The 56,382-nt window shown below is 69.0% G+C and carries 48 protein-coding genes, 1 tRNA gene and 5 pseudogenes (1 of these 54 only partly in view); 16 read left to right on the forward strand and 38 right to left on the reverse strand.

From position 1 onward, the window contains the following. The coding region (locus I8N67_RS25880; RefSeq protein WP_200306089.1) for a helix-turn-helix domain-containing protein at positions 1–728 on the reverse strand (728 nt) is incomplete at its 3' end. A 257-nt stretch (positions 729–985) separates the two neighbouring features. On the opposite strand from I8N67_RS25880, the gene I8N67_RS25885 reads away from it, so the two are divergent. Next, positions 986–1,411: an ATP-binding protein gene (locus tag I8N67_RS25885; RefSeq protein ID WP_200306091.1), complete on the forward strand. Its 426-nt coding sequence runs from the start codon at positions 986–988 to the stop codon at positions 1,409–1,411. 64 nt (positions 1,412–1,475) lie between these two features. Here the strand turns inward: I8N67_RS25885 and I8N67_RS25890 are convergent, their stop codons facing one another. The 4 genes from I8N67_RS25890 to I8N67_RS25905 form a co-directional block, all read right to left on the reverse strand. After that, positions 1,476–2,909: a GH1 family beta-glucosidase gene (locus tag I8N67_RS25890; RefSeq protein ID WP_200306093.1), complete on the reverse strand. Its 1,434-nt coding sequence runs from the start codon at positions 2,907–2,909 to the stop codon at positions 1,476–1,478. 133 nt (positions 2,910–3,042) lie between these two features. Then, the gene (locus tag I8N67_RS25895; RefSeq protein WP_200306095.1) at positions 3,043–3,960 is read right to left on the reverse strand and encodes a carbohydrate ABC transporter permease; all 918 of its coding nucleotides are present in this window, start codon (positions 3,958–3,960) and stop codon (positions 3,043–3,045) included. Positions 3,961–3,970: 10 nt separating this feature from the next. After that, entirely contained in the window at positions 3,971–4,975 is a 1,005-nt protein-coding gene (locus I8N67_RS25900) for a carbohydrate ABC transporter permease (protein ID WP_200306097.1), read from the reverse strand. Positions 4,976–4,980: 5 nt separating this feature from the next. Beyond that, positions 4,981–6,348, reverse strand: a complete 1,368-nt coding sequence (locus I8N67_RS25905; RefSeq protein ID WP_200306099.1) for an ABC transporter substrate-binding protein — start codon at positions 6,346–6,348, stop codon at positions 4,981–4,983. A gap of 433 nt (positions 6,349–6,781) precedes the next feature. On the opposite strand from I8N67_RS25905, the gene I8N67_RS25910 reads away from it, so the two are divergent. Continuing rightward, positions 6,782–7,837: a LacI family DNA-binding transcriptional regulator gene (locus I8N67_RS25910; protein WP_200306188.1), complete on the forward strand. Its 1,056-nt coding sequence runs from the start codon at positions 6,782–6,784 to the stop codon at positions 7,835–7,837. A gap of 114 nt (positions 7,838–7,951) precedes the next feature. Here I8N67_RS25910 and I8N67_RS25915 read toward each other — a convergent pair whose 3' ends face one another. Then, positions 7,952–8,824, reverse strand: coding sequence for an integrase (locus I8N67_RS25915; protein WP_200306101.1), 873 nt, complete (start codon positions 8,822–8,824; stop codon positions 7,952–7,954). A 140-nt stretch (positions 8,825–8,964) separates the two neighbouring features. Here I8N67_RS25915 and I8N67_RS25920 point away from each other — a divergent pair, with 140 nt between their 5' ends. Continuing rightward, on the forward strand, positions 8,965–10,299 hold the full coding sequence (locus tag I8N67_RS25920) for a serine hydrolase domain-containing protein (RefSeq protein ID WP_200306103.1): 1,335 nt from the start codon (positions 8,965–8,967) through the stop codon (positions 10,297–10,299). 220 nt (positions 10,300–10,519) lie between these two features. Here I8N67_RS25920 and I8N67_RS25925 read toward each other — a convergent pair whose 3' ends face one another. From I8N67_RS25925 to I8N67_RS25945, 5 genes and pseudogenes are all read right to left on the reverse strand, one after another. After that, positions 10,520–10,981, reverse strand: a complete 462-nt coding sequence (locus I8N67_RS25925; RefSeq protein ID WP_200306105.1) for a hypothetical protein — start codon at positions 10,979–10,981, stop codon at positions 10,520–10,522. A gap of 86 nt (positions 10,982–11,067) precedes the next feature. Next, positions 11,068–11,916 carry a helix-turn-helix domain-containing protein gene (locus I8N67_RS25930; RefSeq protein WP_200306107.1) on the reverse strand — a complete coding sequence of 283 codons (849 nt, stop codon included), beginning with the start codon at positions 11,914–11,916 and terminating at the stop codon, positions 11,068–11,070. Continuing rightward, positions 11,913–12,682: pseudogene (locus I8N67_RS25935) on the reverse strand (DUF6879 family protein). Before I8N67_RS25935 ends, I8N67_RS25930 begins: the two are co-directional and overlap by 4 nt. Positions 12,683–12,823: 141 nt before the next feature. Further along, positions 12,824–13,096: a GntR family transcriptional regulator gene (locus I8N67_RS25940; RefSeq protein WP_200306109.1), complete on the reverse strand. Its 273-nt coding sequence runs from the start codon at positions 13,094–13,096 to the stop codon at positions 12,824–12,826. A 200-nt stretch (positions 13,097–13,296) separates the two neighbouring features. After that, the gene (locus I8N67_RS25945; RefSeq protein WP_200306111.1) at positions 13,297–15,117 is read right to left on the reverse strand and encodes a tetratricopeptide repeat-containing protein; all 1,821 of its coding nucleotides are present in this window, start codon (positions 15,115–15,117) and stop codon (positions 13,297–13,299) included. A 149-nt stretch (positions 15,118–15,266) separates the two neighbouring features. Here I8N67_RS25945 and I8N67_RS25950 point away from each other — a divergent pair, with 149 nt between their 5' ends. After that, on the forward strand, positions 15,267–15,491 hold the full coding sequence (locus I8N67_RS25950) for a hypothetical protein (protein ID WP_200306113.1): 225 nt from the start codon (positions 15,267–15,269) through the stop codon (positions 15,489–15,491). Positions 15,492–15,597: 106 nt separating this feature from the next. Here I8N67_RS25950 and I8N67_RS25955 read toward each other — a convergent pair. From I8N67_RS25955 to I8N67_RS25970, 4 genes are all read right to left on the reverse strand, one after another. After that, positions 15,598–15,670, reverse strand: a tRNA-His gene (locus I8N67_RS25955). A 127-nt stretch (positions 15,671–15,797) separates the two neighbouring features. Continuing rightward, the gene (gene orn, locus I8N67_RS25960) at positions 15,798–16,400 is read right to left on the reverse strand and encodes an oligoribonuclease (RefSeq protein ID WP_200306115.1); all 603 of its coding nucleotides are present in this window, start codon (positions 16,398–16,400) and stop codon (positions 15,798–15,800) included. Positions 16,401–16,492: 92 nt separating this feature from the next. After that, positions 16,493–17,716, reverse strand: coding sequence for a helix-turn-helix domain-containing protein (locus I8N67_RS25965; RefSeq protein WP_200306117.1), 1,224 nt, complete (start codon positions 17,714–17,716; stop codon positions 16,493–16,495). A 378-nt stretch (positions 17,717–18,094) separates the two neighbouring features. After that, positions 18,095–18,481 carry a hypothetical protein gene (locus I8N67_RS25970; RefSeq protein ID WP_372443800.1) on the reverse strand — a complete coding sequence of 129 codons (387 nt, stop codon included), beginning with the start codon at positions 18,479–18,481 and terminating at the stop codon, positions 18,095–18,097. 358 nt (positions 18,482–18,839) lie between these two features. Between I8N67_RS25970 and I8N67_RS25975 the strand changes: the two genes are divergently transcribed. After that, on the forward strand, positions 18,840–19,370 hold the full coding sequence (locus I8N67_RS25975) for a universal stress protein (RefSeq protein WP_200306119.1): 531 nt from the start codon (positions 18,840–18,842) through the stop codon (positions 19,368–19,370). A gap of 336 nt (positions 19,371–19,706) precedes the next feature. On the opposite strand, the gene glmS is transcribed toward I8N67_RS25975, so the two are convergent. Together glmS and I8N67_RS25985 are read right to left on the reverse strand one after the other, a co-directional pair. Then, complete coding sequence (gene glmS, locus I8N67_RS25980) at positions 19,707–21,524, reverse strand: glutamine--fructose-6-phosphate transaminase (isomerizing) (protein ID WP_200306121.1); 1,818 nt, start codon at positions 21,522–21,524, stop codon at positions 19,707–19,709. 55 nt (positions 21,525–21,579) lie between these two features. Further along, on the reverse strand, positions 21,580–21,837 hold the full coding sequence (locus tag I8N67_RS25985) for a hypothetical protein (RefSeq protein WP_200306123.1): 258 nt from the start codon (positions 21,835–21,837) through the stop codon (positions 21,580–21,582). A 191-nt stretch (positions 21,838–22,028) separates the two neighbouring features. Between I8N67_RS25985 and I8N67_RS25990 the strand changes: the two are divergent. Both I8N67_RS25990 and I8N67_RS25995 read left to right on the forward strand, forming a co-directional pair. Then, positions 22,029–22,194: pseudogene (locus I8N67_RS25990) on the forward strand (phosphoesterase); the annotation flags it as partial. A gap of 80 nt (positions 22,195–22,274) precedes the next feature. Continuing rightward, positions 22,275–23,891 carry a beta-N-acetylhexosaminidase gene (locus I8N67_RS25995; protein WP_200306125.1) on the forward strand — a complete coding sequence of 539 codons (1,617 nt, stop codon included), beginning with the start codon at positions 22,275–22,277 and terminating at the stop codon, positions 23,889–23,891. A 309-nt stretch (positions 23,892–24,200) separates the two neighbouring features. Here I8N67_RS25995 and I8N67_RS26000 read toward each other — a convergent pair whose 3' ends face one another. The 8 genes from I8N67_RS26000 to I8N67_RS26035 all read right to left on the reverse strand — a co-directional run bounded on the left by I8N67_RS26000 (position 24,201) and on the right by I8N67_RS26035 (position 33,528). Then, complete coding sequence (locus I8N67_RS26000; RefSeq protein WP_200306127.1) at positions 24,201–25,973, reverse strand: IucA/IucC family protein; 1,773 nt, start codon at positions 25,971–25,973, stop codon at positions 24,201–24,203. Then, a complete protein-coding gene (locus I8N67_RS26005) occupies positions 25,970–26,524 on the reverse strand; it encodes a GNAT family N-acetyltransferase (RefSeq protein ID WP_200306129.1) in 555 nt (184 codons plus the stop codon). The genes I8N67_RS26000 and I8N67_RS26005 overlap by 4 nt, the downstream gene beginning before the upstream one ends. Beyond that, positions 26,521–27,828, reverse strand: coding sequence for a lysine N(6)-hydroxylase/L-ornithine N(5)-oxygenase family protein (locus I8N67_RS26010; protein ID WP_372443801.1), 1,308 nt, complete (start codon positions 27,826–27,828; stop codon positions 26,521–26,523). Before I8N67_RS26010 ends, I8N67_RS26005 begins: the two co-directional genes overlap by 4 nt. Beyond that, a complete protein-coding gene (gene desA / locus I8N67_RS26015; protein ID WP_200306133.1) occupies positions 27,782–29,227 on the reverse strand; it encodes a lysine decarboxylase DesA in 1,446 nt (481 codons plus the stop codon). Before desA ends, I8N67_RS26010 begins: the two co-directional genes overlap by 47 nt. Before the next feature lie 225 nt (positions 29,228–29,452). After that, positions 29,453–30,310 (reverse strand): siderophore-interacting protein, encoded by an 858-nt coding sequence (locus I8N67_RS26020; RefSeq protein ID WP_200306135.1) that lies wholly within the window; start codon positions 30,308–30,310, stop codon positions 29,453–29,455. Between the two features lie 111 nt (positions 30,311–30,421). Beyond that, entirely contained in the window at positions 30,422–31,471 is a 1,050-nt protein-coding gene (locus tag I8N67_RS26025; RefSeq protein WP_200306137.1) for an ABC transporter substrate-binding protein, read from the reverse strand. A 375-nt stretch (positions 31,472–31,846) separates the two neighbouring features. Further along, a complete protein-coding gene (locus I8N67_RS26030) occupies positions 31,847–32,365 on the reverse strand; it encodes an NUDIX domain-containing protein (RefSeq protein WP_200306139.1) in 519 nt (172 codons plus the stop codon). Continuing rightward, positions 32,362–33,528: an NsdA family TPR-like regulatory protein gene (locus I8N67_RS26035; protein ID WP_234046298.1), complete on the reverse strand. Its 1,167-nt coding sequence runs from the start codon at positions 33,526–33,528 to the stop codon at positions 32,362–32,364. The genes I8N67_RS26030 and I8N67_RS26035 overlap by 4 nt, the downstream gene beginning before the upstream one ends. Before the next feature lie 363 nt (positions 33,529–33,891). Here I8N67_RS26035 and I8N67_RS26040 point away from each other — a divergent pair, with 363 nt between their 5' ends. The 3 genes from I8N67_RS26040 (at position 33,892) to I8N67_RS26050 (ending at position 35,672) form a co-directional block, all read left to right on the forward strand. Next, the gene (locus I8N67_RS26040) at positions 33,892–34,371 is read left to right on the forward strand and encodes an ATP-binding protein (RefSeq protein ID WP_234046299.1); all 480 of its coding nucleotides are present in this window, start codon (positions 33,892–33,894) and stop codon (positions 34,369–34,371) included. Then, on the forward strand, positions 34,359–34,649 hold the full coding sequence (locus I8N67_RS26045; RefSeq protein ID WP_200306145.1) for a hypothetical protein: 291 nt from the start codon (positions 34,359–34,361) through the stop codon (positions 34,647–34,649). The genes I8N67_RS26040 and I8N67_RS26045 overlap by 13 nt, the downstream gene beginning before the upstream one ends. Positions 34,650–34,937: 288 nt before the next feature. After that, positions 34,938–35,672 carry a dienelactone hydrolase family protein gene (locus I8N67_RS26050; RefSeq protein ID WP_200306146.1) on the forward strand — a complete coding sequence of 245 codons (735 nt, stop codon included), beginning with the start codon at positions 34,938–34,940 and terminating at the stop codon, positions 35,670–35,672. A gap of 135 nt (positions 35,673–35,807) precedes the next feature. On the opposite strand, the gene I8N67_RS26055 is transcribed toward I8N67_RS26050, so the two are convergent. The 4 genes from I8N67_RS26055 to I8N67_RS26070 all read right to left on the reverse strand — a co-directional run bounded on the left by I8N67_RS26055 (position 35,808) and on the right by I8N67_RS26070 (position 41,843). Further along, positions 35,808–36,248, reverse strand: a complete 441-nt coding sequence (locus I8N67_RS26055; RefSeq protein ID WP_200306148.1) for a hypothetical protein — start codon at positions 36,246–36,248, stop codon at positions 35,808–35,810. After that, a complete protein-coding gene (locus tag I8N67_RS26060; protein ID WP_200306150.1) occupies positions 36,245–38,389 on the reverse strand; it encodes an integrase in 2,145 nt (714 codons plus the stop codon). The genes I8N67_RS26055 and I8N67_RS26060 overlap by 4 nt, the downstream gene beginning before the upstream one ends. Continuing rightward, positions 38,374–40,131: a hypothetical protein gene (locus I8N67_RS26065; protein WP_200306152.1), complete on the reverse strand. Its 1,758-nt coding sequence runs from the start codon at positions 40,129–40,131 to the stop codon at positions 38,374–38,376. The genes I8N67_RS26060 and I8N67_RS26065 overlap by 16 nt, the downstream gene beginning before the upstream one ends. Positions 40,132–40,211: 80 nt before the next feature. Further along, positions 40,212–41,843, reverse strand: coding sequence for a site-specific integrase (locus I8N67_RS26070; RefSeq protein WP_234046300.1), 1,632 nt, complete (start codon positions 41,841–41,843; stop codon positions 40,212–40,214). Between the two features lie 59 nt (positions 41,844–41,902). Between I8N67_RS26070 and I8N67_RS26075 the strand changes: the two genes are divergently transcribed. From I8N67_RS26075 to I8N67_RS26085, 3 genes are all read left to right on the forward strand, one after another. Beyond that, on the forward strand, positions 41,903–42,736 hold the full coding sequence (locus I8N67_RS26075) for a radical SAM protein (protein ID WP_200306154.1): 834 nt from the start codon (positions 41,903–41,905) through the stop codon (positions 42,734–42,736). Further along, complete coding sequence (locus I8N67_RS26080) at positions 42,733–42,879, forward strand: hypothetical protein (protein WP_200306156.1); 147 nt, start codon at positions 42,733–42,735, stop codon at positions 42,877–42,879. The genes I8N67_RS26075 and I8N67_RS26080 overlap by 4 nt, the downstream gene beginning before the upstream one ends. 76 nt (positions 42,880–42,955) lie before the next feature. After that, positions 42,956–43,768: a protein kinase family protein gene (locus I8N67_RS26085; RefSeq protein WP_200306158.1), complete on the forward strand. Its 813-nt coding sequence runs from the start codon at positions 42,956–42,958 to the stop codon at positions 43,766–43,768. A gap of 76 nt (positions 43,769–43,844) precedes the next feature. On the opposite strand, the gene I8N67_RS26090 is transcribed toward I8N67_RS26085, so the two are convergent. The 6 genes from I8N67_RS26090 to I8N67_RS26115 form a co-directional block, all read right to left on the reverse strand. After that, a complete protein-coding gene (locus I8N67_RS26090) occupies positions 43,845–45,590 on the reverse strand; it encodes a hypothetical protein (RefSeq protein WP_200306160.1) in 1,746 nt (581 codons plus the stop codon). Positions 45,591–45,651: 61 nt separating this feature from the next. After that, positions 45,652–46,086 (reverse strand): DUF5958 family protein, encoded by a 435-nt coding sequence (locus tag I8N67_RS26095; protein WP_200306161.1) that lies wholly within the window; start codon positions 46,084–46,086, stop codon positions 45,652–45,654. Between the two features lie 75 nt (positions 46,087–46,161). Next, a complete protein-coding gene (locus I8N67_RS26100) occupies positions 46,162–47,322 on the reverse strand; it encodes an acyl-CoA dehydrogenase family protein (RefSeq protein WP_200306163.1) in 1,161 nt (386 codons plus the stop codon). 4 nt (positions 47,323–47,326) lie between these two features. Then, a complete protein-coding gene (locus I8N67_RS26105) occupies positions 47,327–48,286 on the reverse strand; it encodes a hydroxymethylglutaryl-CoA lyase (protein WP_200306165.1) in 960 nt (319 codons plus the stop codon). Then, the gene (locus I8N67_RS26110) at positions 48,283–50,385 is read right to left on the reverse strand and encodes an acetyl/propionyl/methylcrotonyl-CoA carboxylase subunit alpha (protein WP_200306194.1); all 2,103 of its coding nucleotides are present in this window, start codon (positions 50,383–50,385) and stop codon (positions 48,283–48,285) included. Before I8N67_RS26110 ends, I8N67_RS26105 begins: the two co-directional genes overlap by 4 nt. A gap of 20 nt (positions 50,386–50,405) precedes the next feature. Beyond that, entirely contained in the window at positions 50,406–52,022 is a 1,617-nt protein-coding gene (locus I8N67_RS26115) for a carboxyl transferase domain-containing protein (RefSeq protein WP_200306167.1), read from the reverse strand. A gap of 106 nt (positions 52,023–52,128) precedes the next feature. On the opposite strand from I8N67_RS26115, the gene I8N67_RS26120 reads away from it, so the two are divergent. After that, positions 52,129–52,839 carry a TetR/AcrR family transcriptional regulator gene (locus tag I8N67_RS26120; protein WP_200306169.1) on the forward strand — a complete coding sequence of 237 codons (711 nt, stop codon included), beginning with the start codon at positions 52,129–52,131 and terminating at the stop codon, positions 52,837–52,839. Between the two features lie 89 nt (positions 52,840–52,928). Here I8N67_RS26120 and I8N67_RS42900 read toward each other — a convergent pair. After that, positions 52,929–53,157: pseudogene (locus tag I8N67_RS42900) on the reverse strand (flavoprotein); the annotation flags it as partial. 296 nt (positions 53,158–53,453) lie between these two features. Between I8N67_RS42900 and I8N67_RS26130 the strand changes: the two are divergent. Beyond that, positions 53,454–54,611 carry an acyl-CoA dehydrogenase family protein gene (locus tag I8N67_RS26130; RefSeq protein WP_200306172.1) on the forward strand — a complete coding sequence of 386 codons (1,158 nt, stop codon included), beginning with the start codon at positions 53,454–53,456 and terminating at the stop codon, positions 54,609–54,611. A gap of 35 nt (positions 54,612–54,646) precedes the next feature. Next, positions 54,647–55,152, forward strand: a pseudogene (locus tag I8N67_RS26135) (acyl-CoA thioesterase); the annotation flags it as partial. A gap of 206 nt (positions 55,153–55,358) precedes the next feature. Here I8N67_RS26135 and I8N67_RS26140 read toward each other — a convergent pair. Together I8N67_RS26140 and I8N67_RS26145 are read right to left on the reverse strand one after the other, a co-directional pair. Further along, positions 55,359–56,147, reverse strand: coding sequence for a phosphatase (locus I8N67_RS26140; RefSeq protein ID WP_200306174.1), 789 nt, complete (start codon positions 56,145–56,147; stop codon positions 55,359–55,361). A 140-nt stretch (positions 56,148–56,287) separates the two neighbouring features. Then, positions 56,288–56,382, reverse strand: a pseudogene (locus I8N67_RS26145) (helix-turn-helix domain-containing protein); its annotated part runs 411 nt beyond the window's last position; the annotation flags it as partial.

A 56,382-nucleotide genomic window follows, 5' to 3' on the forward strand; every position in this document is an offset into this window, starting at 1 on the left:
AAGAGCGATTGCGTCGGGTGTTCCAGGTAAACCGTGTCCAGTTCGGGGGCCGCGGCACCGTAGATGACGAACGACTGGGTGTGCGCGGCGTAGTTCCCCGCTTCGAACGGGTACACCTGCACCTTGACGTTGGGCAGTCGGGACACCTCGATCAACCGCAACAGTTGTCTGCGCATGGTTGCCCGGCCACCCACGTGGGTGTGGAGCGCTGCCTCATGGATGACCGCGTGATACGTCACAGCGGGGTGGCCGGTCAGAACGCGCTGCCTGGCAAGCCGGAACTGCGTGTATCGGCCGGCGCGATGAGGGTCGGCCTCGGTGGCTCCGAGGACGGCGCGGGCGTAGTCCTCGGTCTGGAGCATGCCGGGAATGAGGAGCGGCTCGTGTGTACGTAGCACGTGTGAACGGGATTCGAGTTCGGCCAGATCCCTGGCCGCCGGTCCGATCGTGTCTCTGAACTGTCCCCACCAGCCCTTGCCGCTTTCGTGGGCCATTTCCAGCAGGTTCTCGAAGTAGGCCCCCTCGGGGCAGCCGTACGCGCGGAGCAGCCTGTACATCCCGTTGCGCGGAACATCGACGCGGCCGGACTCGATGTGACTGATTCTCGTCCGCTCGGCCTTGATGAGCTTCGCCGCGGTGTCGCCTGACAACCCGGCTCGGATGCGCAGTGTGCGCAGCTCGGCACCCAGACGCCGCTGGCGTTCGCTGGGGCTGGTCCTCGGTGGCATGCGGTCCTCCTTGTGGCCGTGCGCCGCAGTTTGTCGCGCGGCTCGCGCCAGCGTCCAACGCGCTTGAGGGGTGTCACCCTTCAGGGGGAAGCTCGCCGTACACGGTTGTAACTTTCCCACGGGTGGCCCTAGCGTCGGCAGCAACCCGCTCACCCCGCGTCACGCGGAAGTACCCCCGCCCTCAAGCCGGTTACCAAGGCGCAAGGCCCGGACCTGGTCAGCGCGTGCACGCTCAACCCCACCGAAAGGCCGACCCCATGGGCGTATCCCTCGTCTTCCCGCCCCACCCCGCCTGGGTCCGCACCGCACGAGAAACCGTCCGCACCCTCCTCACCGCCTCCGATCACCCCGAACTCACCGATATCGCAGTCCTGTTGACCTCGGAAGCCGTCACCAACGCCATCAACGCCTGTGGGGCAAAGGGCTGCACCACCCCGGTCACCCTCCGCGCCGGCTGGCCCACCCCCACCCGCCTCCGCGTCCTCGTCCACGACGAAGCCCCCGGTGTGCCGACCGCCCGCGCCGCGACCGAGGGCGACGAGGACGGCCGGGGCATCCACCTCATCTCCTACGGCGCCGACACGTGGGGCGTGTGCACGCATGGGCCGGGGCCGGGCAAGGCCACATGGTTCGAGTTGGGGGCGCGCGTAACGAGAAACGCCCGGGGCACGGTGCACCCCTGATCGCACCGCGCCCCGGACCCCCGCTCCCCCGTCCCCCCCCCCGGAGGGCTCCCCTGCCCCCGGCCTATGGCGTAGTCGTCACCAGCGGCGGCAGTGCCCCCGTCTTGGCCGCCTGCCCGTACCAGTACGCGCTCGACTTCGGGGTCCGGGCCAAGGTCGCGTAGTCCACGTACACCGTGCCGAATCGCTTCCCGTACCCGTACGCCCACTCGAAGTTGTCCATCAGGGACCACAGGTAGTAGCCACGGACATCCGCGCCCTCCGCGATCGCGCGCCGGACGGCGCGCAGGTGCCCGTGGAGGTAGGCGATGCGCTCGGGGTCGTGGACACGGCCGTCCGCGTCCATCTTGTCGTCGTACGCCGCCCCGTTCTCCGTCACATACAGCGGCAGGCCCGGAGCCTCCCGCGAGTACCGCATGATCAGCTCATGCAGACCCGTCGGGTCGATGGTCCAGCCCATCTCCGTACGGTCGCCCGGCGTCTGGTGGAAGAGGACGTCGTCGGCGCCCGGCCACGGGGAGTGGTCGCTCGCGCCGTGGCCGTCGGCGCGCGGGCCGCTCGCGTCGGCGGGCGCCGCGCCCACCAGGGTGGGCGTGTAGTAGTTCAACCCCAGCGCGTCCAACGGCTGGTTGGCGGTCGTCACGTCGCCGTCCTCCACGAACGACCAGTCCGTCAGCGAGGCGGTGGCGGAGAACAGGCTCTCCGGGTACGCCCCGTGCAGCATCGGACCGTGGAAGACACCGTTCGCCAGGTCGTCGATCTTCCGAGCCGCCGCCCGGTCCTCAGGAGAGTCCGAAATCTGTCGTACGACCGACGAGTTCAGGCTGACCGCGATCGAGTTCCGGGCCGGCATCGCCGAGCGGAGCGCCGAGACCCCCAGCCCGTGCGCCAGGTTCAGATGGTGCGCCGCGCGCAGCGACGCCACCGGGTCCGTACGGCCGGGCGCGTGCACCCCGGAGCCGTAGCCCAGGAACGCCGTGCACCACGGCTCGTTGAGGGTGATCCACTGCTCCACGCGATCGCCCAGCGCCTCGCCCACGATCCGCGCGTACTCGGCGAAACGGTGGGCCGTCTCCCGCTCGGGCCAGCCGCCCGCGTCCTCCAGCTCCTGGGGGAGGTCCCAGTGGTAGAGGGTGACGGCCGGCTTGATGCCCTTGTCCAGCAGCTCGTCGACCAGACGGCGGTAGAAGTCGAGGCCGCGCTGGATCGCGGGGCCGCGCCCCGTCGGCTGCACCCGCGACCAGGAGATCGAGAAGCGGTACGCGTTGAGGCCCAGGTCCGCCATCAGCGCCACGTCGTCGCGGTAGCGGTGGTAGTGGTCGACAGCGATGTCACCGTGCTCACCACCGGCGGTCTTGCCCGGGGTGTGACTGAAGGTGTCCCAGATGGAAGGCGTACGGCCGTCCTCCCGCACCGCCCCCTCGATCTGGTACGCGGAGGTAGCCGCGCCCCAGAGGAAGGCGGGAGGAAAGGTCACCGGCGTTGTGGGCTCAGGCATGGAAGCGCTCCCATAGGTGGTCGTGAAGACCGACGGAGGTGGGTGGGGGGATAGCGGGAGAGGAGAGGAACAGGGGCCGAGGCAGCGGCGACCCGGCCCCCTGAAGACGCGCTGACGAAGGAGGGCCTCGGCCTCAGCCCTTCACCGCGCCCTGCATGATGCCCCCCACGATCTGCTTGCCGAAGACCGCGAAGACCAGCAGCAGCGGCAGCGTGCTGAGCAGCGCGCCCGCCATGATCAGGGCCTGGTCGGGGGTGTAGCCGCGGCCCAGGCCGGCGACCGCGACCTGGACGGTCGGGTTGCCCAGCTGGGTCAGGACGAGGAACGGCCACAGGAAGTCGTTCCAGGTCTGGACGAACGTCAGCATGCCGAGGACGGCCATCGCGGGCCGCGCGGCGGGGAACACCACGTGCCAGATCACCCGCCAGCTGCTCGCGCCGTCGACGCGGGCCGCCTCGATGATCTCGTCGGGCAGGGCCTGGATCAGGTACTGCCGCATGAAGAAGACGCCGAACGCGCTGACCAGCGAGGGCAGGATCACCGCCTGGAGCTGGTCGGTCCAGTCGAGCTTGGCGACCATCATGTAGAGCGGGATCACCTGGAGCTGCGGCGGCACCATCATCGTGCCGATCACGATCAGCATCAGGGCACCCCGGCCCCTGAAGCGCAGCTTGGCGAAGGCGAACCCGGCGAGTGTGGACAGGACGACGATGGTCAGCGACGAAACACCCGCCACGATCGTCGTGTTGAGGAACGCCTCGCCCAGATTGGCGTCCTTCCAGGCCACTTCGAGCTTGTCGAAGAGATTCGCGCCGAACCAGAACGGCGGCGGGGTCTCGGCCAGCCGCGCGTTGTCGCGCGAGGCGGCGATCGCCGTCCAGAACAGCGGGAACACCGAGACCAGGGTGAACGCGATGAGGACGAGGTATGCGACGGGCCCGGCGTGATGCTGCCCGCCCGCCCGCGCCGCTTTCAGCCCGCGCCTGCGCCGCCCGTTCTTCGGCGGCTCCGGCACCGCGTCGGCCGGAGGTTTGGTGATTGTCGTCGTCACGGCCGGTCTCCTAACTACTGGCGCGCAGCCGGCGCGAGATGACGTAGTTGATGATTCCGACCACGATGAGGATCAGGAACATCGTCCAGGCGATGGCAGAGGCGCGGCCCAGATGCTGGTTCACCCAGCCCTGCTCGTACAGGTACAGGCCCAGCGTCTGGAACTGGTGCTGAGGACCGCCGGACGCGCCCTTGTTGGCGTCGAACAGCAGCGGCTCGGCGAAGAGCTGCGAGGCACCGATGGTCGACACGACGACGGTGAACAGGATCGTCGGGCGCAGCGACGGCAGCGTCACATGGATGAACTGCTTCCAACGGCTGGCGCCGTCGAGGGCCGCCGACTCGTACAGGTCCTGCGGGATCGCCTGCATCGCGGCGAGGTAGATCAGCGCGTTGTAGCCGGTCCAGCGCCAGATGACGACGGTCGACACGGCGATCTTCGAGAACCAGGTGTCGTTCTGCCAGTCGACGGCGTCGAACCCGACCAGACCGAGGAACCAGTTGATCATTCCGTAGTCGCGGCCGAAGAGCAGCACGAAGACCAGGGTGGCGGCGGCGATCGACGTGGCGTACGGGGCGAGCATCACGACCCGGTAGAAGGTCGAGGCGCGGAGCTTGTAGTTGAGGATGTGCGCGATACCCAGCGCCATCATCAGCTGCGGGACGGTCGAGATGATCCCGATGATCAGCGTGTTCTTCGCGGCGTTCCAGAAGAACTCGTCGTCGAAGATCCGGGTGTAGTTGCGCAGCCCCGCCCAGCTCATGTCGGTGGGGGCGGTCAGTTCCACGGTGTGCAGCGAGGCCCAGCCGGTGTAGAGCAGCGGGAACAGGCCGAAGGCGAGGAACAGCAGGAAGAAGGGCGAGACGAAGGCGTACGGGCTCCAGCGTACGTCCCGCTGCCAGCGGCGGGACAGCCGGGCCCGGCGGCGTTCCTCGTTCGCGGACCCCGCGGGCGGGCGGGCCGGGGCCGCGCCCCCCTTCGCGGGGGGCGCGGCGGTGTCGTGCCGTGTGGGCATACCGGTCACTTGTCCAGTGCGTTGTCGATGGTCTTGACGGCGTTCTTCCACGCTTCCTCGGCCGACTTGCCCTGGGTCACGAGGATCACGCCGTTGTCGGTCAGGCCCTGCTGGATGATCTGGTCCTTCGCACCGATCGTCTGGACCGGGATGTTCTCGGCGGCCTCCGCGAAGATCGTGCCGATCGGCGCGTCACCGGTCATGTCGTTCTTCGCGTCCTTCACCGCGGCCGAGTCGTAGGCGGCCGGGGTGCTCGGGAAACTGCCCTGCACGGCGAAGAGCTTGGCCTGCTGCTCGGGTGCGGTCAACCAGGCGGCCAGCTTCGCGGCCTCCTCGGCGTTCTTGCCGTTCTTGGGCACGGACAGGAAGGAACCGCCCCAGTTACCGGACTTCGGCGCCTGGGCGATCTCCCACTTGCCGGCCGACTCGGGCTTCGACTTGCCCTTGATGTAACCGAGCATCCACGGCGGGCAGGACATCGCGGCGAACTTGCTGTTGGCGATCGTCGTGTCCCAGGCCGGCTGGAACTGCGTCTGGTTGCCGATCAGCCCGTCCTCGGCGGCCTTGGCCGTGAGGTCGAAGGCATCCTTGACGGCCGGGTTCGTCTTGTAGATGACCTCGCCGGAAGAGTCGTAGAACCGGTCCTTCTCGCCGCTGAGGATCGCCTGCAGCAGACCGCCGGGCGAGTCCAGGAAGGTGGTGCCCTCGGGCGCCTTCTCCTGGAACTTCTTGCCGGTCTCGACGAACTTGTCCCAGCTGCCGGTCCACAGCTTGCCGACTTCCTCGCGGTCGGTGGGCAGACCGGCCGCCTGGAAGAGGTCCTTGCGGTAGCAGATGGCCATCGGGCCGACGTCGGTGCCGACGGCGATCGTCTGGCCGTCCGCCGTGGTGGCCTGCTGCCACTTCCAGTCCAGGTAGTCGCTCTTCTTGCCGTACTTCGACAGGTCGAGAAGCTTGTCCGACTGGGTCTGGACGATCTCGGCGATGTTGCCGACCTCGACCATCTGGATGTCCTGGAGACCGCTGCCGGTGGTCAGGTGGTTGAGGAGAGCGGGGTAGTAGTTCTCGTTCCGCTCCACCACGGTCTGCTGGATGTCGATGTCCGGGTTGAGCTTCTCGTACTCCTTGTACAGACCGGACTCCTCGAAGCCCGCGGTGCCGAAGAGCCCCAGGGTGATCTTGGTCTTGCCGCCGCCGCCGCCGCCGTCCGACGACGAGTCGTCCTCGTCCTTGCCGTCGTCAGCGCAGCCGGCCAGCAGCCCGGCGCTCAGCGCGGCGACGGCGGCGATGACCACCGTCTTGCGCGTCCTGCGGGCGATACGGGTGCCCCCGCTCGACCGCAGCCGAGAGTGGGGGAGGGTACGTGCTCGCATTGCGTCCTCCAGATGCCCTGACGTGCCGACCCCCCGGCCAACTGCGTTGCTGGGCCTGTTAGTTCTAGCTGCGGCTCGGGCGGGGAACGTGCGGGATGTGTAAGTGCCAGGTACCGTGGGAGCGCTCCCACAAGTGATGTGTTGAAGAGTCGTCGGTTCGTGCGGGGGTGTCAAGGGAGCGAGCGCGCAGAGATGTCTTCGGTTATCGGGCTGTTAACCAACCCGGGTTCGGGCGGCAGCGCCGGCCCCGCCGCGCCCGGTGGTCCGCCCGGTGGTTCCCCCGCCGCTCCGGTCGGACACCGGACTCGGCGGCCCCGATCGACCACCCCTGATCACTGCTCGGACGTCGTACTCGGACGTCGCCTCGGACGTCGTACGTCGACCAGGACTGTTAGATTCCACGCCAGCGCGGTGTGAACGGGAGGCGACCATGGTGGCAGGCCACGGAGCACGGGGCCGGAGCGGTGGGCGGCCCACGTTGGAAGAGGTCGCCGCGCGAGCCGGTGTCGGCCGCGGCACGGTCTCGCGGGTGATCAACGGCTCGCCCCGGGTCAGCGACGCGACCCGCGCGGCGGTCGAGGCGGCCGTCGCGGAGCTCGGTTACGTCCCGAACACGGCGGCCCGCGCCCTCGCGGCGAACCGCACCGATGCGATCGCGATGGTCGTCCCCGAGCCGGAGACCCGCTTCTTCGCCGAGCCCTACTTCTCCGACATCCTCAAGGGCGTGGGCGCCCAGCTGTCCGACACGGAGATGCAGCTCCTGCTGATCTTCGCGGGCAGCGACCGGGAGCGCCGCCGCCTGGCCCAGTACCTGGCGGCGCACCGGGTGGACGGGGTGCTGCTCGTCTCCGTCCACGCGGACGACCCGTTGCCCGATTTGCTGGCGCAGCTGGAAATCCCGTCGGTGATCAGCGGCCCGCGCTCCAAGCACGAGACGCTCCCCTCCGTCGACTCGGACAACTACGGCGGCGGCCGCTCGGCGGTAGAACACCTGATCGGGCGAGGTCGCGCCCGGATAGCCACGATCACCGGCCGCCTGGACGTCTACGGCGCCCAGCGCCGCATCGAGGGCTACCGCGAGGCCCTGGAGGAGGCCGGCCGCGAGGTCGACGAGCGCCTCATCGTCCCCGGCGACTTCACGGAGCAGGGCGGCCGGCGGGCGATGGCGGAACTGCTGTCCCGCTGTCCCGACCTGGACGCGGTCTTCGCCGAGTCCGACGTCATGGCCGCCGGCGCCCGCCAGGTCCTCCGCGAGGCCGGCCGCCGCATACCCGACGACGTGGCCCTCGTCGGCTACGACGACTCCGCCATCGCCCGCCACATGGACCCGCCCCTGACCAGCGTCCGCCAGCCCATAGAGGAGATGGGCCGCGCGATGATCGACCTACTCCTCGACGAGATCGCGGACCGCCGGCCGGCGGTGTCGCGAGGCTTGGAACGGCGACAGGTGGTTCTGCCGACGGAACTGGTGGCGCGGGCTTCGTCGTGAGCCCGTCTGCCGTCTGCCGCCTGCCTCTCGTCACCGGCTGCCGCCCGCCCCCCGGTCACCGGCTGCCGCCCGGCCCCGGTCACCAGGTGCCTCCCGCCCCCAGTCGTCGCATGATCAGGCCGGCGGGCCGGTGTCGTTGAAGCGCACATGTACGGCGGTGGCGTCGTCGCTGCGCTTGAAGCGCGGCCAGCGCAGGCACTCCGGGTCCGACATCTCAGCCTCCCGGGTACGCGCGATGAGCGCGGCCGGCCCTTCGTCCCGGAGGACCTGAAGGAGCGCGGGCCAGGTGAGGACGCCGAACGGGTCGACCAGGCGGCTCGCCCCGTCGCTGAGCAGGGCCGCCTGGCGCACGCTCCCGAGCGGAAGTGTGCCGGTGCGGGCGTGTTCCGCGGCCCGGGGGAGGGCCGAGGCGACCCAGTAGCCGCCGGGCCGGTTGCGAAGGCGCAGGTAGAGCGCCTGAAGTTCGGCGACGACGGTCGTGAGATCGGCGAGGCCCCTGAGATCCGTGCTTCCGGTGAGGCCATGGCTGTCGAGTACGGCGCGGAGGTGTTTCCGAGCGAGCTGTTCACCGGTGTCATCAGTGATGGCCCGAATGCTGCCTCCGCCCTCCCCGCAGTCGAGAAGGAGGACGCTGTCGGACAGCACGAGGTAGTCGAGGACGTCATCGCGGCGGCGGATCATCGCGACCGTAGAGGCGGGACCATCCTCTCGGCTCAGGTCGCACGTCGCGTCATGCAGGCCGTTCACCCCGGTGATGGCGAGGGAGAGCACATCGGTCAGTGACGTGGAGTGGTCGACAGCGGCCAGACTCATCAGGCGCGCGCCGAGATGCCGCACGTACCAGGAGGTGCTGTGCGCGCAGCCGGCCGGGGGACCGCCGGGAACAACGGAAACCCCGTCGAGGACCACGACCGTGTCCGGCCCGGTGAGAGCGATGTCTTCGTTCACGGCGCCCATGCCCGGACCCGAGGCGACAGATAGCTGCACGATTCTCCTTTCGCTTTCACCACTTTCCCTGGGGTGAAATCCACAATCCCCGCTTCCGTGTTCGGACTTCCTTGTTCGGATTTCTTGTTCGGCTCTCCTGTTCGGGATTAAAAGGGAATCCCCCGGAGCAGCGTTTCCGCATGGACTTCGAGCGTGCCCGATGGCAGGCCAGGCTTGACGAACTGGCGCGGAACCACCACGTACCCGGGGCCTGCCTGGCGGTCCTGGTCGACGGTGAAGTGCATGAGTTGGCTTCCGGTCTGCTGAATTCCGTCAGCGGCGTTGATATGACCACCGATTCCCTTTTCCAGATCGGATCGGTCAGCAAACTCTTCACGGCCACACTCGTCATGCAATTGATCGACGAAGGCCGACTGGAACTGGACACCCCGGTGCGTGCGGTGCTGCCCGAGTTCAGACTCGCGGACCGGGTCGCGACGGAGTGCGTGACGGTACGTCATCTGCTCAGTCACACCAGCGGGATCGAGGGTGCCTTCCACCCCGACACCGGCTCGGACGCGGACTGCCTGCGCAGGTATGTCGAGGCCTGCGCGGGGCTGGGCCAGTGCCATCCGGTCGGCGCGACCGTGTCGTACTGCCACAGCGGGTACATCATCGCGGGCCATGTCGTCGAGCGGATCACGGGAAAGGACTGGGACGCGGCGCTGCGCGAGCGCCTGCTCGATCCGCTGGGCCTTCGGGACACCGTCACGCTGCCCGGGGTGCCGCACCAGCGCCGGCGCGCGTTCGGACACATGGGCGACCCTGGCCAACCGCCCAGGATCGACCGCTGGGATCTGCCCCGTTCGCTGGGGCCGGGCGGCGGCATCTACACGACTGCCGCCGACCTCATCACCTTCGCCCGGATGCACCTCGCCGACGGCGCCGGCCTGCTGTCACCGGCCCTGACCACGGCCATGCGCGAACCGCAGCGCAAGGTCCCCGACGGCTGGACCGACGAACACCGAGGCCTCGGCTGGCTCCTCTTCGGCTGGGGCGGCCGGCAGGTCTACGGGCACGCGGGCATCGGACTCGGCCAGCACACCTTCCTGCACGTGGTGCAGGACCAGCGGATCGCCATCGCCCTCCTCGCCAACGGCGGAGACGCGGTGGCCCTGCACACCGACCTCCACAGCGAACTCCTGGGCGAACTGGCCGGCCTCACCGTGCCCCGCCTCGACGTACCCGCACACCCCCCGGAGGTGGACGTCGCACCCCTCGTCGGCACCTACCGCAACATCCTCTCCGTCGTACGCGTAGCAGCGGACGACACCGGCCTGTGGGCGATGCCCGTCTACTCCAGCGCCCTCGGCGTCAGCCCACCCCGCCGCATCGAACTCCTCCCCGTGACCAGCACCGTCTTCGCCGGCTACGACCCGGCCCACCACTACCCCCGCCCCTGGACCTTCTACACCCTCCCCGACGGCACCCGGTACGCCTTGGCGGGCGGCTCGTCGATCCCCAGGGTCGCGTGAGTCCGTGGGATTGGGAGGTGCTCACCGCTGCCCACGCCCACGGGCGGCCCATGATGGCCGCGCATCATGACGTTGATGTCTGAGACACGGGAGAAGTCGCCCCGCCCGGTGGCCTCGCCACGCAGCTCGGCCAGCCGGGCGCACTCCTCACAGCCGGCCACCGGCGAGGGCGGGCCGAGAGGGAGGCCGAGCGTGAGGGGCGGGTCCATGGTCGTCTTCGTCATCCGGAGGCCTCCGACGGGGCGCCGAGCCCGAACGCGGCACCGAGGAGTACGGGATCGGTGAGCCGACCGGACCCGTCCGGGTACTCCAGCCACAGGCGGTCGCTGGGAGGACGGAGGGGATATCGGGCGGGTGGGCACATCAGGACCCAGCCGGGTGGGTGGACCGTGAGCTGCCCGACGTGGTCCAGATCGTCACCCGGATCGGCCGGGAGAAGCCACCAGGCCAGGTCCATTTCCACATCCGCGAGAACCGGACCCACCCCCTCCGCCCCGATCCGCCGCATCGCCTTTACTGACGCCCCCAGCGGCGCCTGCGCCACCGTCCAGTACGGGCCGGTGGAGAACGGCGCCAATTCCTCGTTCCGCCATGCGCGTTGTACGGCGGTGGGGCGGTCCGTGCAGGAGAGGAGCCAGTCGTAGCCTGACCGGCGGGGCGAGAGGGGAGTCCTTGGGGGCATGGGCAGGACCGTAGACAGCCGGGTTGCCCGGGCGCGCGCCGATTGCGCGCAATTGCATCTGCGGGCACAGGGCTTGTGCCGATTGCCTACGCGCGGTCCAGTGCCGCCCGCGCCCGGCCGATCAGACGGCGTGCCGGGGCCCCGTACTCCGCCGACTCGGCCAGCCAGTCCCAGGCGCGCTCGTACAGCTCGATGTCCTCATCGCCGGTGAGCCAGAGTTCCTCGCTGATCGTCTCGACGATCACCAGTCGCCGATCGTAGATCCAGAACGCGTGCGGTGCCGTACGGCGCAGCTGCGTGCCGAACGGGATGATGCCCAGCTCCACCCGACGCTGCCCCACCAGGCCGTACAGCCGGTCCAGTTGCTCGGCCATTACATCCGCCGGGCACGATCGGTGGTACAGCGATGCCTCGCAAACAAGGAACCGGAAAGACTTGCCCGGCTTGTACAGTGCCTCCTGGCGGCGCATGCGTGTCTCGACGGCGGCCTCTGTGGTGGACGGGATACCGCGGAACTCGGCATTGGAGTCGAAGATGACCCTGGCGTAGTCGGGCGTCTGGAACAGGCCCGGAATGCGCGAGACTTCAAGGCCACGGATCTCCGTGGTCTCGTCGGTCTGCCGGACGGCGATCTCCTGGCGCCCGCGGTGGCCGCTGGCCAGCTGCCGCCGCCACGAGCGGTGCCGTTGCTTCATCTCCAGCCCGGCACGCAACCCCTGGAGTTCGGCCTCGACATCCGGGCGGTCCACGGCCCGGGCCCATGCGATGAGGTCGGCGGCGCTGGGAGTCTGCTTGCCATTCTGGAGTCGGGATACTTTCGAGGGCTGCCAGCCGAGTCGGACGGCCAGGTCCTTGCCTTCCAGACCTGCCTCGGTGCGCAGCTCGCGCAGCCGTTCACCGAGGGCTTCTCTGGCGGTCTGGAAATCGGTGGTCACATGGTGGAACGTACCCGCCTGGCGAACTCTTCGGTACGTACGGCGTGGTGCCAGGCCGCGTCCCTGGCCTGGCAGGCGGCAAGGACCTCGGCCGGATCTTCGGTGACGTACACGCCGAGGGTGGTGTCTTCGTCGTCGAATGCGAAACGGGCCACGATCTGGGAGTCGAACAGCCAGAAGTCGTACTCCGGAAGCCGTAGTTGCTCGGCCTCGGCGCGGGTGAGGTTGCGGATGTCCTCGCCTGCGGTGACGTTGTTGGGAGCGCTGGCCAGAAGGAACTTCTGCCCCTGAGTGGGCGGTTCGTCGACGATCCGTACCCGCTCGAACCGCTTGCCCGCCTGCGTCTGCGCGCAGATGTTGTCCTTCCAGAGATTCGGCGGGTCCTGGGAGATGTCCTCGTCCGCCAGGAAACGCGCCCACTTCGGTCCATTGCGGTCGGTGGCGTAGCCCCGCCGGGTCTCCAGGCGGTGGCGTAGCCCCGCCGGGTCTCCAGCCGCCATGCCGTGTGCCGGAACTCATGGAAGAGGTGAGTGATGGAGGCGAACGGCTGGAGACCCGGACGCTCGCCGCTGGGGGTGTGGCGCGCGAGGAGACAGCGGGGGACGCGGACGAAGCCCTCGGACTCCTTGACATCCCGCAACTGCGCGAGATGGCCCGGGTCGGTCTCGAGATAACCCTGTACGAGAATCTCGTCCGTCCCCTCGATCTCGTACAGAGTCGGGCAGTCGCCGTCGTCGCTGCTCGTCCCGATGAACCTGAGCGTCATGTTGCCCTCCGTCAGCGCTGGTTGGAGCCCCAGGATGCACGGAGTGGGCGTGCGCGCGTCGGAGGATTGCTCAGGATTGTGCGCAAGTCCGGAGACGCGGGGATTGCGCGCAAGCAGGTACGGCGAGAGGTCTGGCTCGCGTCAGTCGTCGGACGTGTCGCCTTCGGCGGCGTTCGGAGACTCGCGCTCGACGACGAACGACCCCTTCCCGCGCACGGTGACGATCAGACCGCGCTGGCTCAGGAGTTGAAGGGCGGATCGAGCGGTCGGACGCGAAACGCTGAATTCGTCGCAGATGGCCGCCTCGGACGGGACCCGGCGGCGGGGCGGATACGTGCCGTCCGCGATGCGTGCGCTGAGTATGACGGCGATCTGCTCGTACAGCGGTTCGGGGCCTTCAAGGTCGACAGTCATATCTCGACCCTATTTAACCTGCGACGATGCCTATCGATATGTGTGGATGCATGACATCACATGACAGCACCTTACAGTGTCGTCGCCTTTCTGCTGGGAGACTAGCTGGTGCAGCCACCTGGGGCAGTCCCTGGAACTTCTCCAGCCCAGGAGGCCATGGCCGTCACCCGACACCACGACGATCGAGCAACCAACCCCGGTCAGCAACCATGCAGGTCAAAGCTCCCTACAGGAGAGCCACACCCTCCTTGGTCTCGTCGCGGCAGGTGTCGCAGGCACTCGGCGACCGCTGTGCTGACGGCGTTCGCTGTTGTCGGGGACAGGAGCTGAGGAAAGGTCAGGAAGTCCTGGAGGGGCGCCACCACGGACGAGAGCACCGACTCGATCTCATGTGGTCGTAGCAAGCCGATCGCCTTCCGCAGCTCCGCGAGGCCATCCGCCTCGCGGCCCGTCAGCAACAAGGTGTCCGCGAGGTCGAAGACGGGCCACGGGTTGGTTCCCGCCGCGTCCTCCGCGGCGAAACGCGCCAGGTGCTCCAAGCGGCGGAAGCGGCCGAAGACAGGGGAAGGGTCGGTGCCGCGGGCCCCGTGGAGGAGCAGTTCGACCCGGGCCTCGTTGAGCCGTGGATAGGTGTCGTTGCCGCTCAGCCCGACGGCCCGGCTGTAGCAGGTGAAGGCCCTCTCCAGCTCCGTCATGTCGAACCGCTCGGGAGGATCACGGCGGGCCAGGCGCCGGTGCAGGCCGCCGAGCGTGGCCCAGGTCTCCGCGTCGGAGTCGTCGAGTTCGACGGCGCGAGCGAGAGCGTCGGCCGCCTCCTGGAGGGCACCGCGCTTGCTGCGCGTAGTGCCCAGCTCACGCCAGCTCGGGGCGTGGTCGGCCCGCAGCCGTACACAGATCCCCAGCGCGTGCTCCGCTTCGGCGTAGCGGTTCTCCCGGCGCAGCGCCACACCCAGCTCGAAGTGCCCGCGCAAGCTGGAGGGATTGCGGGCCACGGCCTCGTGCAGCAATTCGAGGCTGCGCGCTTGGTCGTCGCCGCTCAGGGCGAGCGCGGCGGCGATAAGGTCCTCGCCCTGTTGCGCCCGCAGATTCGCGATTTCCAGGGCCAGCGCCTCGTAGTCGGAGCGAGGCACGGTGACGTAGTCGGAGCCCTCGCGCACCGGGCTGTCCACATGTTCCGGCCGCCGCAGTCCCTCGACCGCGGCCTGCGTGATCTGCCGCTGAGCCTCCTTGAGCTCCTCCGGCATGGGCCCATAGCGGATCACCCGGCTCGCCGAGACGTTGAACCGCACTTCCTCGATGTCCTGGGAGATCAGCACGGTCACCGCGTCGCGCAGCGCCCAGCGGACACCGAGTTCGAGGTAGACGTTGGGATTCGCGCCGCTCAGGTCGGCTATGTAGACGTCGGCGTCCATGGCCTCGCTGAACATCGAGCGGTGGATCGTCCCCATGAACGTCTTTTCCTTCTCGATGGACAGCTGCGTTTCGCAGCCCAGCGCCTCGCTGATGAGGGCCTCCACCGGGTCCAGCAGTTGGCGCCGGATCTCGGGGATGTTCGTCCAGCGGGCCTGCGTGCCCATCGAGGTGCCCGGCATCGCCACGAAGATTCGAATGATTCGAGGTGGTTCGCCGACTGCGGACGCCTCGGCCGGCTGATCGGGCTCGGGTGCCCGCCGCACCTCGGTCGCGGCGGTGCCGACGGTGCCGGCGGCGCTCTGCCTGGCCGAGTTCTGAAGGAGCTGGAGGGCGCTCCAGCGGTCGCGCCAGACCTCGACCCGTGAGTCCCGTGGTGAGACCGGGTGGTGGCCGCCGTCGGTGAATCCCAGGAGCGTTCGTACGAGTGCTAGCAGCAGGTCGAGTCGCGGCAGGCGCTTGCCGTTGAGTACCTCGCTGACGGTCGACGGGGGGAGTGGGCACCCCGTGGGCGCATGTCGTTCGATCTCGCGCAGGGTTGGGTTGCCGTGCTGGATCTGAAGGGCTTTCAAGTCTGTGGCCAGCTCAGCGCGGCCCTGCTGGACATCCACCTGGTCACCCCCGATGCCGTCCCTGCTTCCCCGGACAGGAAGGGCTCCAGCCGTCCGACGGCGTTCGCCGACGTCCGGTCATGTCCGGGACGCTGCGGGACTGTTCGACCACCTCAGCATTCCCCCCGCGGCCCCGCTTCACTGGCGGCATGACAGAGAAATCACGTGTTACGAAGAGTTCGACCGACCAGGGAGCGCGTGCGGCGGCTCGCGCCGCTCTCGCCGAGCGCACCCTCGACTTCGTCGCCCTGGTGACCCTGCTCGGCGTCGTCACCGCCGTGTTCCTACTGGCCGGCCCCCAAGCCTTCGCCGCCGTCACCTCTGTCGGCACGGGTCTGTTCGCGGCCTGGCGTGGCCACCGGCGGCAGACCTGACGCGGCCGGGTCCGCCGACGCGCCGTCCCAGCCACTGTCACCAGGGGTCCGAGCAGAAAAGCAATCGGCCCCGGTCCGCTTTCGCGAACCGGGGCCGATTCATCAGGGTGAGTGACGGGACTCGAACCCGCGGCATCCTGGACCACAACCAGGTGCTCTACCAGCTGAGCTACACCCACCATGACCGGCGGTTCATCCGAAGGTTTCCCCGACCGGCCGAGAAAAAGTGTACAGGGTCTTCAGGGGTGCCCGCGCACATGTTTCGGCGGGGGCGGTTCGGGGGCCGGTGAGGGCCCGGGGACGGGGTTACCGGGCGGGCAGGACGTGCTTCGCGGCGATCGTGCGGGCCGTCTCCGAGTCGGGGCCGGGCTGCGGGACGAAGATCGCCTCGCGGTAGTAGCGGAGCTCGGCGATGGATTCGCGGATGTCCGCCAGCGCCCGGTGGTTGCCGTTCTTCTCGGGGCTGTTGAAGTACGCCCTCGGGTACCAGCGGCGGGCCAGCTCCTTGATGGAGGAGACGTCCACGATGCGGTAGTGGAGGTAGTCCTCCAGCGTGGGCATGTCCCGGAGCAGGAAGCCCCGGTCCGTGCCCACCGTGTTGCCGCACAGGGGTGCCTTGCGCGGTTCCTTCACGTGTTCGCGTACGTAGGCCAGGACCTGCGCCTCGGCGTCCGCCAGCGTCGTGCCGCCGGCGAGCGCGTCGAGGAGGCCGGACGCGGTGTGCATCTGGCGCACCACCTCCAGCATGGTCTCCAGAGTCGAGTCCGGCGGGCGGACGACGATGTCGACACCTTCGCCGAGCACGTTCAGCTCGGAGTCGGTGACGAGGGCGGCCACCTCGATGAGCGCGTCGTCGGACAGCGAGAGGCCGGTCATCTCGCAGTCGATCCACACCATGCGATCGTTCATATGTCTCACCTTACGGCCCGTGACAGCCGTACGGCCCGGTCCTGCACCTGGGCGAACCAGGGCGGGACCGGGCCGTCGTGTGCCCATGGGGCCTACGGCGCGCTGCGCTGCCCCGGCAGGCGGCCCGCCGCGTACAGCTCCTGCTTGACGCCCTCCGTGGAGAGGGACGTCGACGGCGCCAGGGAACCAGCGGCGGCCGTACGCCGGGACTGGAGCGGCACCGGGGCGTGCTCCGGCGCCATCGAGGACGGCCCCGGCCCGCCGTGCGAGCCGTCGCGGTCGCCGTGCTTCTCGCCCTGCGGTCGCCGGGCCCGGTACGCGGCCCGGTACGCCGCCGGGGACGAGCCCAGCTGCCGGCGGAAGTGCCCGCGCAGCGCCACCGGCGAACGGAAGCCGCACCGTCCCGCGACCTCGTCCACCGAGTAGTCCGACGTCTCCAGCAGACGCTGGGCCTGCAGCACGCGCTGGGTGATCAGCCACTGGAGCGGGGCGCTGCCCGTCAGCGACCGGAACCGGCGGTCGAACGTACGACGGCTCATGTACGCCCGTGCCGCGAGCGTCTCCACGTCGAACTGCTCGTGGAGGTGCTCCAGCGCCCAGGCGACGACCTCGGCGAGCGGGTCGGCGCCGATCTCCTCTGGTAAAGACCGATCGAGATAGCGCTCCTGGCCGCCCGATCGGCGTGGCGGGACGACCAGTCGGCGGGCCAGCGCGCCGGCCGCCTCGTTCCCGTGATCTGTCCGCACGATGTGCAGACACAGATCGATTCCGGCCGCGGTGCCGGCCGAGGTGAGCACGTCGCCGTCGTCCACGAAGAGCTCTCGTGGATCGACGTGGACGGACGGATAGCGCTTGGCCAGCGTCGGCGCGTACATCCAGTGTGTCGTCGCGGGCCTGCCGTCGAGCAGGCCGGCGGCCGCCAGCACGAAAGCGCCGGTGCACAGCCCGACGATGCGGGCACCCTCTTCGTGCGCTCGGCGCAGTGCGTCGAGCGCCTCCTCCGGCGGCGGTGAGGTGATCGAACGCCATGCGGGCACGACCACCGTGCCCGCCCGCGAGATCGCCTCAAGGCCGTTCGGTGCGGTGAGTTCCAGGCCCCCCGTGGTCCGCAGCGGGCCGTCCTCACCGGCGCACACCAGCAGGCGGTAGCGCGGTACGCCGGCGTCCTGGCGGTCGATCCCGAACACCGACAGTGGTATGGAACTCTCGAAGATGGGCCCGCCGCTGAACAGCAGCACCGCGACGATCTCCTTGCGGCGTCGCCCGGAGAGTTTCCGGGCCGCGGCTTCCGGCGCGGCGGTGGAGTCGTGGCTCATACTGCTAAGCCCCCCTCGGTGGTCGCGGCTCCTCGGTTGTGTCGCTCCTGCACGTTTCCCCTTGGTCCTGCACGAGTCCCCCGCCGTAAGACAGTCATGATCGAATCTACTGTGTCCCGTGGTGCCGACGTGACCAGTTCGCCATCCGGCACATTGTCGACATGGCAACTTGGCGTGAAGCATTCGATCACGAAGCGTTGCACTCGTGGGCCGTGCAGGGAAGTGCGCCTTGTCCCCGTGGCCGGTCCACGTAGGGTGCGCGCGACCCCTGGACCCCTTTCAGTGCAGGTCGAACGGGGGGCGGAGGGGTGTTCGGCCAAGGGGTGTACGGGTGGCCGAAGTTGGCTGAAAAGATACGGGGGTGTGCGCGGAAACCGGTCAGTCGACCGGCGTACTCGGGCCGGAGTGCCGCCCGCCCCTGTGCGCCCCGGAACCGGAACGTCCGTGTCGGCCCCGCTGGGGGGTGTGATCTTCGGCCATCGAACGCGCGGCGCGGGCCGCTCCGCGTTCGGACTGCCGCAGCAGGATGCGGCAGACGCCCGTCACCGCGGCGAGACCGAGCGCCGCGCCCGCCGCGCCGGCCAGTGAGGTGCCGTACCAGACGAGGACGACCGGGACGAGGACGCAGCTGAAGGCCGCCCAGCGGACCACGTCCGTGGCGGTGTCGGCCGGGCAGGGGGGCTCGGGGGTCGCGCGGGGGGCGCGGGACTCGTGAGCGGCGCGGGCTTCGGGGGCGGACTGGGGCGCGATACGGGGTGCGGACACGGCCTGCTCCCTCCTGGGCTCCCTCGGATGTGACTTACCGGGGTTCAACGCGTGTTCGACCGGTCGGTCACTGGTACCGCCTGATCGGGTTGCCGTCGGGGGTCTGTTCCTGAGCGCCGGCGTCTGTATCGCTGTGTAAACCGGCTGTACGTGGCAGCAACCATTGCGTTACGGGCTGGGGGTCGTGCATGCTCCCTGGAACCCCGCGCAGCCGGTGCGGGATCTGGGCGGAGGAGGCGTGCGGTCGTACCCTTGGGGGTATGGGCTTGGGAAGATGATTCCCGGACACGGCTCCGCCGCATACTGACGTCCCATTTCACGTCGTCCCACCCACGAGGATCCAAACGCCGAGACACCCATGGCCGGTCACGAATTCTTCGACTCCGCGGACCGCAAGCGGCGGCCCGTCGCCGATCCCAAGGCGGCTGACCCCCAGGCGGCGGAAGAGGCACGCCCCACCTGCGATCCCGCCTTCAAGCACGGCGTCGTCGTCGGCTTCGACGGTTCGACGTCCAGCGAGCGCGCCCTCGCGTACGCCATCGGAATGGCCCGCCGCTCCGGCTCGGGCCTGATCATCGTGCATGTCGCCAACCGGCTGCCCACGACCGTGTGGGCGGGCTGCGAGCCGCCGGTCTTCGTCGACGTCCCGGACCACCGGACCGAGGTCCTCGGGCTCGAACTCGCCTGCGCGGACTATCTGGCCGAAGTCCCCTGGATCCTCGTCGAACGCGGCGGCGACATCTGCCACGAACTCGAAGAGGTGGGGCGGGAGTACGAGGCCGACGCGATCGTCGTCGGGTCCACGCACGGGCTCGTCGGGCGCCTCTTCGGGTCGGTCGCGGGGCGGCTCGCGAAGCGGGCGCAGCGGCCCGTCATCGTCATCCCGTAGCCGAATCGCCCGCGCTTGCGGAAACGGGTAAATCTACTGGTGCGTAGGGGTGTTCGTGCCCTTGTGAAGGGCATAACCCGATCGCCGCGTTCGCGCTGCGCTTGCGGGTGCGGCGTGCGGGTGTGCTGCCGGCCGGGGTGGTGTGACGGCCGCCGGGTGAAGGGCAGCCGGCGTCGGGGGTGTTGGGCGACCTCGGCGTTATGAAACGGACCCCCCGTGATTGGTGGCATCACGTGGGGGTCCGTTCTCGTTCGTCGGCCTCCGCGGGTTCGGTGGGGGTTGCTCGCGCAGTTCCCCGCGCCCCCTGAAAGCCTGGGCGCGCCCTGGAAGGCGTGGTTACTCCACCGTCACCGACTTCGCCAGGTTCCGCGGCTTGTCGATGTCCCGGCCCAGGGACAACGCCGTGTGGTACGCGAGGAGTTGGAGGGGGATGCCCATGAGGATCGGGTCGAGTTCGTCCTCGTTCTTGGGGACGATGATGGTCTGGTCGGCCTTCTCCTGCTCCCGGTGGGCGACGGCGAGGATCTTGCCGCTGCGGGCCTTGATCTCCTCCAGGGCGGCGCGGTTCTTCTCCAGGAGGTCGTCGTCGGGGACGATGGCGACCGTCGGGAGGGCCGGCTCGATGAGGGCGAGCGGGCCGTGCTTGAGCTCGGAGGCGGGGTAGGCCTCGGCGTGGATGTACGAGACCTCCTTGAGCTTCAGGGAGGCCTCGCGGGCCACCGGGTAGCCCCGGACGCGGCCGATGAAGAGCATCGAGCGGGCCTCGGCGTACTGCTCGGCCAGCTTCTTGATCTCCTCCTCCTGGTCCAGCATCTCGGCGATCTGGGCGGGGAGCTTGCGCAGGCCGGCGATGATCCGCTTGCCGTCGCGGACGGAGAGGTCGCGGGTGCGGCCGAGGTGCAGGGCGAGGAGCGCGAAGGCGACCGTGGTGTTCGTGAAGCACTTCGTCGAGACCACGCAGACCTCGGGGCCCGCGTGCACGTAGATGCCGCCGTCGGCCTCGCGGGCGATCGCCGAACCGACGACGTTCACCACACCCAGGACCCGGGCGCCCTTGCGCTTCAGCTCCTGGACGGCGGCGAGGACGTCGTACGTCTCACCGGACTGGGAGACCGCGATGTACAGGGTGTCGGGGTCGACGACCGCGTTGCGGTAGCGGAACTCCGACGCCGGCTCGGCGTCCGCGGGGATACGGGCCAGCTCCTCGATCATCTGGGCGCCGATCATGCCCGCGTGGTACGAGGTGCCGCAGCCGAGGATCTTCACGCGGCGGATCTGGCGCGCCTCGCGGGCGTCCAGGTTGAGGCCGCCGAGGTGCACGGTGGAGAAACGGTCGTCGATGCGGCCGCGCAGCACACGGTCCACGGCGTCGGCCTGCTCGTGGATCTCCTTGTGCATGTACGTGTCGTGGCCGCCCATGTCGTACGAGGCCGCCTCCCACTCCACGGTGGTGGGCTCCGCCGTGGTGCGGGTGCCCTCCGTGGTGTAGGTGCGGAAGTCGTCGGCCTTGAGGGTGGCCATCTCGCCGTCGTCGAGCGTGACGATCTGGCGGGTGTGGGCGACCAGGGCGGCTATGTCCGAGGCGACGAACATCTCCTTCTCGCCGATGCCGAGGACGACGGGGGAGCCGTTGCGGGCGACGACGATACGGTCGTTGAAGTCGGCGTGCATGACGGCGATGCCGTACGTGCCCTCGACGATGCGCAGCGCCTGGCGGACCTTCTCCTCCAGGGTGGTGGCCTGGGAGCGGGCGATGAGGTGGGTGAGGACCTCGGTGTCCGTCTCGGAGAGGAACTCGACGCCGTCGGCTTCGAGCTTCTTCCGCAGGTCGGAGGCGTTGTCGATGATGCCGTTGTGGACGACGGCGACCTGGTTGTCGGCCGACATGTGCGGGTGCGCGTTGACGTCGGACGGGGCGCCGTGGGTGGCCCAGCGGGTGTGGGCGATGCCGGTGGTGCCCTTGAAGCGAGCGGGGACCTTGGCCTCCAGGTCACGGACCCGGCCCTTGGCCTTGACCATCCGCAGACCGGCCGTCTTGGGCGAGGTGACGACTATGCCCGCCGAGTCGTAGCCCCGGTACTCCAGGCGCTGCAGGCCCTCAAGGAGCAGCGGCGCCACGTCGCGCTTGCCGATGTAACCGACAATCCCGCACATATATACGTATCCCCTAGCCGTAGATGATCAGCCGTTGACGTTCGGTCGTAGACGTTCAGCCGTAGACGATGCGGCGCAGCTGCCTGAGCGTGAGCTCCGGTGGTGCGACCGCCCGGTATTTCAGGTCCGCCTCGATCCGTTCGAAGATCGTCGCGTTGACCAGGCCCTGGGCCTGGAGCTCGCGGTGGCGGCGACGGACGAAGTCCTCCGTCGTCTCGTCGAAGTAGGCGAGCACGTCCTGGATCACCCGCAGCGCCTCGCCCCGGCTGAGGGGCGAGGATCGCGTCAAATGATCAACAAGTTCGTCGTGCACTCGGTAGATCCTGGGGGACAAGCAGTGGTTTCGCAAGAATCCTGCCCGATATCGGGCAGGCGGCTGTTGCTGGCCCTTGGGGGAACGTTGAATGTGTTATGAGCGCCTATTCGTGCGCTGTCCATCCGGTGTCCCGCATCCCGTCGCCTGAGGCGGCGGTGCGGACGTCATGGACGGGAAGCCCTTCATTCGCATCGGCGCCCACCCTCCACGCCCCGGCCGGTGTCGGCGCGAGCGCCGACCATACGCAGTGTCGGTCACGCGGGCTTCGGCCCGGCCGAGCCGTACCTCCTGGGCACCCTCGGCATCTTCACCGCCTTCGGCGACGAGGGCGTCGGCTACCTCGGCCTCGCCAACAAGGGGGAGATGGTCTAGACCTGGAGGGGCTGTCGGGTGGATGGTGGTGGGGACAGTTCGGTTGGTGGAAGGGGACGCTGTTGAGACCGCACCACAGATCGACCCGCCTGCTCGGATCGCTGCTGCTCGTGGCGGCCGGCTTCTTCACCGTGGGAGCCACTCCCGTGCCCGTGCCCGTGCCCGTGCCCGAGACCGCTGACACCCCCGCGACTCCGCTCGCCGGCGTGATCCCCGCGCCCGCCTCCGCCCGGCCCGGCGGATCGCCGTACCGGATCACGCACGACACCCGTATCCAGGTGAACGGCACGCCCGAGGTCCGCCGGATCGGGCAGTACCTCGCGGAGATCCTGCGGCCGTCGACGGGCTATCCGCTGCCCGTGACCGACCGTCAAGGGGCCGGAATACGACTGCGGCTGGCGCCCGGGGACACCACTCTCGGCCAAGAGGGGTACCGGCTCGACAGCGGCCGGTCCGGCGTCATCCTCACCGCCCGCGCGCCCGCCGGGCTCTTCCACGGCGTACAGACCCTGCGCCAGCTGCTGCCCGCCGCCGTCGAGAAGGACTCCGCGCAGCCGGGCCCCTGGCTGGTCGCGGGCGGCACGATCGAGGACGTCCCGCGCTACGGCTGGCGCGGCGCGATGCTGGACGTCTCCCGGCACTTCTTCACCGTCGACCAGGTCAAGAGGTACGTCGACCAGCTCGCCCTCTACAAGTTCAACAAGCTGCACCTGCACCTCTCCGACGACCAGGGCTGGCGCATCGCCGTCGACTCCTGGCCCCGCCTCACCACGTACGGCGGCTCCACCCAGGTCGGCGGCGGCCCCGGCGGCTTCTACACGAAGGCCGACTACAAGGAGATCGTCCGGTACGCGGCCTCCCGCCATCTGGAGGTCGTCCCCGAGATCGACCTGCCCGGCCACACCAACGCGGCCCTCGCCTCCTACGCCGAGCTGAACTGCGACGGCGTCGCGCCCCCGCTCTACACGGGCACCGAGGTCGGCTTCAGCTCGCTCTGCGTCGACAAGGAGGTCACGTACGACTTCGTGGACGACGTCGTACGTGAGCTGGCAGCCCTCACTCCGGGGCGCTATCTCCACATCGGCGGCGACGAGGCGCACTCCACCAGCCACGAGGACTACGTCACGTTCATGGACCGGGTGCAGCCGATCGTCGAGCGCTACGGCAAGACCGTGATCGGCTGGCACCAGCTGACCGGGGCGACCCCCGCGCGGGGCGCTCTCGCGCAGTACTGGGGGCTGGACAGCACGAGTGCCGAGGAGAAGGCGCGGGTCGCCGCCGCCGCGCGGAACGGGACGGGGGTCGTCCTCTCGCCCGCCGACCGGATCTATCTCGACATGAAGTACGACAAGGACACGCCGCTGGGGCTGGATTGGGCGGGGTACGTGGATGTGCGGCGGTCGTACGACTGGGATCCGGGGGACTATCTGGAGGGGGTGCCGGCGGCGGCTGTGCGGGGGGTCGAGGCGCCGCTGTGGACCGAGACGATCGTGACGTCGGCGGATGTTGAGTACATGGCGTTTCCGAGGTTGCCGGGGGTTGCGGAGTTGGGGTGGTCACCTGTGTCCGCGCATGGGTGGGAGGGGTATCGGGTGCGGCTTGCCGCGCAGGGGGCGCGGTGGGAGGCGCTGGGGATCGGGTATTTCCGGTCGCCGCAGGTGCCTTGGGGTGCGCGGTAAGGGGTGGGGGGTGCGGGTTCGGTGGCGGGTGCGGGTCCGGTGGGGCTTCTCGCGCAGTTCCCCGCGCCCCTGAAAAGCAGGGGCTGCGCCCCGTGCTTTTCGGCCCGCCGACCATCCCCCGCTCCTACAGCCACGAGCAACCGCAGGTCTTTTGGGGGCGCGGGGCTGTATAGATATGCGGCTCCGCCGCGTGGGCGCGATCAGCCCCCACCCGCCCGCGCCCGAACAACCGACCGGCAGAATGCGACGGGCACCTCGGAGGACCGTACTCCGAGGTGCCCGTCTGTTCGGGTGGGGCCGTGCCGGGGGCTACAGGCCCGCGATGGGGTTCTTCAGGTTGCCTACCAGCTGGAGCGCACCCGCCGGGTCCGCCAGGTCGACCATCTGCTTGTTGTTGCGGAGCTGGAGGCGGTTGAGGCAGGAGAGGGAGAACTCGGAGGCGAACATGTCGTACTGGGCGAATTTGTCGGCGAGTTCGGGCATCGAGTGCTGGTAGTCGCGGACGGTCTCGGCGACCGTGCGCCAGAAGTCCTCCTCGTCGAGGACGCCCTCTTCGGCGAGGTTCGACGCCAGGAAGCGGAAGAAGCAGTCGAAGACGTCCGTGAAGATGGAGAGGAGTTTCTTGTCCTCGGGGACCTCGACGCGGAGACGTTCGACCGTCGGCGGGAGCACCGCCTCGGGGTCCATGACCGCGATCTCCTCGGCGATGTCCTTGTAGATCGCCCGCTCGACGACACCGTCCTTGAGGACGAGGATGACGTTCTCGCCGTGCGGCATGAAGACGAGGTCGTACGCGTAGAAGCTGTGCAGGAGCGGGGTGAAGTACGCCTTCAGGTAGCGGCGCAGCCACTCCGCGGGCGTGAGGCCCGAGTGCTCTATCAGTGCCGCCGCGAAGCCGTTGCCCTCGTGGTCGACGTGGACCAGGGAGGCCATGGTCGCCAGCGACTCGCCCTCCTGGAGGGAGGAGACGGGGCTCTCGCGCCACAGCGCGGCCAGCATCTTGCGGTACGCGGAGTACTTGTCGGTGGCGGCCTCGTACTCCAGGTGCCGGTAGCCGACGGCGGCGCGCTCGCGGATGATCGACAGGCCGGTCGACTTGAGCACCGGGTCGCTGTCGATGAGGCCGGCCAGCCAGTCGTTGATCGCCGGGGTCGCCTCCATGTAGGCCGCCGAGAGGCCGCGCATGAAGCCCATGTTGAGGACGGACAGGGCCGTCTTCACGTAGTGCTTCTCGGGGGCGGAGCTGTTGAAGAAGGTCCGGATCGACTGCTGGGCGAGATACTCGTCGTCGCCCTCACCGAGGCACACCAGGCTCTGCTGGGCGACCTCGGCGGCGAAGGTGACGGTGAGCTTGTTCCACCACTGCCAGGGGTGGACCGGGATGAAGAGGTAGTCGGCGGGGTCCAACTCCTGTGCGGTGAGTAGGGAGTTGAAGCGGGCGACCGTCTCCGTGCCCAGCTCCTCGCGCACGAAGGTCTCGTACTCGATGCCCACGCCCGCCGTGAACGCAGCCCGGGAGCGGTGCGCGGCCAGCCAGACCAGGCGGACCGGGCTCGCCGTCTCGGGGGCGTACGACAGGTACTCGTGGACGCCGAAGCCGAGCCGGCCGTTGTTGGCGACGAAGCAGGGGTGGCCCTCGGTCATCCCGGTCTCGATCGCCTGGAAGCCGCTCTCCATGAGCTGGGCGACCGGGGTCTGCGGCTTGGTCAGCTTGTAGCAGGTGCCGGAGAGGGTGGAGGAGATCTCCTCCAGGTAGACCGGCAGGATCTCCTCGCTCAGGCCCAGCGACTTCTTCAGCTCGATGAAGAAGTCCAGGGCGGCGAGGGGAAGGTCGACGCCGTCCCGTTGACGGGTGATCGAGTCGGCGTCGACCTGCCAGTGGTCGAGGGCGCGGCGGACGGACGTGAACCCGTAGCGGGTCAGACCGTCGTCGCTGAGCACCTCGAAGCGGCCGTCGGCGGTGGCCTCCGGTGTGATGAGCCGCTCATGGGCGAACTCGGCGAGGGCTTTGCGGATGAGCAGGCGGTTGGCCCGTGCCCAGCGGTGGGGGGACAGATGCGCTACGGCATCGGACAGGGTCATACAGCTACTCCTCGGGCGGCCGAGCTGTGCCTTTTAAGGAACTGCTCTCGCGTACAGAAGCTCAGCAGTGCGCGCTTCTCCGGCTTGTCGATCTCGCGGTCGGGGACAAAACCGACAGCCTCGTTGAGGGCGTGCACCGCCTTGTTGGTGACGTCCGGTTCCACGACGACGCGTTCCGTCGCCGGGTCCTCGAAGAGGTGGGCCATGACGGCGGTGATGACCGCCAGCGTGAACCCGTGCACGGGTGTGTCGGTGGCGGGGGTGAGGAAGTGCATGCCGACGTCGCCGGGCCGTGGCTCGTACAGGCCGACCAGCTCGCGGTGGGCGGGGTCGTACCTCTCCATCAGGAAGGCGGGGACACCGCCGCGCAGACCGAGCAGGGCATGCTGGTGCTCATCGGCGGCGACCTCCATGTACGCGCGCTCGACGTCCTCCAGCTTGGCGTCCTGCATCATCCAGAAGGCCGCCTTGGGGTGGGTGACCCAGGAGTGCAGCAGCTCGGCGTCCGTCAAGGGATCGAGGGGGCGGAAGGTGAAGGTTCCGATGCTCATACAGCGAACTCCTGGAAGGCGATGGTCTTCTCCACCGGGTAGTACTCGGTGCCCAGCAGCTCGCGGATGATGTACGAGTTCCGGTACGCGCCCATGCCCAGGTCGGGCGAGGTGATGCTGTGCGTGTGGACGCCGGCGTTCTGCAGGAAGACGCCGCGGCCGGTGGTGTCGATGGCGTAGTTGCGGGCCACGTCGAAGTTGCCCTGGGCGTCGTAGCGCAGGCGGCCCTGGACCGGCCCCAGGAACTCCGGCTCGGCGTACTTGTAGCCGGTGGCGAGGATCAGGCCCTGCGAGTCGATCTCGAAGTCCTTCTCCTGCTCCTCCTGACGCAGACCGAGGGTGTACGTGCCGTTCTCGTAACTCACCTTGTTGAGCGCGGAGTTGGTGAGCAGTCGGGTGGGGAGCGGGCCGCCGAGGCTCTTCTGGTAGAGCAGGTCGAAGATCTCGTTGATGAGGTCTCCGTCGATGCCCTTGAAGAGGCCCTTCTGCTCCTGGGTCAGGCGGTAACGGGTCGGCTCCGGCAGCTCGCGGAAGTAGTCGATGTACTCCGGGGAGGTCATCTCCAGCGTGAGCTTGGTGTATTCGAGGGGGAAGAAGCGCGGGGAGCGCGTCACCCAGTTCAGCTGGTAGCCGTGGACGTCGATCTCGCTGAGCAGGTCCTGGTAGATCTCGGCGGCGGACTGTCCCGAACCGACGAGGGTGATCGACTTCTTCTTCTGCAACTCCCGCTTGTGCTGCATATAGCGGGAGTTGTGGATGAAGTCGCCGCCCAGGCCCTGGGCCGCCTCCGGTATGTACGGCGGAGTGCCGGTGCCGAGGACGAGGTGGCGGGCGTGCAGGACGTCACCGGCCTCGGTCTTCACGGCGTAGAGGCCGTCCTCGTACGTCACCTCCGTCACCGTCGTGTTGAAGCGGACGTTGCTCAGCCGGTTTGCGGCCCAGCGGCAGTAGTCGTCGTACTCGACGCGGAGGGGGTAGAAGTTCTCGCGGATGTAGAACGAGTACAGACGGCCCGAGTCCTTCAGGTAGTTCAGGAAGGAGTACGGGGACGTCGGGTCGGCGAGGGTGACCAGGTCCGACATGAACGGGGTCTGGAGGTGGGCGCCGTCGAGGAACATGCCCGAGTGCCACTCGAAGGCCGGCTTCGAGTCCAGGAAGATCCCGTCGAGTTCGGCGATGGGCTCGGTGAGGCAGGCCAGGCCGAGGTTGAAGGGTCCCAGTCCGATGCCGATGAAGTCGTGGGTTTTCACGGCGGGTTCAGGAAGCGATGCGGTCAAGGGATTCTCCCAGGTACTGCTCGGCATGGCCGGCGATCAGATCGAGTACGGCGGCGATGTCGTCGGCCGTGGTCTCGGGGTTGAGCAGGGTGAACTTCAGGTAGTGGCGACCGCCGACCTTGGTGCCCGCGACCACGGCGTCGCCGGAGGCGAACAGGGCCTTGCGGGCGTACAGGTTGGCGCGGTCGATCTCGGCCGGGTCGGTGACGGCCTCGGGGATGTAGCGGTAGACCAGCGTGGACAGCTGGGGCTCCACGACCACGTCGTAGCGCGGGTCGCCGGCGAGCAGTTTCCAGCCCTCCTCCGCCAGGTCGCAGACCTCGTCGAAGAGCTGCCCGATGCCGTCGGCGCCCATCGTGCGCAGCGTCATCCACAGCTTGAGCGCGTCGAAGCGGCGGGTGGTCTGGAGGGACTTGTCGACCTGGTTGGGGATGCGCTCGGTGACCATACGGCGCGGGTTGAGGTACTCCGCGTGGTAGGTGGCGTGGCGCAGCGTGGACTCGTCCCGTACGAGCACGGCGGACGAACTCACCGGCTGGAAGAAGGACTTGTGGTAGTCGACGGTTACGGAGTCGGCGCGTTCGATGCCGTCCAGCAGCTCGCGGCGCTTCAGCGAGACGAGCAGGCCGCAGCCGTAGGCCGCGTCGACGTGCATCCACGCGCCGAACTGGGAGCAGAGCTCCGCTATCTCGGGCAGCGGGTCTATGGAGCCGAAGTCGGTGGTGCCGGCGGTGGCGACGACGGCCATCGGGACGAGGCCCTCGTTCTCGCAGCGCTCCAGCTCACGGGCGAGGGCGACGGTCTGCATCCGCTTGTTGCCGTCGACCGGGACGGAGACGACGGCGTCCGGGCCGAGGCCCAGCAGTTTCGCCGACTTCTTCACGCTGAAGTGGCTGACGTCGGAGGCGAAGATCCGCAGTTTGGCGGCGCTGTCGGTCTTGGCCTCCTCGCGGGCCAGCAGCAGCGCCTGGAGGTTGGACTGCGAGCCGCCGGAGGTGAACACGCCGTCGGCGGACGGGCCGAATCCGATGCGCTCGTTGGTCCAGTCGATGAGTTTGCGCTCGATCAGAGTCCCGCCGGCCGACTGGTCCCAGGTGTCCAGGGAGGAGTTGACGGCGGAGAGCACCGCCTCGCCGAGCACGGCCGGGATGACGACCGGGCAGTTGAGATGGGCGAGGTAGCGCGGGTGGTGGAAGTAGATCGCGTCGCGGAGGTAGACGTCCTCCAGCTCGTCGAGGACCGCGGCCGTGTCGTGCAGCGGCTTGTCGAGGTCGATCCGCTCGATGCTGGGGGAGAGGGCGTCGACGGTGACACCGGTGAACGGACGGTCGGTGGTGGCGAGTTTGGCCGCCACCCGCTCCACGCCTTCGGTCACGGTGCGGCGGTACCGCTCCGCGGTCGTGTCATTGAGCAGGTGCGAGCGCATGGGGAGGTCCTCCGAGCGGGGCGGGGTCCGGGCGGGACGGAGAGGTGAGTGTGGGGGCGTGTGTGGGGGCGTGTGTGGGGGCGGCATCACGTCGTCCAACTCAGGTAAGGCTAACCTAATTAACTTGAACGAAACCCTGACTCAGTCGTGACTGTGGTCACTCCGGTGACGCTGGTGACTTTGGTGATTTGGGTTGTTCGGTGACCGTTCCGGCCGGCGATCGGTTCATTCGCCGCGTTCCCGCAGCTGCTCCTCCGTCAGGCCCTCACGCCAGTACCCGACGAAGGTCACCCGCCGCCGGTCGATCCCGCGCTCCCGCACGAGATGCCGTCGCAGCTCCTTGACGCGCCCGGACTCACCGGCGATCCACGCGTACGGCAGCTCACTGGGCGGGAGTTGGGCGGCCCGGACGGTGTCGAGGGCGGCCGGAGCCGCTTCGCTCCGCACCAGCCAGGTGATCTCGGCGTCGGCCTCCGTCACCAGGTCCTGGATGTCCCCCGGGTGGTGGACCTCCAGCCAGACCCGGGCCGGCGTGCCCGCGGGCAGCGACTCCAGGATCGCCGACGCGGCGGGCAATGCCGTCTCGTCGGCCCAGATCAGCACCAGATCGGCGTCCTGCGGCGGGCGGAAACGGATCGCGCGGTTGTCCGCGACGGCGGGGCCGAGCAGTACGACACGGTCGCCGGCCTTCGCGGCCGACGCCCAGCGCGAGGCGGGCCCGGCGGGCGTGGCGGCCCCCGGCTCCACCCCGTGCAGCACGAAGTCGATGTCGATCCCGACCGTGTCGCCATGGAGGTCGGAGCGGAGCCCCCGCAGGGTGTACGAGCGCATCACCGCCCGTACGTCGTCCGGCAGTTCCCGCCACCCCTGCCACCAGCCGTCCCCCAGTTCGAAGGGCACGGCCGGCGCCTCCTGCCCCGGATGCGGCAGGAACAACGACAGCGACTGATCCCTGCCGTCGGAGCGGAAGAACCGCAGATCGTCCCCCGCGAACGAGACACGCACGAGAGACGGCCCCAGCCGCTCCGTCCGCACGACCTGAAGAGAGAAGAAACGGAAGGGGGCGGCTACGGCCGTCGTCATGGGGGCTCCTGAGTGGACGTCAACGCGCGGAGTACCCGCGCCCGGTTCGTTTTTAGGGGCGCGGGGAACTGTGCGACCAGCCACAGCCGGTCCGCAGCTCAAGAACCACCGTCAGCTGACCTTCTTGGCGTTTTCGATGGCCTCGGCCAGCTCCTCCAGGAGCGGCGCGCACTTGTCGTAGGAAAGGATCGGCTCGGGGTTGCGCCCGACGACCTGTCCCGCCTCGACCGCCGGCAACTTCTTCCACGTCGCCTCTTCGATCGCGTCCGGCTGGATCGCCGACGTGCGGTTGTCCATGATGATGACGTCCGCGTCGTACTTGTCGACGTTCTCCCAGCTGAGGTTCTCGAACCAGCCACCGCTCGCCTTCAACGCGGCGGCGCTCGGCTCGACGAAGTTCACGCCGAGGGCCTTGAAGTACTCGAGGTCGATGGAGAGGTTCGAGCCGGACACGTAGAAGATGTCCTGGCTGGCGGAGCCGGCGAGGACCTTGATGTCGGGCTTGGACTTGGTGGCCGCGCGCAGCCGGGCGGCGGCGTCCTCGAACCGCTTCTTGGCCGTGGTGATCTTCTCGGACTCCACGTCGGCGCCGAGCGACTTGGCCAGCTCCAGCATGCGCTGCAGCGGCTCGGTCAGCTGGCGGTCGTAGGCGGAGATGCCGACGCTCGGGGCGAGCTTGGCGATCTTGTCCTTGGAGGCCTCGGGCACGTACCAGAGGGTGCCGGCGTCGTCGAAGAGCGTGGTGATGAGGACGTCGGGGGCGAGAGCGGCGTACTTCTCGACGCTGAACTCGTCCCAGACGTTGCCGATGACGGTGACCTTGCTGATGTCGAGGTCGCCGGCCTGGACGTCGGCCTTGCCGTCCGTCGTCTTCGTCGGGCCGAAGACGCCCTTGACGTCGATGCCGTAGTCGAACAGCGCGGCGCCGACACCGATGAAGGCGACGATGTTCGCGGGGGTCTTGTCGGTCTTGGCGGTCTCGCCACGGTCGTCCTTGAACGACCACGGGCCGGACTCGGCGGCAGCCGTCTCCTTGTCGGAGCCAGTGCTGCTGCTCGTGTCCTCGTCTCCACAGGCGGCGAGGACGGCACCGAGACCGAGTGCGCCGCCGGCGGCGAGGATGCCACGGCGGGTGAGGTGAGCGGCTCTGGCGTTGGGCATGTGTGTGGCTACTTTCGAACGGGGCGGAGTGCCGCCCGAGGGCGAGTTCGAAGGTAGGTTAGCCTAACCTCACCAATTGTCCAGAGGGTGGTTCCAAGTAGTGGAATGCCCGTGTGAGGCGTGCTCCATTCTTTGAATTACCTGTGAATCGAAGGTTCGTGGGGATTCGCGGGGGATTCCCGGGGGTTGGGGTCTCGGTGAGGGCGTGCCGGGCGCGCGCTGACGTGGCCGGTTCCGGCCGTCGTCGGTACGGGCGCCCGCCCGGCTTGAGCGGTGGCGCCGCCTGCTCAGGCGGTGGCGCCCTTCTAAGGCTCCGGGTCAGTCAGCCGGCCCGTACGCCCCAACTTCGGTTCAGTCAGTATCCGTTGGACGACGTTATTGACCGACGGGGCGCCCGTCGTGCAGATAGGCCGACCGTTTCTCCCGCAGCGCGTGAACCGCCTCCGCCAGCCGCCTCCGCATCCGATCCCGCAGCAGACCGCCCGCCTCGTCGAGGGAGGCGAATCGGGCTTCCGACAGCTCCTCGTCGTGGGGTCGGGGCGGCTCGATGTCGAGGACACCGCCGTCGAAGATGAACGCGATCTGGTCGTCCCAGGGCCCATGTGGCGGAACCCAGTCGACGACCAGGAGGCCGCGCACGGTCACGTCCAGGCCCAGTTCCTCCTTGAGCTCCCTCACCACCGTCCGCTCGGGCGGTTCGTTCGCCTCGGCCATCCCGCCGGGAAGGTCCCACCCGGGCTTGTAGGTCGGCTTCACGAGCAGCACCCGCCCCGAGGAGTCGCGGAGCAGCACATCCGCCGCCACACGCTTACGCGGCTGAGTGGCGTTGCCCTCGGCAAGGTAGGCGGCCCAGGCATCGGCATCCGCAGGGGTGGGGGCGGGTTTCGGCGTCATGGGCGAGAGCCTCCCGGCGGCGGGATGAGATCGGCGAGCAGCAACAGTCTGGCCCTTCTCGCGTCATCGAATCTCACCAGGTACTCCCGTACCGGCCCGTAGCTCCTGTGGCGTTGCAGCAGGGCTCTGAGGTCGTCGAGCTGCTGGACGACGCGGACGGAGCCCATGGTGGGGCTCGTGGCGAGCAGGTCGTGGCCGACGGCCACAGCGGCGTCGAGGTCGACCCGCCGGACGTGGATGCCGGCGAGGGAAATCCGGGCGAGCGCGAGGGACCGCGCCCTTGCGGCATCCCGCAGCGCCACGGCCTCTTCGGCGGCGGCCAGGGCCTCGTCGTACTCGCCGAGGTCGACCAGGACCAGCGCCGCCTCGCTCGCCAGACGTCCTGCGTCGAACGGGCTGAGCCACGGGTGTGCGGTGTCGGGGGAGGTATCGAGGGCGCGGTAGGCCTGCTCAAGGGCACGGCGGGCGGGAGCGTGTTGGTCGGCCGCCGCCAAGGCACGGGCCTGCATCGTGTGCAGCCGAGACGACAGCGCGGGAATCCGCGGGCCTCGGCCGACGAGGTCGAGCCCTGTCCGAGCCCAGCGTGCTGCCCCTACGGCATCGCTGCCTTGAAGGACGAGATGGGAAAGAGATGCGGCGACGTGTGCCGCGAGCGGTAGATCCCCGCTGGTCCGGGCGAGAGCCAGTCCGCGGCCGAAGTGGTCGAGGGCAGCGGTGTTCTGACCGGAGTCGTGCGCCATCCATCCAGCCATCTCGGTCAGGGCCGCGGCAGCGGCGAAAACCTCGTTCCCGGTGGAGAGGTCGACGAGGCGCGGGGCAACACGGTTCCGGAGATGCTGGACAACGGCTGCGTAGAGCCGGCCTCCTCCGGTCTGTCGGTCGGCGACACGGAACGCGTCCACGGCCGAGAGGTCGTCCCCGTCCGGCGGCAGAGGCTGGTGCGGCTGTGTCTCCGCGGCGGGCTCCCACGACCGGCGGGCCAGGCCAAGCAGGTGGCCGGGGATGTGGAAGGCGTCCGCGATCTGCTCGAACAGGGCGAGCTTCTCCACCCTGCTCTTGCCGTTCATGTAGTCGTAGAGACGTCCTTGGGTGATGGCGACGGCAGCCGCGATGCGGCGTGTGCTGACGCCCCTGTGGTTGAGCATCCGGAACACGGTTCCCATGTCCCGCTCAGTACACGCACCGAGGAGCCGGCTGTCATCGAGTAGCCCTGCAATGACCTGTCGCGGGTCCTGCGTCTGCCCCATACGGCCCCCAGAAAATGCCTGAGGCCTGAAACTACCGCGTGTGCATGCGCGATGACTCCGTCTTGGGGTCACCTCGCGGAGTCTCCTCCGGCTTCTCCCGAGTCGTTGACTGGTCATCAGCCGCCGGGCGCAAACCGCGAGCTCCCCAGTCCGTGCGGCACGGAGAGAGGCCCGCCCGTGTCCCCGCACGGGCGGGCCGTCCCACCCCGGAGGGATGACCGCATGACCAGGACCGCCGTACGCCCCATCTCAGTGGGCCCGCCGGGCTACACAAAGACCATGCGGTGCGAGCCAGAGGCGGCACGTACGGCTCGGCTCCTGGTGATGGCGTCGCTGAACACGTGGGGCCTGAACGCGTTGACTGACGTGGGCACGCTGATCATCGCCGAGCTGTTCTCCAACGCCGTACGGCACACGTCTTGCCGACTCGTACGGGTCTCTGTCCAGCGCATCGCCGACGACCGTGTACGGATCTCCGTCACCGACAAGAACCGTGGCCTGCCAGAACTGGGTGGGGGTGACCGCGACCAGGAAGGCGGCCGGGGGCTGCTGCTGATCGACGCCCTGGCCGACCGCTGGGGCTACGACCTCCTCGGGCCCATCGCCCGCCCCGCAGGGAAACGCTGCTGGGCCGAACTGCTCGTCGCGAAGGCGGACGAGGCCTGCGGCACCGGGCGGATTCGGCGCCTGGGGGCGATGCCTCCCGACCAGCCCTCAGAGCCATCAGATTACGGAAGGAGTACGACATGCACGCACTGATCGCCAGCCCGCAGCAACGGACGTATCTCGTCGCTCGGCCCGGTGTACGGCGCGGAATTCAGCTCCCGGCCGCCCAGTACGAGGAACTCGCCTCGGCGGGGGCAGCCGACGCGCTGATCCCCGAATGGCTGGTCAAAGCAGCCCGTGAGGCCTGGGAGCTGGACTTGGCGGGGCGTCCGATGCGCGGAAACATCATCGTGCGCCCGCGTACGCGGCTGAACTACTCCCGGACGACCTGGGAGTTGAACAAGGGTTGCAACTTCAGCTGCATTCATTAGGCAAGTGCGTTGTCGGAATCAAGGTTGTCGGACAGTTCCGGAATCTCGAAGCGAGCCCGGGATCTTCTGGTGTACTGGCGGCGGCTCTTGTTCGGTGGGCTACGCTGCGCGGCATGACTACCGGGACGGCATTGCGCCACACACGGATTGGTGACCCGGTGCTCTTCTGAGCGCCGTGCGGGCCGGTGAGGGCCCGCTGTTCGATCGAGGATCGCGCGCTGCTGCGCGGGCTCCGCCTCCGTCGTGTTGATCACAGGTTCGACACATCAACCACGACAGGGAGAATTCATGCCCACCAAGACGCTGCACATTCCCACCGCGGACGGCCAGGCCGACGCTTTCGCCGCCTTTCCCGACGGTGGTGAGCGGCACCCAGGGGTGCTGATGTACGCCGACGGCTTCGGCATCCGGCCCGTGCTGCGGGAGATGGCACGCGAACTGGCCGGGCACGGGTACTACGTGCTCGTCCCCAACCTCTTCTACCGGCACGGCCCTGCACCGGTGATCGAACTTCCCGAGCACATCGGAGAAGCGGTCCGGCCCGCGGTCTTCGCCCAGCTGATGCCCTTGATCGAGGCGCACACCGCCGAACGTGTCCTGAGCGACGCCGACGCCTACCTCAGGTTCCTCACCGCCCAGCCCGAGGTCGGCGCCGGACCGGTCGCGGTGACCGGCTACTGCATAGGCGGCCTCCTGGCGATGCGCACCGCCGCGGCCTACCCCGGCCGGGTGGCCGCCCTCGCCGCATTCCACGGCCCCGTTGGCGCCGACGGGCCCGACAGCCTGGCCAGGCTCACCGCCGAGGTCCACTTCGGCCATGCCGAGAGCGACTTGACGCCCGCGGCCCTCGGCGAGCTCAACCAGGCCCTGGACGCCGCGGGGGTCCGCTACACCTCCGAGATCTACCCCGGCACCGTCCACGGCTTCACCATGTCCGACACCGATGCCTTCAACCCCGCCGCACTGCGGCTTCACTGGGACCGCCTGCTGCCCCTCCTCGACCGCACCCTGGCCAACCGCTGAGGCTCCGGCTGGAGTCCAAGGGGTTTTCGAAGTCGGCGTGAGAGTGGGCTGAGTCCCCCCTCACCGCTCTGATCTCGACTCAGCGGCAGTCGCCGCTGCACCTACCGAGGAAAGGGCCAGGGGGCGGCGGGCTGATCAGCGCTGCCAGGATGGGGAGTTGGTGCGGCTGCCAGGCAGTCGCACCACGTCCGCGTTCTGGGTGAGTTCCTCCTTCGCCTGTTCCAACTCCAGACACAGTTCGACGGCTACCCTGGTCAGGGTTTTGTTCCGCTCTCGCTCGGCGGCCAGGTCGGCTTTGAGGGCGGCGTTCTCCTCCTTGAGCGCCCGGTTCTGCTCGGCGATCTTCTCGGCGGCAGCGGGGACCGTGTGCTGGGCTTTGGCGCGGGCCTGGAACTCCTCGACCAACTCTTTGTGGTCGCCGTAGACGACGTCGCGTCGCAGACCGGACTCGGTGATCAGCTCGGTGCCGGTGAGCTTGCCGCTGGTGGACCGCAAGGGGGTGCCCGCGAGCAGGCGGTCTGCGGCGGCGCGGACGGCCGTGCGTTCGGCGTCGTGGTCACGGGGCTGACGGGTCATGAGGTGCTCTCCTCGGCGGACTCGGCGGCGGGGGTGACAGCGTCGTGGCGGTCCAGGACCTTCCGCATTTGGGCGGCCTGGGCGGCAGCGCGGTCACGTAGGGGACGGGGAGCCAGCAGGTCAGCAGCGCCCGTCTCCAGCACGACCAGCTGCTCACGGAGTTGGGCGATGTCGCGGTCGGTGTAGGCGAGGTTCTGGCAGGACGACTGGCACTCGGCCTCGTCGGGGGCATCGTTGGCGGGCAGTCCTTGGGCGAGTCTGGTGTTGCGGCAGGCGGCTGTCTCGGCTCGCCATACGCACGTCATCCCTTCCCCGTGGTGGATGCTGGGGTCCACCTGCGCCAGGAACCTCTCGATGTTGCGGGTCCGGCTGATGGCCCGGCCGACGAACTGACGAGTACGGGTGACGCGGCTCTTGTACTCCGACGCGGACGGGCCGCTGATGCGCTCTCCTTCTCCGAGGAGCCGCCAGTCCTCCTCGCTCTGCTCGACCAGCAGCTCCAGCCGTTCGACGGCGAGATCTTCCATCCAGGAAGTGTTTGACGCTCCCGCATAGCTCAGCGTGACTTTTGTAGCTACATGTCCGTATTGCAGGGCGGCGGCCACCAGCCCGCGAGGGCGGCGCACGATGAAGTACGCCAAGGTGCGCCGGAATCGCGAGGGGTGCACCCGCCGGGTGGGGTCCGGCGGGATGGGCGGTTGCCCGTCAGGCTGCACGAAGATGCTGTTGATCCAGGTGGTGAACTCGTTGAGGTCGCGCGTCACCGCAGCACCGGCTCGCGCGTGATCCTCGGCCGGTCGGCTGGTCTGGGCGCTCACGAAGCTGGAGGGGAAGAGGAATGGGGAGGCGCTGAGAGCTTCCAGCATGGAGATGGCGTCGTGGACGGGTTGGACCACGACCCAGGAGCGTCCCCACATGTCATCCTCCGCCTCCGCGATGCGTGGCTGACGCCCGGCTCCCTTGCCTCGCCGGCCGTCGATCAGCAGTTGCCCGGTGGCTTCGTCGCGTCGGCTGCAGCCACGCTGCAGATTGAGCGCCTCCCCAGGTCGCATTCCGGACAGATAGGAGATGATCACGAAGCAGGCCGCGGTCAGGTAGCGGATCAGGAGTGGGAGTTCCCGCAAGGTGATCGGCTTGTCCCGCCAGGGGACACCGTCGATCCGGCCGGTCACCGTCCCCAGGTCGACGTCTTCTGCGACCGGCAGCCCGCTGTTGCGTACGAGTTTCCGCGAGCCCGGTGCGGTCACTCCTCCGGCGCCCACCAAGCGGCCGAGATGCCTCCAGTTCACGTCGTGCCTGCCAGAGGCCCGGTATCCGGGCAGGGTGCGGCCTTCGCGCACCGCTCGCTCCATGAAGAGCTTCAGTGCCGCAGCTGGTCGCAGGCCCAGGTAGGGCGCCTGGTCCGGATGCGTACCGTCCTCGAGCATCTGGAACTCGCGGTGCGCGGTGAGGATGTCCGGGCCGATGTCCTCCAGCATGTGCAGGCTCCAGGCCAGCAGTGCCTCCATGGTCGCCGCGTCGATGCGGGGTGTCTTGTTCTCCCGTCCTTTGGCGGGCACCTTGGCCAGGCTCATTCCGCTGGCACCGTTCCACGGGTCGGCGGTGGCCATCTGGCACTCGCGGGGCAGGTGGCGCCGGTACTCCCACAGGGTTCGTACGGCACGTAGCAGCGAGCCCTTCCGTTCCTTGCTGGTTGCCAGGGCCAGGACATGGGAGCGGTAGTGGTCGAGGTGTATGTCGCTCAGGTCGCTGATCTGTGCGATCTTCTGCTGGTCCATCCACGTGGCGAGGATGCGCAGCTCGCCGAGCTTGCCCGACAAGGTGTCGACGCTCATGAGGTCGCCGTCGCTGCCCATCGTCGTGGTGACGGGCAGCGGATGTTCCAAGGCCGCGAGCGCGAAGGTCTTGAAGGGCAGCACCAAGGGTGCGGGCCAGCGGGACCAGTGGACACTGTTCACCACCTGGTGGGCATCGGGATGGCCTGGCCGCAGGTGCCAGACGGCGTCGCCGAAGCGCGAGAGCCGATCGGCCGGGGTACCGGCACGGACCGGGCGTCCACGCAGGATCACTGTGTCGTCCGGCGGCCATGGACGAGCGGGCTCCTCCGCGAATGCGGCGGCCAGCGTCAGCGCAGATCCCATCGCCCCTCCAACAGGTTGCGGACCAGTTGCCGCTGGTCATCGGTGATGTTGTCCTTGGCGAGTTCCTGCTCGGTGGGATCGAAGGCGCCGGTGATTTCTTCGAGCTGTTGCACCCTGGGCTCGTAGCGGGCGCCCCAGAGGGCCGGGTCCAGGTGTGGTCGTAAAGCGTGCATTTCCTCGATCGCGGCGATCTGTACTGGGAGTTGATGGGGCAGGGCTCGGGCGTTCTCGCAATCCAGGCAGGCGAGGAAGGACGCCGTGCACGGCTGCCCGGCGTCGGTGTGCGGGCTGGCGGTGTGATCGACGCAGGAGGCCAACGCTGTGTCCTGGTCGCCCGCGAGCAGGAGCTTCAGGTGTTGGGGATCCATTCCGGCGGCCTCGGCTGCGGCGGAGAGGTCTTCTCCGGCCAGACGTACGAAATCCGGGGTGAACACGGGGATCGTCTGTTGCTGACGGGCCTTGTCCACCTCCTTCTGCAGCGCGGTCGCCACGATCTGCTGGCTCTCGGCCCGCACGGACTTGCTCGGCATGAGGTAGATCTCCCGCATGGTGCGGGTGCTCTGAGCGACTGGCCTGCGACGACGCTCGATCACCGTCCTGCGTAGTCGTCGCACCGAAACGGCCGGCCGTCCGCCAGCGACAGCGGACTCAGCGATGGGGAATCCGTGCTCGCTGGCCCAGCGCGCCACGTGATGGGCCCGCACAGCGCTCGGCCACTGCGTGCCGCCAGCGCGCGGATTGAGGATGTGGCCGGCGAAGACGGTGGTCACAGCGCCGAGGCGGCGTGCGGTCTCGCTGAGTTCCAGCAGCAGGAGGTAGACCCGCAACGGCGAGCGGAACAGGCGGTGCTCGTCATCCGCCCCGGTCAGTACATCTTCCAGGGGCACAACCATGTGCTCGCGCTCCGGCCCGCGGCGAGGCTTGACGGACTCCAGCAGAGCCAGTCCCTCGTCAGTGAGTCCGCCGTCCGGCCGGAAGTGAGCGACGGGCCAGGAGGCCACCGTGCCGAAGTTCTGCCCGGTCAGCGCCACCAGGAGCAGCGCGAACGCGGTCATCTCGTCGAGAGACAGACAGAGCAGAGAGGTCACGTAGAGAGCGCCACCCGCCTCGCTGACGGCGGCCGTCTGGCTTCCGCCGGGGTAACGGGGCAAGCTGCCGGTCCGGTCGAAGATGTCGATCAGCTGCCCGAGTTTCTCCTCGTCGCTGCCCTCCGCCAGCTGTCCGTCCCGGAACCGGGCGAGGACAGCTCTGCCGAACCGGATGCGGTCCCGCGCGACGCGCACATCCCGACGGACGGCCGTCAGGATCTCCTGCCATTCGCTGTCGGTGTACTCCAGCTCGCCAGGCTCCTGGGCCGTCTTGCGAACCCGGATGGCGGCGAGACCGGCCCGTGCCGACTCGCTCAGGGCCGTGTCGGCTCGCAGCAGTCTGCGCAGGGCCGCGACGTAGTTGCCCATCGACTTCAGATGCTCGTACCGGGCCCGGAAGGCCGTGAAGTGGTCGGCTGTGACATCACGCGGATGCGTGACAGGGCCGGGGCTCTCGGCGAGGACCCGAGCAAAGGACCGGGCAACGAAGTACAGGTTCTGCATCGTGCCCATGCGTTTGACGGTGGACCGGGTCGAGACCTCCCCGGCGACGCAGCCCGCCAACCAGCGCTGGATGTCCTCGGAGACCGGCAGCTCGGAAAAGTCGAAGAGCTGGCTGCGACCGCTGGACTCCTCGACGAACAGCACGCTCACCCCGTTCGGTTGGAGCCGTTCGGTCGGCGCCCATGCCGCAGTCGGCTGGGCGGCGCGGCGACCGCCCCGTGAACGGCGGCTCACCGGCCCGCCCCCGGCTCGCCGGTTTCTTCCCGCCCTGTCGCAGGGACCACACCGGTCAGGGTCCGGCCACCGTCGCGGGTCACCGCACGTAGCAGCGCGTCCACCCCGGCGGTCTCCTCCTCGTCCAGCAGCGCCATCAGATAGTCGACCTCAAGGGCGCTGAACGGCTCGAGATAGATGTTCCGGGTCGTCTCCGGATGCTTGTGCCCCATCAAAGTGGCCAGCTGATACCAGATGTCGCCCAACTGTTCGCGCAGGTCCCGGACTTCCTCCTCGGTGAATCCGTCCACCCGGCGCTGCCAGACCGCCGACAGGATGGAGAACCACTTGAGACAGAAGCTGTGCCGCAGCATGTGCGGCCTCGCCCACAACGGGCACTCCGCCTTTCGCCGTTCCCGCGCCTCCCCCTCCAGACCGGGACCGGCAGTCCGCACCCATGCCTCGGCAATCCGCTCGTTCGCAGCCTGGAAGGAGTCCTCCCAGCCGTGCGGCTTCTTCGGCAGGCCGCTGGGTGCCAGCCACAGCCACAACGGTTCCAGACCGTGTGACGTACGACGGAACAGCAACCGCCGTTCGTCCGGCCCCAGTACATCCACCGAGATCGGAACCGGCCCGCTCCCGCCCTCCACGATCAATGTCCGGTTCCGGGCGTTATAGCCGGTGACGATGCGGATGGCGTGCAGCGCGTCGTAGCGCCCGGCACGCTGAGCTCGCCGTACGGCCTCCATGCGGGACCCTTCCAGCGGGTCCGTGTACGCGGCGACCGCCGACAGCACACTGCGCGGCACCCGATAGACGCGCCCCTCTTCACCTCGCTTGATGCAGGCCGCAGACAACCACGCGGAGGAGAAACGGGCGTTCCCGACCGCCGGCAGTTCGACATCGAGCACGCTCGCCCACTCCGTCAGCCGCAGCCCCGTCCCGTACAGGCCGTCAACAAAGGCCGCGTCGCGGTCCTCATTCGGACCCCGCCAGCCCCGACGGCGCGAGCCCTCGAAGGTGTAGCCGCACAGCCCGATGTTCCGCCACTGCTCAAAAGCTGTTCGCAGCATCCACTTCACCTGCCGCCGCGACGAGCCGGCAGGCCGCAGCGGATCCCGGGAACCGCCCGCATACCCCTCCAACTCCCCAGAGAGCGACAGCCGCCGACCGAGGCGAACACCCGCGCTGGCCACCGGGTTCGCGACCCCGTACCGGTGCCCGGCCCAGACGTAGAAGGTGTTCAGCGCCGCCCGGTCGGTATCGAAGCTGGTCGGCAGAACCCGTTCGTCATTACGGAGGTCCGTCAGCCGCCACTCCTTGAATGCCTCGACATCACGCGGCGTCGCGTCCTGCCACCGGCGCCCGAAGACCCGGAGGAACTCCAGCCACACCACCAGCGCGTACGCGTACCGTCGCCACGTCGACGGCCGGGCGTCCGCCATGGCCCCCGTACGGAAGAAGAGGTTGACCTTCGGGTCGGGCCGGCCCTCTGGGCCGAGGATCACGGGAGTGCCATGCCGAGCTCCGTTGGCCGCGGCACGGGCGTGTAGGTCTCCAAAGCCGGAGAGTTGGTCAGTATCGGGTGCAGGCTGAGCGACGGTGAAGTCGTAGAAGTCCACCGTCCAGCCGTCCAAGGCAGTAGGCATGAAGTCCCCCTCCAAAGAAGCCTAACCGACAACTCTGGACAGCCTAGAGAAACTGCCGGATGTGCTACCTCGCGCTGCGGAAGTTCGAGGGCCTGCCTCGGCCGGAGAAGAAGCGGCTGATCGACATGCTGTGTGAGGCCGGTGTCCTATGGCTCCAATTCACCGGCGGAGAACCGACGATCGACCGTGATTTCCTCAGCGCCTACACCTACGCCTACGAGCGCGGGATGTTGCTGGAGATCCTGACCAACGGCAGCCGTCTGCACCGTGAGGACGTACTCGACACGCTCACTCGGCTGCCCCCGCACAAGTTGACCGTGTCCCTGTACGGGGCGAGCGAGGAGGCGGCGGACTCCCTGACCCGTACGAGGGGTTCGTTCCGGCGCGTGATGAAGGGGCTCGATGCCGTACGGGCAGTGAAGATCCCCATCGAGGTCACGATCATCATCACCACGCACAACGAGCACGAGGTCGATGCCATGCGCAACCTCGCGCACAAGTACACGGATCGGGTCAACGAGTTCGGGTCGATCTCCCCCACCTACGACGGACAGCCCGACCCGCTCGCTGCCCAGTCCACGCGTTTCCTCGGCGGAGATACCGTCTTCCAAGGCTGCCCGGCCGGCCACACGTTCTTCCACGTCGATCCGTTCGGCCTCGCGACGATGTGCAAGGTCGGCCGCGAGAACCCCGTCAACCTCATGGAAGCCGGCGTCGCCGGGCTGCTCGGGCTGCCCGCGATTTCCGACGCTCAGATGCTTCGCACTGGTGGCTGCTCGGGCTGCAAGCTCTCCGGCACATGCCGGGTTTGCCGCCCGTTGGCGAAGGCGTACCAGACCGCGAAGGCACCACTGGAGAATTACTGCCAACACGGAAAAGGAGTACCGGCATGAGCGCCGTCGCTGTCGAGATCACATCACCCTCCGCCAAGAGAGCCGAGCCCGTCGACCTGGTCGACTTGGTGGTCGTCGAGGACGTCGAGGAGCTGACCGTGGGCGCAGTCCCCGGCTGCAACGACGACAACCCGTACCGGTAAGACCCCACCATCCCTGGTGGCCCTGGGCAGCCGTCGCGCTGTGCGGGGCCACCCCCCTCTCTGGGAAGGTGTACCCATGCCGACCGAACGCATCGACTTCGCCGATCTGCCCGACGACGTCCAGAGCGCCGTACTCGAACGGACCGGCCCTCTCGTGAACGCCGAAACCATGTCGACGGGCTTCAATTCCTCCATCTCCGCCCGACTTACTACCGAGCGGGGCGACCTCTACGTCAAGGGTCTGCCCACGGATCACCCTCGCGTATGGACGCAGCAGAGGGAGGCGTCTGTCGGCCCATACGTGGGCGGAATTTCTCCGCGCGTCCGGTGGCATCTCCAGGCCGGTGGCTGGGATTTCGTCGCCTTCGACGCCCTTGACGGCCGCCACGCCGACTATGCACAAGGCTCGGGGGATCTCCCGCTCGTCGCCGCAGCCCTGGAACGGCTCTCCGAGTTGCGGGCTCCGGACGGTGTCGAGACGAAGCAGGCGGAACACCGGCTGCGTGATCACGCCACTGCCGCCGCCCTCGCGTACTTCACGGGAGACACCCTTTGCCACACCGACCCGAACCCAGCCAACGTCATGGTCGGCCAAGGGCAGGCGTGGGTCGTCGACTGGGCATGGGCCACCCGAGGCGCCCCCTGGCTCGACGCAGGGTACTGGGTAGTTTGGCTCATCGCCGAAGGTGGCCACACCCCCGAGAACGCCGAACAGTGGGCCTCTCGCATCCCCGCGTTCCGTGCGGCTCCCGAGGCCGGGCTGAACGCGTTCGCCGCGGCCAACGAAAGTGTGTGGACCGAGATCGCAGAACAGTCCCCCGGCCCGTGGACCCACAGCGTGCACACTGCCGCCAAGATGTGGGCCTCGTACCGCGCGCGCATGACCTGAACCTGTACACCCGGGCACCCAGTTCCTCGGCAGCACACGGCACATGGGGTGTTTGCGCGTGCGGGAAAGAAAAGAATCAGAAAAACTCGGCCGGTTGAATACCCAAGGTAGACCGCGTGCCAGTACTGCCGCCCTCGATGGGGGCGTAGCGCCGCTGTTGCAGCTCATCGCGTTCAATGTCCGGGATCGTCATCGACTCGGCAAGCACGGCGGCGAGCGCGTCCACTTGAGTGTTGTCGATGTCAGCGTGGAAGAGCCACCGGATGTTCTCGTCGCGCGTGATGAGGTCGATCGCCAAGCGCGCGCTTCTGTCCTGTGCGGTCGCTGCTCGGACGTATCGCACCTGGTCGATCGGGATGTCCTGACGGATCTCGCCTTGCTCAAGAAATGTGTTCGTCTTGGCCGTGATGATGCGGCGATCAGTGACGGCGACCAGGGTGTTTGCCGCAGCCTTGTCCCTTGCTGCCGCCAACTTCTCCTTCGCTCCGCCGAGGATCGCAGAAATTGGTCCGAGGGCATCGAGCTGGTCGGGGAAGCCGACGACACGTAGGGTCTCACCGTCCTCGAGGAACCATCGCAGGATGCGAAGGTACGGCTCGAGATCCAGCGACTTGGGTGCGCAGACGACGTCCGGAGCCTCGAGCGGAGGGGCCGGCGGATGGAGAGCGTGGGCAAGAGGCTTGATCGCCTCCAGAAGACGGGCTGAGGTTTGGCGGGCTGCCTTTGAGTCCCTCCGCTTCCCCGGCAGTGGCAGTGTGTCGCGTCCGGGGAGTTCGGCGATGATTCGTAGCTCCCGCGTCAGCGAGGCGACGAGGCTAGTCGTCTCGGCGAGAGCGGAGTCCAACTCCGTGCGAGTGTCGCGCGCGATGACGTCGACGAGCCGTGCCTCGTCAGCATCTTCGCGTCCAGCGGCTCTCGCCTTCGCGGCGCGGAGCGCCTGATACCCGGTCCAGGCCTTGAGGGAGGACAGGAGGGCGTAGGTGTCGAAGACGATCGCCTCGGCGTTCGTCTGAAGATACTCACGGTGGCGACGAGTGTCGGGCCGATCGATCTGCCCGACGTGGCTACGGACGTTCAGCCGGTAGAGGTCAAGCTGCTTACGCAGCGACGCTTCACTACCCGCGACGCCGTCCCACAAGGAGGTGGGGACCGATTCGACCTCTCGCGCCTGGTCGACTGTGCGATCGACGGTGACGACGAGCCCCGTCAGTTCGGCCCACTGCTCGTTGCGGATGGTTGTGAGTACCTGGCTCGTCAGCGCGATGTTGGTCCTGACAAGGCCCGTGACCTCACTCAGCTGCATCTGAAGGGCGACCATGGCCAGCGCCGGCCCGAGCGCGGCCGCGGTCTGCGCCGCGCTCACCGCAGTCACGGGGATGAGGCGGGCCTGACCAGCGATGCGACCGGAGAGGAACACTGCTCCGAGGTTCGCGCCGTCCTTGACTGCGAGCGTTCCGCCAGCCCTCAGCAGGACCTGTGTCGCGTCGCTGAGCCTGTAGAGCCCCTGCGCGCTGGCGAATGCGTTTCCGAGGTTGCCGGCCGCGGTCGCCGTGTTTCCGATCGAGGCGAGGACTGTGGAGATCTGCTTGCGGTCGGCGGCCGACACGAGCCCAAAGTCGAGCAGATCGGGCTTGAGTTCCGCGGGGACCTCGCCGAAGACGACAGCGACCCCTGGGAGCACCTCCGCCAGGACCGTCGATGCCGTCGTCGAGTCGATGTTCGAGTCGGATGTCGGATCGTCCGCGGCAAGTGAGTCGGCGCTATTGCTCTGGCCGTTCTCCTCAGGCTCGGCGATCTCCATCGAGTCCGAAGGGTTCTGCATGCGATTTCCTCCCCGCGAGGGCGCGCAACGGCCAGACGTCGTCGGCGTTCCCTGCCGAACTCTACGGCTCGACGCCCTGCGGTTCAGCCCGAATCCACCGGGCTGATTCAGGTACTGGCTGGTGCCAGGCATGGGCGCACCCGGCGGCGCAGAACCGCACCCGTCGGCGCTCGTCGGCCACTCCAAGCAGGGCTACCAGCAGCCGAAATGCCTTCACGCGCTCGGTTTGCGGCAGATTGATGATCTTTGCCAGCTGCGCGGGCAGCTGCCCGCGCGTGATCAGGACCGCCGGAGTATGCGTCGGCCGGATGCCGGCCAGACGCACGCTCTCGGGGCCGTCCTCCACCGTCGCGCGGGCCTGGATACAGAACCCGCTCAGGTCCCGCAGGACCTCGAACTGCTCGTCGGAGGCAAGGCCCTCGAACCACTCGACCCCCCGCACGAGCGGACGCAGTCCCTGCGCGAGCTCGTTCAGCCTGACCGTGCGCTCGTCCATCCACCCACCCCGTGATTCAGCTCAGACCAGCACCTCTGCAGGCTATCGAAGCAGATCGCGAATATGACTGGAGTACTAATCGACCATGCCCAACTCCCGTGCGATCAGCATCCGCTGCACCTCGCTCGTGCCCTCGCCGATTTCCAGGATCTTGGAGTCGCGCCACATGCGGGCGACCGGGTACTCGTTCATGAAGCCGTAGCCGCCGTGGATCTGGGTGGCGTCGCGGGCGTTGTCGACGGCGACGGTGGAGGAGTAGAGCTTGGCGAGGGCCGCCTCCTTCTTGAAGGGGTCGCCGGAGACCAGGCGGGAGGCGGCGTCGCGCCAGGCGAGGCGGGACGTGTGGGCCTTCATCTCCATGTCGGCGATCTTGAACTGGATGGCCTGGTTGGCGCCGATGGGGCGGCCGAAGGCGTGACGTTCCTTCGCGTACTTCACGGACTCGTCCACACAGCCCTGCGCCAGACCCGTGGCGAGCGCCGAGATGGCGATGCGGCCCTCGTCGAGGATGCGCAGGAACTGGGCGTAGCCCCGGCCGAGTTCGCCCAGCAGGTTCTCCGCCGGGACCCGAACGTCGGAGAAGGACAGCTCGCGGGTGTCCGAGGCGTTCCAGCCGACCTTTGAATAGGGGGCCGCCACCGTGAAGCCCGGGGTGCCCGACGGGACGATGATCGAGGAGATGAGGGGGCGGCCGTCCGGCTTGCGGCCTGTCACCGCCGTGACCGTGACCAGGGCCGTGATGTCCGTCCCCGAGTTGGTGATGAAGCACTTGCTGCCGTTGATCACCCACTCGTTCGTCGACTCGTCCAGCCGGGCCGTCGTACGGGTCGCGCCCGCGTCCGAGCCGCCGTCGGGTTCCGTCAGCCCGAACGCGCCGAGGATCTCGCCGGAGCACAGGCGCGGCAGCCACTCCTCCTTCTGCGCCTCGGTGCCGAAGAGATGGATCGGCATCGCGCCCAGGGAGACCCCGGCTTCGAGGGTGATCGCCACGGACGAGTCGACCCTCGCCAGCTCCTCCAGCGCGATCCCGAGAGCGAGATAGTCGCCGCCCATGCCGCCGTGCTCCTCCGGGAACGGCAGACCGAACAGCCCCATGCGGCCCATCTCGCGCACGATCTCGTACGGGAACTCATGGCGCTCGTAGAGGTCGCCGATCTTCGGCGCGACGACCTCGTGGGCGAACTCCTCGACCGTACGGCGGAGTTGTTCCAGTTCGGGAGAGAGGTGGTGGTCCATGGGGTCACTCCTGGTGGGAGAGGGCTCGTACGGTGCGGGACGGGCTGGGTCGGCCCAGTTGTCGGGCCATCCACACGCTGGTGGCGGTGAGACGGCCGAGGTCGACGCCGGTGTCGATGCCGAGGCCCCGCAGCATCCACACGAGGTCTTCGGTGGCGAGGTTGCCGGTGGCGGACTTGGCGTAGGGGCAGCCGCCGAGGCCCCCGGCGGAGGCGTCCACCGTGGTGACGCCGTGCCGCAGCGCCGCGAGGGTGTTGGCGAGGGCCTGGCCGTAGGTGTCGTGGAAGTGGACGCCGAGGGCGGAGGTGGGGACGCCCGCCTCGTTCAGGGCGGTGAGCAGTGCCTGGACGTGGCCCGGGGTGGCGACGCCGATGGTGTCGCCGAGGCTCAGCTCGTCGCAGCCCAGGTCGAGGAGCGCCCGGCAGACCCTGACCACCTGGGGGATCGGGACGGGGCCCTCCCAGGGGTCGCCGAAGCACATGGAGAGGTAGCCGCGGACGTGCACCCCGTCGTCCTTGGCGCGGGTCACCACCGGGTCGAACATGGCCAGCGCCTCGTCGACCGTCCGGTTGAGGTTGGCCTTGGCGAAGGACTCCGTGGCGCTGGCGAAGACGGCGACGCGGCGGGCGCCGAGGGCGAGGGCGCGGTCGAGGCCGCGTTCGTTCGGGACGAGGACCGGGAGCGCGATCGCCGCCGGGAGATCGCCGAGAAGCGGGAACAGGTCTTCCGCGTCCGCCAGTTGGGGCACCCACTTGGGGTGTACGAAGCTCGTCGCCTCGATGGTGGTGAGGCCCGCCTCGGCCAGGCGGTGCACGAACTCCGCCTTCACCTCCGTGGGGACGGTCGTCTGCTCGTTCTGCAGTCCGTCCCGGGCGCCGACCTCGTGGATACGGATGTGGGTGGGGAGGCCGTCGGTGGAGGGTGCGGCCACGGTCATGGGGAGTCCGAGTCCCTGGACGGTCATTCCGTCGCCTCCTCGTCGTGCTCGTGCTCGTGCTCGTGCTCGTACGGGGCCACGACCGCCAGCACCTGGTCCATCGCGACCGTCGTACCCGGCGTGACGTCCAACTCGGTGACGGTGCCGGCGTGCGGCGCGGCGACGACGTGCTCCATCTTCATCGCCTCCACCACCAACAGGCTCTGCCCGGCGGCCACTTCGTCCCCCACGGCCACCTTCACGACGGTGACGGTGCCGGGCATGGGGGCGGTCAGCGAGTCGGCGCCCGCGTGGGCCGCGCCGGTGAGGGCGGCGGCGACGGGTTCGTGGTCGCGGACGTGCCAGGCGTCGCCGTCGCGGCCGAGCCAGGTGCCGTCCGGCAGCGCGGCGAACGTGTGGGTGAGGCCGTCGAGGTGGAGGGTGACGGTCGAGGGTTCCTCTCCCCCGAGCCCACCCCTTCCCGAAGCGGGGCGCAGGCCCCCGGACCCCCACGAGACCTCCGCGTCGCGGAGAGGTCCGCGTACGCGCACCTCGACGGGGTCGTGGCCGGGCACCCGCAGGTGGTGCACGGTCCAGGCGGGCTCCCCGCCGAGCCGCCATCCGCTGGGTACGGAGAACGGATCGGTCCAGCCGCCCGGCCCCCGGCTTCGGGAAGGGTCGGGGGCGCTGGGGTCGGGGTGCAGAGCCGCCTGCCGCAGCAGCGCACCCGCCACGTACACCTCCCTCGGCACCTCCCCCGGGACCAGCCCCTCGACCTCCCGCTCCACCAACCCCGTGTCCAACTCGCCCGCCAACACCGCCGGATGGCCGAGCAGCCGCCGCAGGAACCCGGCGTTCGTCTGCACGCCCAGCGTGACCGTCTCCGCGAGGGCGGCCCGGAGTCTCCTGATCGCCGTCGCGCGGTCGGGGCCGTACGCGATGACCTTGGACAGCATCGGGTCGTACAGCGACCCGACCTCCGTGCCCTCGCTGAGCCCGGAGTCGGTGCGTACGCAGTCGCCCTGCGGCTCGCGGAGGGCCAGCACCCGGCCGCCGGAGGGGAGGAAACCGCGCGCGGGGTCCTCGGCGCAGATCCGGGCCTCCACCGCGTGCCCCGTCAGCCGTACGTCCTCCTGGCCGAAGGACAGCCGCTCGCCCGCCGCCACCCGGAGCTGCCACTCCACCAGGTCGACGCCCGTGACCAGTTCGGTCACCGGGTGCTCGACCTGGAGGCGGGTGTTCATCTCCATGAAGTGGTACGAGGACACGGGGGGTTCGGGGGGTTTCCCCCCGACAGGCGCAGTGCCGCCGGGGACGATGAACTCGACCGTGCCCGCGCCCAAGTAGCCGCAGGAGCGGGCCGCCTGGACGGCTGCCTCGCCCATGGCCGCACGGGTCCGCTCGTCGAGGAGCACGCTGGGCGCCTCCTCGATGATCTTCTGGTGGCGGCGCTGGAGGGAGCACTCGCGCTCACCGAGGTGGACGATGTTGCCGTGGCCGTCGGCCAGGATCTGGATCTCGATGTGGCGGGGGCGGTCGATCCACCGCTCGACGAGGAGGGTGTCGTCGCCGAAGGAAGCGCGGGCCTCGCGCCGGGCGGCGGCGATCTCGTCGGCCAGCGTCGCCGGGTCCCGTACGAGCCGCATGCCCTTGCCGCCGCCGCCCGCGCTGGGCTTCAGCAGCACTGGCATGCCGATCTCCCGGGCACAGTCGGCGAGTTGGGCGTCGGTGAGGCCGCTGCCGGTCGACCCGGGCACCACCGGGACCCCGGCCGTCCGTACCGTCTCCTTGGCGCGGATCTTGTCGCCCATGAGGGAGATCGCCTCGGCCGGCGGGCCGATGAAGACCAGCCCGGCGTCGGCGCACGCCCGCGCGAACCCGGCGTTCTCGGCGAGGAAGCCGTACCCCGGGTGCACCGCCTGCGCGCCCGTGCGGGCCGCCGCTTCGAGGAGCCGCTCCGCCGACAGATAGCTCTCGGCGGCCGGCGCCGGGCCGATGCGTACCGCCGTGTCGGCCTCCCGTACGTGCCGGGCGTCGGCGTCCGCGTCGGAGAAGACCGCGACGGAGCGGACGCCCAGGGCGCGGAGCGTACGGATGACGCGGACCGCGATCTCGCCCCGGTTGGCGACCAGGACCGTGTCGAACATGGTCATTTTCAAAGCCCCCCTCACATCCGGAAGACGCCGAACCGGGGTTCACCCAGGGGCGCGTTGGCACAGGCGGTCAGGGCGAGGCCCAGGACCTGGCGGGTTTCGAGGGGGTCGACGACCCCGTCGTCCCACAGTCGGGCGGTCGCGTAATAGGCGTTGCCCTGGCGCTCGTACTGGGCGCGGATCGGGTCCTTGAAAGCCTCTTCCTCGCCGACGGGCCACTCCTCGCCCCGCCCCTCCAGCTGGTCCCGCTTGACCGTCGCCAGGACGGACGCGGCCTGTTCGCCGCCCATCACGGAGATCTTGGCGCCCGGCCACATCCACAGGAAGCGCGGTGAGTACGCCCGGCCGCACATCGAGTAGTTGCCCGCGCCGTACGAGCCGCCGATGACGACTGTCAGCTTGGGGACGCGGGTGCAGGCCACCGCCGTCACCATCTTGGCGCCGTGCTTGGCGATGCCACCGGCCTCGTAGTCCCGGCCGACCATGAAGCCGGAGATGTTCTGCAGGAAGACGAGGGGGATGCCGCGCTGGTCGCACAGCTCGATGAAGTGGGCGCCCTTCTGGGCCGACTCGGAGAAGAGGATGCCGTTGTTGGCGACGATCCCGACCGGGTGGCCGTGGATCCGGGCGAAGCCGGTGACGAGGGTCTGCCCGAACTCCGCCTTGAACTCGGCGAAACGCGAGCCGTCGACCACGCGCGCGATGACCTCCCGTACGTCGTACGGCGTGCGGGAGTCGACCGGCACGGCGCCGTAGAGCGTGTACGGGTCCACCTTGGGCTCTACGGCCGGCTCGACCGACCAGGGGAGCGGGCCTCGGGAGGGGAGGGTGGAGACGATGGTCCGCACGATGCGCAGGGCGTGGGCGTCGTCCTCGGCGAGGTGGTCGGTCACCCCGGAGATCCGGGAGTGGACCTCGCCGCCGCCCAGCTCCTCGGCGGTGACGACCTCGCCGGTGGCGGCCTTCACGAGCGGGGGGCCGCCGAGGAAGATCGTCCCTTGGTTGCGGACGATCACGGCCTCGTCGCTCATGGCCGGGACGTACGCGCCTCCCGCCGTGCACGAGCCGAGGACGGCCGCGATCTGCGGGATGCCGGCGCCGGACATCCGTGCCTGGTTGTAGAAGATGCGGCCGAAGTGCTCGCGGTCGGGGAAGACCTCGTCCTGCATGGGGAGGAAGGCACCGCCGGAGTCGACGAGATAGAGGCAGGGGAGGCGGTTCTCCAGCGCCACCTCCTGCGCCCGCAGATGCTTCTTCACCGTCATCGGGTAGTACGTGCCGCCCTTGACGGTGGCGTCATTGGCTACGACGACGCACTCCCGGCCGCTGACCCGGCCGATCCCGGCGATGACGCCCGCGGCCGCCGCCTGTCCGTCGTACATCCCGTCGGCGGCCAGCGGCGCCAGCTCCAGGAAGGGGGAGCCGGGGTCGAGGAGGGTGTCGACGCGGTCGCGCGGCAGCAGCTTGCCGCGTGCGGTGTGCCGGGCGCGCGCCTTCTCGCCGCCGCCGAGCCGGGCGGCGGCCAGCTTGGCCCGCAGCTCCTCGCCCAGCGCGCGGTGCGCGGCCTCGTTGGCACGGTAGGGCTCCGCCGCGGGGTCTGCCGCGGTCGTCAGCTCCGGTGCCTGGTCCATCGTGCGGTCCCCTCACCCAGTGGGTCACCTTGGTCACCTGTTAATGAGCGTTAACGCGTTTCGTTCAGGTTAACGAGCGCTAACCTCCCTGTCTAGAATCGACTTCATGGCCATGAGAACCGACGCGCCCACCCGCCGCGAGCAGATCCTCAGGGAAGCCGCCCGCCTCTTCGCCGAGCGCGGCTTCCACGGTGTCGGCGTCGACGAGATAGGGGCGGCGGTCGGCATCAGCGGGCCGGGCCTGTACCGGCATTTCGCGGGCAAGGACGCGATGCTCGCGGAGCTGTTGGTGGGGATCAGCGGGCAGTTGCTGACGGGAGCGAAACGGCGGGTGGCGGAGGCGGACGCGGACGCCTCCGGCCGGGGGGACGACGGGGGCGCCGCCGGTGGGTCCGGTGGGCAGTCCGGTCGGCGCGACGCCGGTGGGTCCGGTGGGCGGGGCGCCCGCGGGTCCGTTGGGCGGGCCGCCGAGGAGATCCTCGACTCGCTGATCGAGGGGCACATCGACTTCGCCCTCGACGACCGCCCGCTGATCACCTTGCACGACCGCGAGCTGGACCGCCTCCGGGACAGCGACCGCAAGCTCGTACGCCAGCTTCAGCGGCAGTACGTCGAGCTGTGGGTGGGGGTGCTGCGCGAGGTGTATCCGGGGGTGGCCGAGCCTGCGGCGCGGTCCGCCGTGCACTCGGTGTTCGGGTTGCTGAACTCGACGCCGCATCTGGGGCGGGCGGGGGGATTGCCCGGGCGGGCCGCCACGGCGGAGTTGCTGCATCGGATGGCGCGGGGGGCGTTCGGGGCGGCGGCCGCCGCCGAGTGACGGGCCTCGGTGGGGTGGGGGATCGTGCGAGCTTTCGGCGTACGGTTCCCCGCTGTTCCGGTGTCAGCGGCGGCGGCCTCGGCCCTGAACACGTCCATCTCGCGCAGTTGCGCCAGGCTTCGGCGGTAGGCGCGGTAGGTGGCCTGGGCCGAATTGAGGTACGGCAGTACGGACGGGGATCCGCGGGCCGGGTCGGACGCGGTTCTCCAGGTGAACGCCAGCCGAGCGGATGGGGCGGCCGGTCTGGGCCTCGACCGCCTCCGCGCCGTAGAGGAAGCCGAATCCTTGTGGAGTGGCGGCGACGCCCACGTCCCAGTGCGGCGCGGACACTCCCGGTCGGCGGCTGAAGTGGTGCGGCTCGGGCAGCGCCCGGCGGCGGTAGCGGGGCGGCAGGTCGCCGAGGGCTGGTCGCCGCCGGCGAGCCTGCCGGTCCGCAAGGGGTTCCGCGCGTCGGCCTTCGGCTGAGCCTGTCGGCCGAAAGCGTGACGAGCGTTACGGGGGTCTGCATCTGGACGGGTGTCGCTACCCGCCGGTATCTTTTGGTGAGCAAGCGCTTAGCCATGGTGGGCGGGGCGCTTGGCACATCCGAAGGTACTCAGGTGGAGGTGGCGGCGGTGCGCCGTACGGTGTTCAACGAGGATCACGAGGCGTTCCGGGAGACCCTGCGTGCCTTCATCGAGGCCGAGGTCGTCCCCGTCTACGACGAGTGGCTGGCCGCCGGCCAGGCGCCGCGCGACTTCTACTACAAGCTCGCCGAGCTGGGTGTCTTCGGCATCCGCGTCGACGAGGAGTACGGCGGCGCCGGCATCGACTCGTACAAGTTCGAGGCCATCCTGTACGAGGAGACCGCCCGCGCGGGCATCACCTTCGGCGGCTCGGGCGTGCACGTCCTGCTCGGCCTGCCGTACATCAAGCTGCTGGCCACCGACGAGCAGAAGAAGCGGTTCCTGCCGAAGTTCGTCTCCGGTGAGGAGATGTGGGCGATCGCGATGACCGAGCCGGGCACCGGCTCCGACCTCGCGGGCATGCGGACCACCGCGAAGCTCTCCGAGGACGGCACGCACTACGTCCTCAACGGCTCCAAGACCTTCATCACTGGCGGCGTCCACGCCGACCGCATGATCGTCTGCGCTCGCACCGACGCGCCCAGCGCCGAGGACCGCCGCCACGGCATCTCCCTGTTCGTCGTGGACACCAAGGCGGAGGGCTACTCCCTCGGCCGCAAGCTGGACAAGCTCGGGCTCAAGACCTCCGACACCGCCGAGCTGGCGTTCGTCGACGTCAAGGTCCCGGTCGAGGACCTCCTCGGCGAGGAGAACAAGGGCTTCCACTACCTCGGCCACAACCTCGCCTCCGAGCGCTGGGGCATCGCCTACGGCGCCTACGCGCAGTCCAAGGCGGCCGTCCGGTTCGCCAAGCAGTACGTGCAGGAGCGGGTCGTCTTCGGCCGGCCCGTCGCCGCCTTCCAGAACACCAAGTTCGAACTGGCCGCCTGCCAGGCCGAGGTCGACGCGGCCGAGGCCGTCGCCGACCGCGCCACGGAGGCCCTCGACGCCGGTGAGCTGACCCCGGCCGAGGCCGCCAGTGCCAAGCTGTTCTGCACCGAGGTCGCCCACCGCGTCATCGACCGCTGCCTCCAGCTGCACGGCGGCTACGGCTTCATGAACGAGTACCCGATCGCCCGCCTGTACGCGGACAACCGCGTCAACCGTATCTACGGCGGCACCAGCGAGATCATGAAGTCGATCATCGCCAAGGACATGGGTCTGTAAGGCCCCGGACATTACCGTCCAGTACAACTGACCTCATGAGTCAGGCACCACTTCAGGATCTCCTCGATCTGCTCGACCTGGAGCAGATCGAGGAGAACATCCTCCGCGGCCGGTCGCGGCCCGCCATCGTGCCGCGCGTCTTCGGCGGGCAGGTCGCGGCGCAGGTGCTCGTCGCCGCGGCCCGGCGGACCGGCTGCCGCACTCCCTCCACGCGTACTTCCCGCGCGTCGGCGACGCCGGCGCACCGATCGTCCACACCGTCGAGCGCATGAACGACGGCCGCTCCTTCACCGCGCGCCGCGTCGTCGCCGTCCAGCACGGGCAGCCGATCTTCGCCCTCTCCGCCTCCTTCCAGCGGTACGAGGACGGCCTCGACCACCAGGCCCCGATGCCGGCCGCGCACGACCCGGAGACCCTCCCCACCGCCGAACAGCGGCTCCCCGCGTACGGCCTCCCACCGGCCGTCGTGGAGAGGATGCTGGCGGCCCGGGCCGCCGTGGACCTCCGCTGCGTGGACGATCCGCCCTGCGGCCGCTACGGCAGGGCGTCGTACGCGTACCCCGGTGACGGCCGAAGCGGTGTTGCGGGGTTGTGCGACCGTGCGTCACCGCAGAGCGCGCGATCCGAGGCGCTCTGCCCGGCGACCAGGTCACAAAGGGCACGTGCGATGATCGCCCAACATTTGCCTGTCAAGTACACATGCGGACCAGTGATCCGCGCTACGGGCCGGAGGAGTGAGCCGCGGTTCTACGCCAGCTCCGCCTGCTCCAGCAGGTACGCCGTCATCGGGTCGTAGTAGCGCGGGCTGACCACGTGGTCGTCGAGCGGGACCACGGCCTGGAGGGTGCCCTCGGACTCGCCGAGGAAGAGGGCCGGGTCGTTGGAGTCCGCGTAGCCGACGGAGTCGACGCCGAGCTGGCCGGCGCAGCCCGCCCAGCCGTGGTCGGCGACGACCAGGTCGGGCAGCGGGCGGCCGGCGCCCTCAAGTCCCCGGAGGATGGCGCGCATCGGCTCGGGGGAGTGGGTGTGCCAGAGGGTGGCGCCGTGTTCGAGGACGGCCACGTCCGCGAACTGCATGACGTACCCCTCCTCCGTCTGGAGGCCGTCCGGGATGACCACGATCTCGCAGCCCGCCGCGCGCAGCGCCCGCGCCGTCTCGTGGTGCACCTGGAGGAGGCCGCCGGGGTGGCCGGTGGCGAACAGGACGCGCTGCCCGCCCCCCGCCGCCTTGCGCAGCCGGGCCGCCATGCGCTCCAGCGCGTCGACCGTCAGGTCCGGGTCGATGGTGTCCTGGCCGTAGCGGTAACCGGGGTCGTCGTTCACACCGGCGCGCTCCGCCATCACGGCCAGCACGTCCTGCTCGTCGCTCCAGCGGTCGTCGAGTTCCAGGCCCAGCCAGTAGTGGCGGTTGCCGTTGGCCAGTTCGCGGTAGTGGGAGAGGTTGTTCTCGCGCGGCGTGGCGACGTCGCCCGCGATACGCGTCCGTACGAGGTGCTCGACGAGCTCGGCGCGGCTGGGGGTCCCGGATATCGGCATGCCTCCATTGTGAGGCAGACAACTGTGGGAGTCGCGGGCGTATCCGCCGCTGCGACCTGCGTCACTTCCCGTCCGCGTCCCCGTTCACTTCCCCGTTCAACTCTCGGTTCGCTGCTCCGTCCGTCTTGACCGCCCGCGGCTCACCGCTCCCGCAGTGCGAACCACAACTCCATCCGTACGGTTGGGTCGTCGAGGTCCGAGTCCAGCAACGCCGCGCAGCGGCCCATGCGTTGGC

The sequence above is a fragment of the Streptomyces adelaidensis genome, assembly GCF_016598475.1.
GTDB classification, from domain to species: Bacteria; Actinomycetota; Actinomycetes; order Streptomycetales; family Streptomycetaceae; genus Streptomyces; species Streptomyces adelaidensis.

Excerpts from the sequence above, each read along its gene's own strand:
- I8N67_RS25885 (WP_200306091.1), top strand. The coding sequence starts at position 986 with ATGGGCGTATCCCTCGTCTTCCCGCCCCACCCCGCCTGGGTCCGCACC.
- I8N67_RS25890 (WP_200306093.1), bottom strand. The coding sequence starts at position 2,909 with ATGCCTGAGCCCACAACGCCGGTGACCTTTCCTCCCGCCTTCCTCTGG.
- I8N67_RS25900 (WP_200306097.1), bottom strand. The coding sequence starts at position 4,975 with ATGCCCACACGGCACGACACCGCCGCGCCCCCCGCGAAGGGGGGCGCG.
- I8N67_RS25905 (WP_200306099.1), bottom strand. The coding sequence starts at position 6,348 with ATGCGAGCACGTACCCTCCCCCACTCTCGGCTGCGGTCGAGCGGGGGC.
- I8N67_RS25920 (WP_200306103.1), top strand. The coding sequence starts at position 8,965 with ATGGACTTCGAGCGTGCCCGATGGCAGGCCAGGCTTGACGAACTGGCG.
- I8N67_RS25925 (WP_200306105.1), bottom strand. The coding sequence starts at position 10,981 with ATGCCCCCAAGGACTCCCCTCTCGCCCCGCCGGTCAGGCTACGACTGG.
- I8N67_RS25940 (WP_200306109.1), bottom strand. The coding sequence starts at position 13,096 with ATGACTGTCGACCTTGAAGGCCCCGAACCGCTGTACGAGCAGATCGCC.
- I8N67_RS25950 (WP_200306113.1), top strand. The coding sequence starts at position 15,267 with ATGACAGAGAAATCACGTGTTACGAAGAGTTCGACCGACCAGGGAGCG.
- orn (WP_200306115.1), bottom strand. The coding sequence starts at position 16,400 with ATGAACGATCGCATGGTGTGGATCGACTGCGAGATGACCGGCCTCTCG.
- I8N67_RS25965 (WP_200306117.1), bottom strand. The coding sequence starts at position 17,716 with ATGAGCCACGACTCCACCGCCGCGCCGGAAGCCGCGGCCCGGAAACTC.
- I8N67_RS25975 (WP_200306119.1), top strand. The coding sequence starts at position 18,840 with ATGGCCGGTCACGAATTCTTCGACTCCGCGGACCGCAAGCGGCGGCCC.
- glmS (WP_200306121.1), bottom strand. The coding sequence starts at position 21,524 with ATGTGCGGGATTGTCGGTTACATCGGCAAGCGCGACGTGGCGCCGCTG.
- I8N67_RS26000 (WP_200306127.1), bottom strand. The coding sequence starts at position 25,973 with ATGACCCTGTCCGATGCCGTAGCGCATCTGTCCCCCCACCGCTGGGCA.
- I8N67_RS26005 (WP_200306129.1), bottom strand. The coding sequence starts at position 26,524 with ATGAGCATCGGAACCTTCACCTTCCGCCCCCTCGATCCCTTGACGGAC.
- I8N67_RS26010 (WP_372443801.1), bottom strand. The coding sequence starts at position 27,828 with ATGCCGAGCAGTACCTGGGAGAATCCCTTGACCGCATCGCTTCCTGAA.
- desA (WP_200306133.1), bottom strand. The coding sequence starts at position 29,227 with ATGCGCTCGCACCTGCTCAATGACACGACCGCGGAGCGGTACCGCCGC.
- I8N67_RS26020 (WP_200306135.1), bottom strand. The coding sequence starts at position 30,310 with ATGACGACGGCCGTAGCCGCCCCCTTCCGTTTCTTCTCTCTTCAGGTC.
- I8N67_RS26025 (WP_200306137.1), bottom strand. The coding sequence starts at position 31,471 with ATGCCCAACGCCAGAGCCGCTCACCTCACCCGCCGTGGCATCCTCGCC.
- I8N67_RS26030 (WP_200306139.1), bottom strand. The coding sequence starts at position 32,365 with ATGACGCCGAAACCCGCCCCCACCCCTGCGGATGCCGATGCCTGGGCC.
- I8N67_RS26035 (WP_234046298.1), bottom strand. The coding sequence starts at position 33,528 with ATGGGAACCGTGTTCCGGATGCTCAACCACAGGGGCGTCAGCACACGC.
- I8N67_RS26040 (WP_234046299.1), top strand. The coding sequence starts at position 33,892 with ATGCGGTGCGAGCCAGAGGCGGCACGTACGGCTCGGCTCCTGGTGATG.
- I8N67_RS26045 (WP_200306145.1), top strand. The coding sequence starts at position 34,359 with ATGCACGCACTGATCGCCAGCCCGCAGCAACGGACGTATCTCGTCGCT.
- I8N67_RS26050 (WP_200306146.1), top strand. The coding sequence starts at position 34,938 with ATGCCCACCAAGACGCTGCACATTCCCACCGCGGACGGCCAGGCCGAC.
- I8N67_RS26055 (WP_200306148.1), bottom strand. The coding sequence starts at position 36,248 with ATGACCCGTCAGCCCCGTGACCACGACGCCGAACGCACGGCCGTCCGC.
- I8N67_RS26060 (WP_200306150.1), bottom strand. The coding sequence starts at position 38,389 with ATGGGATCTGCGCTGACGCTGGCCGCCGCATTCGCGGAGGAGCCCGCT.
- I8N67_RS26070 (WP_234046300.1), bottom strand. The coding sequence starts at position 41,843 with ATGCCTACTGCCTTGGACGGCTGGACGGTGGACTTCTACGACTTCACC.
- I8N67_RS26075 (WP_200306154.1), top strand. The coding sequence starts at position 41,903 with ATGTGCTACCTCGCGCTGCGGAAGTTCGAGGGCCTGCCTCGGCCGGAG.
- I8N67_RS26080 (WP_200306156.1), top strand. The coding sequence starts at position 42,733 with ATGAGCGCCGTCGCTGTCGAGATCACATCACCCTCCGCCAAGAGAGCC.
- I8N67_RS26085 (WP_200306158.1), top strand. The coding sequence starts at position 42,956 with ATGCCGACCGAACGCATCGACTTCGCCGATCTGCCCGACGACGTCCAG.
- I8N67_RS26090 (WP_200306160.1), bottom strand. The coding sequence starts at position 45,590 with ATGCAGAACCCTTCGGACTCGATGGAGATCGCCGAGCCTGAGGAGAAC.
- I8N67_RS26095 (WP_200306161.1), bottom strand. The coding sequence starts at position 46,086 with ATGGACGAGCGCACGGTCAGGCTGAACGAGCTCGCGCAGGGACTGCGT.
- I8N67_RS26100 (WP_200306163.1), bottom strand. The coding sequence starts at position 47,322 with ATGGACCACCACCTCTCTCCCGAACTGGAACAACTCCGCCGTACGGTC.
- I8N67_RS26105 (WP_200306165.1), bottom strand. The coding sequence starts at position 48,286 with ATGACCGTCCAGGGACTCGGACTCCCCATGACCGTGGCCGCACCCTCC.
- I8N67_RS26110 (WP_200306194.1), bottom strand. The coding sequence starts at position 50,385 with ATGTTCGACACGGTCCTGGTCGCCAACCGGGGCGAGATCGCGGTCCGC.
- I8N67_RS26115 (WP_200306167.1), bottom strand. The coding sequence starts at position 52,022 with ATGGACCAGGCACCGGAGCTGACGACCGCGGCAGACCCCGCGGCGGAG.
- I8N67_RS26120 (WP_200306169.1), top strand. The coding sequence starts at position 52,129 with ATGGCCATGAGAACCGACGCGCCCACCCGCCGCGAGCAGATCCTCAGG.
- I8N67_RS26140 (WP_200306174.1), bottom strand. The coding sequence starts at position 56,147 with ATGCCGATATCCGGGACCCCCAGCCGCGCCGAGCTCGTCGAGCACCTC.